The organism is Amphritea sp. 1_MG-2023 (assembly GCF_030547545.1).
GTDB lineage: Bacteria > Pseudomonadota > Gammaproteobacteria > Pseudomonadales > Balneatricaceae > Amphritea.
The window spans coordinates 1-57,671 of the sequence record NZ_JAUOQE010000005.1 but is presented as its reverse complement, the minus strand read 5'-3'; the positions used below and the strand labels follow the sequence as shown (position 1 = coordinate 57,671).

53 protein-coding genes (1 of these 53 running past the window's edge) are annotated in these 57,671 nt (G+C 48.2%); 12 read left to right on the top strand and 41 right to left on the bottom strand.

All coding sequences use genetic code 11. From position 1 onward, the window contains the following. The 8 genes from dptF to Q4488_RS04490 all read right to left on the bottom strand — a co-directional run. Positions 1-719 carry the start of a DNA phosphorothioation-dependent restriction protein DptF gene (gene dptF, locus Q4488_RS04525; RefSeq protein WP_303579352.1) on the bottom strand. The gene continues 871 nt to the left of window position 1, outside the view, so only the first 719 of its 1,590 coding nucleotides appear in the window; its start codon is at positions 717-719; the stop codon falls past the left edge of the window. 40 nt (positions 720-759) lie between these two features. Then, positions 760-1,023, bottom strand: coding sequence for a hypothetical protein (locus tag Q4488_RS18830; protein ID WP_368411568.1), 264 nt, complete (start codon positions 1,021-1,023; stop codon positions 760-762). Between the two features lie 1,131 nt (positions 1,024-2,154). Next, positions 2,155-2,352 carry an AlpA family phage regulatory protein gene (locus Q4488_RS04515; RefSeq protein WP_303579351.1) on the bottom strand — a complete coding sequence of 66 codons (198 nt, stop codon included), beginning with the start codon at positions 2,350-2,352 and terminating at the stop codon, positions 2,155-2,157. 106 nt (positions 2,353-2,458) lie between these two features. After that, positions 2,459-3,916, bottom strand: a complete 1,458-nt coding sequence (locus Q4488_RS04510; RefSeq protein WP_303579273.1) for an ATP-dependent RecD-like DNA helicase — start codon at positions 3,914-3,916, stop codon at positions 2,459-2,461. Positions 3,917-4,056: 140 nt separating this feature from the next. Beyond that, positions 4,057-4,305 (bottom strand): hypothetical protein, encoded by a 249-nt coding sequence (locus tag Q4488_RS04505; RefSeq protein WP_303579272.1) that lies wholly within the window; start codon positions 4,303-4,305, stop codon positions 4,057-4,059. Positions 4,306-4,427: 122 nt separating this feature from the next. After that, positions 4,428-4,865, bottom strand: coding sequence for a DNA-binding transcriptional regulator (locus Q4488_RS04500; protein WP_303579271.1), 438 nt, complete (start codon positions 4,863-4,865; stop codon positions 4,428-4,430). A 77-nt stretch (positions 4,866-4,942) separates the two neighbouring features. After that, positions 4,943-5,599, bottom strand: coding sequence for an inovirus Gp2 family protein (locus tag Q4488_RS04495; protein WP_303579270.1), 657 nt, complete (start codon positions 5,597-5,599; stop codon positions 4,943-4,945). A gap of 290 nt (positions 5,600-5,889) precedes the next feature. Further along, positions 5,890-6,087 (bottom strand): AlpA family transcriptional regulator, encoded by a 198-nt coding sequence (locus Q4488_RS04490; RefSeq protein WP_303579269.1) that lies wholly within the window; start codon positions 6,085-6,087, stop codon positions 5,890-5,892. Positions 6,088-6,293: 206 nt separating this feature from the next. On the opposite strand from Q4488_RS04490, the gene Q4488_RS04485 reads away from it, so the two are divergent. The 5 genes from Q4488_RS04485 to radC all read left to right on the top strand — a co-directional run bounded on the left by Q4488_RS04485 (position 6,294) and on the right by radC (position 10,288). Further along, positions 6,294-6,623: a hypothetical protein gene (locus Q4488_RS04485; RefSeq protein WP_303579268.1), complete on the top strand. Its 330-nt coding sequence runs from the start codon at positions 6,294-6,296 to the stop codon at positions 6,621-6,623. 105 nt (positions 6,624-6,728) lie between these two features. Further along, a complete protein-coding gene (locus Q4488_RS04480; RefSeq protein WP_303579267.1) occupies positions 6,729-7,784 on the top strand; it encodes a YqaJ viral recombinase family protein in 1,056 nt (351 codons plus the stop codon). A 97-nt stretch (positions 7,785-7,881) separates the two neighbouring features. Then, positions 7,882-8,826 carry a hydrolase or metal-binding protein gene (locus tag Q4488_RS04475; protein WP_303579266.1) on the top strand — a complete coding sequence of 315 codons (945 nt, stop codon included), beginning with the start codon at positions 7,882-7,884 and terminating at the stop codon, positions 8,824-8,826. A gap of 136 nt (positions 8,827-8,962) precedes the next feature. After that, the gene (locus tag Q4488_RS04470) at positions 8,963-9,772 is read left to right on the top strand and encodes a DUF932 domain-containing protein (RefSeq protein WP_303579265.1); all 810 of its coding nucleotides are present in this window, start codon (positions 8,963-8,965) and stop codon (positions 9,770-9,772) included. Positions 9,773-9,793: 21 nt separating this feature from the next. Further along, entirely contained in the window at positions 9,794-10,288 is a 495-nt protein-coding gene (gene radC / locus Q4488_RS04465) for a DNA repair protein RadC (RefSeq protein ID WP_303579264.1), read from the top strand. A 26-nt stretch (positions 10,289-10,314) separates the two neighbouring features. On the opposite strand, the gene Q4488_RS04460 is transcribed toward radC, so the two are convergent. Continuing rightward, on the bottom strand, positions 10,315-11,787 hold the full coding sequence (locus Q4488_RS04460) for a hypothetical protein (protein WP_303579263.1): 1,473 nt from the start codon (positions 11,785-11,787) through the stop codon (positions 10,315-10,317). A 132-nt stretch (positions 11,788-11,919) separates the two neighbouring features. On the opposite strand from Q4488_RS04460, the gene Q4488_RS04455 reads away from it, so the two are divergent. Then, positions 11,920-12,642, top strand: coding sequence for a hypothetical protein (locus Q4488_RS04455; protein WP_303579262.1), 723 nt, complete (start codon positions 11,920-11,922; stop codon positions 12,640-12,642). Here the strand turns inward: Q4488_RS04455 and Q4488_RS04450 are convergent. After that, positions 12,618-13,913 carry a site-specific integrase gene (locus Q4488_RS04450; RefSeq protein ID WP_303579261.1) on the bottom strand — a complete coding sequence of 432 codons (1,296 nt, stop codon included), beginning with the start codon at positions 13,911-13,913 and terminating at the stop codon, positions 12,618-12,620. The two genes, Q4488_RS04455 and Q4488_RS04450, sit on opposite strands and share 25 nt — an antisense overlap. A gap of 178 nt (positions 13,914-14,091) precedes the next feature. On the opposite strand from Q4488_RS04450, the gene mutS reads away from it, so the two are divergent. Next, positions 14,092-16,683, top strand: a complete 2,592-nt coding sequence (gene mutS, locus Q4488_RS04445) for a DNA mismatch repair protein MutS (RefSeq protein ID WP_303579260.1) — start codon at positions 14,092-14,094, stop codon at positions 16,681-16,683. A gap of 259 nt (positions 16,684-16,942) precedes the next feature. On the opposite strand, the gene rpoS is transcribed toward mutS, so the two are convergent. The 26 genes from rpoS to rpsB form a co-directional block, all read right to left on the bottom strand. Continuing rightward, complete coding sequence (gene rpoS / locus Q4488_RS04440) at positions 16,943-17,926, bottom strand: RNA polymerase sigma factor RpoS (protein ID WP_303579259.1); 984 nt, start codon at positions 17,924-17,926, stop codon at positions 16,943-16,945. Between the two features lie 72 nt (positions 17,927-17,998). Further along, positions 17,999-18,880 (bottom strand): peptidoglycan DD-metalloendopeptidase family protein, encoded by an 882-nt coding sequence (locus tag Q4488_RS04435; protein WP_303579258.1) that lies wholly within the window; start codon positions 18,878-18,880, stop codon positions 17,999-18,001. 3 nt (positions 18,881-18,883) lie between these two features. Continuing rightward, positions 18,884-19,822, bottom strand: coding sequence for a DUF368 domain-containing protein (locus Q4488_RS04430; protein ID WP_303579257.1), 939 nt, complete (start codon positions 19,820-19,822; stop codon positions 18,884-18,886). Positions 19,823-19,846: 24 nt separating this feature from the next. Next, complete coding sequence (locus tag Q4488_RS04425; RefSeq protein WP_303579350.1) at positions 19,847-20,485, bottom strand: protein-L-isoaspartate(D-aspartate) O-methyltransferase; 639 nt, start codon at positions 20,483-20,485, stop codon at positions 19,847-19,849. Positions 20,486-20,511: 26 nt separating this feature from the next. Further along, positions 20,512-21,261 (bottom strand): 5'/3'-nucleotidase SurE, encoded by a 750-nt coding sequence (gene surE / locus Q4488_RS04420; RefSeq protein WP_303579256.1) that lies wholly within the window; start codon positions 21,259-21,261, stop codon positions 20,512-20,514. Then, entirely contained in the window at positions 21,261-22,313 is a 1,053-nt protein-coding gene (truD, locus tag Q4488_RS04415; protein ID WP_303579255.1) for a tRNA pseudouridine(13) synthase TruD, read from the bottom strand. The genes surE and truD overlap by 1 nt, the downstream gene beginning before the upstream one ends. Positions 22,314-22,330: 17 nt before the next feature. Next, on the bottom strand, positions 22,331-22,654 hold the full coding sequence (gene ftsB, locus Q4488_RS04410; RefSeq protein ID WP_303579254.1) for a cell division protein FtsB: 324 nt from the start codon (positions 22,652-22,654) through the stop codon (positions 22,331-22,333). A 78-nt stretch (positions 22,655-22,732) separates the two neighbouring features. Then, positions 22,733-24,028, bottom strand: a complete 1,296-nt coding sequence (gene eno, locus Q4488_RS04405; protein ID WP_303579253.1) for a phosphopyruvate hydratase — start codon at positions 24,026-24,028, stop codon at positions 22,733-22,735. A 30-nt stretch (positions 24,029-24,058) separates the two neighbouring features. After that, complete coding sequence (locus tag Q4488_RS04400; protein ID WP_303579252.1) at positions 24,059-25,690, bottom strand: CTP synthase; 1,632 nt, start codon at positions 25,688-25,690, stop codon at positions 24,059-24,061. Positions 25,691-25,756: 66 nt separating this feature from the next. After that, positions 25,757-27,118, bottom strand: a complete 1,362-nt coding sequence (tilS, locus tag Q4488_RS04395; RefSeq protein ID WP_303579251.1) for a tRNA lysidine(34) synthetase TilS — start codon at positions 27,116-27,118, stop codon at positions 25,757-25,759. Between the two features lie 43 nt (positions 27,119-27,161). Beyond that, complete coding sequence (locus tag Q4488_RS04390) at positions 27,162-28,115, bottom strand: acetyl-CoA carboxylase carboxyltransferase subunit alpha (RefSeq protein WP_303579250.1); 954 nt, start codon at positions 28,113-28,115, stop codon at positions 27,162-27,164. Positions 28,116-28,232: 117 nt separating this feature from the next. Beyond that, positions 28,233-31,727: a DNA polymerase III subunit alpha gene (dnaE, locus tag Q4488_RS04385; protein WP_303579249.1), complete on the bottom strand. Its 3,495-nt coding sequence runs from the start codon at positions 31,725-31,727 to the stop codon at positions 28,233-28,235. A 10-nt stretch (positions 31,728-31,737) separates the two neighbouring features. Then, positions 31,738-32,355, bottom strand: coding sequence for a ribonuclease HII (rnhB, locus tag Q4488_RS04380; protein ID WP_303579248.1), 618 nt, complete (start codon positions 32,353-32,355; stop codon positions 31,738-31,740). Then, positions 32,336-33,508 (bottom strand): lipid-A-disaccharide synthase, encoded by a 1,173-nt coding sequence (lpxB, locus tag Q4488_RS04375; protein WP_303579247.1) that lies wholly within the window; start codon positions 33,506-33,508, stop codon positions 32,336-32,338. Before lpxB ends, rnhB begins: the two co-directional genes overlap by 20 nt. Before the next feature lie 3 nt (positions 33,509-33,511). Next, complete coding sequence (lpxA, locus tag Q4488_RS04370) at positions 33,512-34,282, bottom strand: acyl-ACP--UDP-N-acetylglucosamine O-acyltransferase (RefSeq protein ID WP_303579246.1); 771 nt, start codon at positions 34,280-34,282, stop codon at positions 33,512-33,514. 2 nt (positions 34,283-34,284) lie between these two features. Next, on the bottom strand, positions 34,285-34,725 hold the full coding sequence (fabZ, locus tag Q4488_RS04365) for a 3-hydroxyacyl-ACP dehydratase FabZ (protein WP_303579245.1): 441 nt from the start codon (positions 34,723-34,725) through the stop codon (positions 34,285-34,287). Beyond that, entirely contained in the window at positions 34,722-35,768 is a 1,047-nt protein-coding gene (lpxD, locus tag Q4488_RS04360) for a UDP-3-O-(3-hydroxymyristoyl)glucosamine N-acyltransferase (RefSeq protein ID WP_303579244.1), read from the bottom strand. Before lpxD ends, fabZ begins: the two co-directional genes overlap by 4 nt. Before the next feature lie 7 nt (positions 35,769-35,775). Then, positions 35,776-36,267, bottom strand: coding sequence for an OmpH family outer membrane protein (locus Q4488_RS04355; RefSeq protein WP_303579243.1), 492 nt, complete (start codon positions 36,265-36,267; stop codon positions 35,776-35,778). A 10-nt stretch (positions 36,268-36,277) separates the two neighbouring features. Further along, positions 36,278-38,584, bottom strand: coding sequence for an outer membrane protein assembly factor BamA (bamA, locus tag Q4488_RS04350; protein WP_303579242.1), 2,307 nt, complete (start codon positions 38,582-38,584; stop codon positions 36,278-36,280). Positions 38,585-38,613: 29 nt separating this feature from the next. After that, positions 38,614-39,966 (bottom strand): sigma E protease regulator RseP, encoded by a 1,353-nt coding sequence (gene rseP, locus Q4488_RS04345; RefSeq protein WP_303579241.1) that lies wholly within the window; start codon positions 39,964-39,966, stop codon positions 38,614-38,616. A gap of 12 nt (positions 39,967-39,978) precedes the next feature. Next, positions 39,979-40,791, bottom strand: coding sequence for a phosphatidate cytidylyltransferase (locus Q4488_RS04340; RefSeq protein WP_303579240.1), 813 nt, complete (start codon positions 40,789-40,791; stop codon positions 39,979-39,981). After that, positions 40,784-41,545, bottom strand: coding sequence for a polyprenyl diphosphate synthase (uppS, locus tag Q4488_RS04335; protein ID WP_303579239.1), 762 nt, complete (start codon positions 41,543-41,545; stop codon positions 40,784-40,786). The genes Q4488_RS04340 and uppS overlap by 8 nt, the downstream gene beginning before the upstream one ends. A gap of 38 nt (positions 41,546-41,583) precedes the next feature. Further along, on the bottom strand, positions 41,584-42,141 hold the full coding sequence (frr, locus tag Q4488_RS04330; RefSeq protein ID WP_303579238.1) for a ribosome recycling factor: 558 nt from the start codon (positions 42,139-42,141) through the stop codon (positions 41,584-41,586). Beyond that, positions 42,131-42,889, bottom strand: coding sequence for a UMP kinase (pyrH, locus tag Q4488_RS04325; RefSeq protein ID WP_303579237.1), 759 nt, complete (start codon positions 42,887-42,889; stop codon positions 42,131-42,133). The genes frr and pyrH overlap by 11 nt, the downstream gene beginning before the upstream one ends. 98 nt (positions 42,890-42,987) lie before the next feature. Further along, positions 42,988-43,848 carry a translation elongation factor Ts gene (tsf, locus tag Q4488_RS04320; protein ID WP_303579236.1) on the bottom strand — a complete coding sequence of 287 codons (861 nt, stop codon included), beginning with the start codon at positions 43,846-43,848 and terminating at the stop codon, positions 42,988-42,990. A 110-nt stretch (positions 43,849-43,958) separates the two neighbouring features. Then, positions 43,959-44,702: a 30S ribosomal protein S2 gene (gene rpsB, locus Q4488_RS04315; RefSeq protein ID WP_303579235.1), complete on the bottom strand. Its 744-nt coding sequence runs from the start codon at positions 44,700-44,702 to the stop codon at positions 43,959-43,961. 295 nt (positions 44,703-44,997) lie between these two features. Here rpsB and map point away from each other — a divergent pair, with 295 nt between their 5' ends. The 3 genes from map (at position 44,998) to Q4488_RS04300 (ending at position 48,835) form a co-directional block, all read left to right on the top strand. Continuing rightward, a complete protein-coding gene (map, locus tag Q4488_RS04310; protein ID WP_303579349.1) occupies positions 44,998-45,768 on the top strand; it encodes a type I methionyl aminopeptidase in 771 nt (256 codons plus the stop codon). A 23-nt stretch (positions 45,769-45,791) separates the two neighbouring features. Beyond that, complete coding sequence (locus tag Q4488_RS04305; protein ID WP_303579234.1) at positions 45,792-48,473, top strand: [protein-PII] uridylyltransferase; 2,682 nt, start codon at positions 45,792-45,794, stop codon at positions 48,471-48,473. 65 nt (positions 48,474-48,538) lie between these two features. Beyond that, positions 48,539-48,835 carry a DUF1244 domain-containing protein gene (locus Q4488_RS04300; protein WP_303579233.1) on the top strand — a complete coding sequence of 99 codons (297 nt, stop codon included), beginning with the start codon at positions 48,539-48,541 and terminating at the stop codon, positions 48,833-48,835. A 94-nt stretch (positions 48,836-48,929) separates the two neighbouring features. Here the strand turns inward: Q4488_RS04300 and Q4488_RS04295 are convergent, their stop codons facing one another. Continuing rightward, positions 48,930-49,412, bottom strand: coding sequence for an LPP20 family lipoprotein (locus Q4488_RS04295; RefSeq protein WP_303579348.1), 483 nt, complete (start codon positions 49,410-49,412; stop codon positions 48,930-48,932). Further along, positions 49,412-50,110 carry a FlgO family outer membrane protein gene (locus tag Q4488_RS04290; RefSeq protein ID WP_303579232.1) on the bottom strand — a complete coding sequence of 233 codons (699 nt, stop codon included), beginning with the start codon at positions 50,108-50,110 and terminating at the stop codon, positions 49,412-49,414. The genes Q4488_RS04295 and Q4488_RS04290 overlap by 1 nt, the downstream gene beginning before the upstream one ends. Before the next feature lie 140 nt (positions 50,111-50,250). Between Q4488_RS04290 and Q4488_RS04285 the strand changes: the two genes are divergently transcribed. Then, entirely contained in the window at positions 50,251-51,459 is a 1,209-nt protein-coding gene (locus tag Q4488_RS04285; protein WP_303579231.1) for a flagellar assembly protein T N-terminal domain-containing protein, read from the top strand. Between the two features lie 73 nt (positions 51,460-51,532). Here Q4488_RS04285 and Q4488_RS04280 read toward each other — a convergent pair whose 3' ends face one another. After that, on the bottom strand, positions 51,533-52,183 hold the full coding sequence (locus tag Q4488_RS04280) for an OmpA family protein (RefSeq protein WP_303579230.1): 651 nt from the start codon (positions 52,181-52,183) through the stop codon (positions 51,533-51,535). Between the two features lie 323 nt (positions 52,184-52,506). Here Q4488_RS04280 and Q4488_RS04275 point away from each other — a divergent pair, with 323 nt between their 5' ends. After that, positions 52,507-54,414 carry a beta-ketoacyl synthase gene (locus tag Q4488_RS04275; protein ID WP_303579229.1) on the top strand — a complete coding sequence of 636 codons (1,908 nt, stop codon included), beginning with the start codon at positions 52,507-52,509 and terminating at the stop codon, positions 54,412-54,414. A gap of 460 nt (positions 54,415-54,874) precedes the next feature. On the opposite strand, the gene Q4488_RS04270 is transcribed toward Q4488_RS04275, so the two are convergent. Both Q4488_RS04270 and Q4488_RS04265 read right to left on the bottom strand, forming a co-directional pair. After that, positions 54,875-55,642, bottom strand: a complete 768-nt coding sequence (locus Q4488_RS04270; RefSeq protein WP_303579228.1) for a TatD family hydrolase — start codon at positions 55,640-55,642, stop codon at positions 54,875-54,877. A 169-nt stretch (positions 55,643-55,811) separates the two neighbouring features. Next, a complete protein-coding gene (locus tag Q4488_RS04265) occupies positions 55,812-57,392 on the bottom strand; it encodes a peptide chain release factor 3 (RefSeq protein WP_303579227.1) in 1,581 nt (526 codons plus the stop codon). Between the last annotated feature and the right edge of the window lie 279 nt (positions 57,393-57,671).

The following is a 57,671-nucleotide window of genomic DNA, read 5'->3' as shown; positions in this document are numbered from 1 at the left end:
TTACGGATACGCGCATTGAGTAATAATTCGATCACAACATTTTGAATACGACGATCGCGTAACATTAGGTAATTCGAGCACAGCACGGCCTCTTTCGGATTACCGTAGTCCTTATTGAAGTATTCGCGGAATTTATTGCTGCGGTCATCCTTCACTACATTATCGAGTAAGTTACTGAAGAATGGTGAACTGACTCGGCCATCTTTGATGGTGAATTTAGGATAAGACTCGAAATCCAAAAAAGTGAAGTGGCTATCAATCGTTTCATTATTTAAAAAGGCATTAATAGCCTGCTTTATTGAAGCATGAGTATCACTCCCCTCACGCTCGTAGTTACCGAGCATTCCTATATTGATGCCCACAACTAGGGGACGACTACCAGCAGCGTGGTCTGCAAATACCTTATCCAGAGTATCAATAGCACTCATGTCCGGCTTGAAGCTATGCGTTGCATCCAAGTGAAAATCGATATATTGCTCGTTCTTTTTTTTGTACTTGGTCAATATTTCTGACTTTCCGTCGCCACTGCTTCCGCACAGAAAGAGAATCTCACCTGACTTAATCTTAGCCAGCTTAGCCTCAAAGGCTTCCTCTATTTCGGTCTTGACATAGAGACACTTCTTCAGCTCATCAAATTCTGTACCTGCCAGTTCACTGACAGTAGTCACTGCATAGGGGGACGATTTTGAAAGTATGCTCAGTGCTTCTCTTAGGTCCATGTTCACTCAACCAACCTCCTGTTAACTTGTCGTGTACTGCCTAAGAGGCAACACCTTTATTTTCCGAGAGCTCTCGTGGCCACTCTCGAGTTTGCCTCTTGAAGGCCTCTTTCTCGTGCCACTTAAAGTATTCAGCCAACGTGCTATATAAGGAAGGTACCGGCGCATTGATGGGCTTACCATGGTAGCGAAGCAATGGGAACTCAAAGCCCGAATTTCCATAGCAACACTCGGATAAGGTAATGCGCCCAGCAGACACAGTGAAAGCCCCTTTATCGAATAGTTTATGGTGCAGTGAATACATCGCGATGCCATTTCTTTATCATCAGAGCGACCCTCCGCATGCCATTTGATATGGACCGTTTCCAGCGCGAGATGCCGTCCATCCAACTGCACCTCTAAGTTGCCGATGGCACGGCTGTATTGGTAGGCTGTAAGTATTTTACCTCGAAATTCTGGATCGCGTTTTATGGACTTTTTACTGCATTGAAGCTCAATACCGCAGCGTTCGATGATTTCAGCGTGCAGAGTATCGTGAAAAGGAAGTTTGCATGATATTTTGCAGTAGTGGGACTGTCTTAAATGCCTGGATAATATCTGAGTGAAAGAAATCCGGAACGTTTTGCTTTCTAAACTCAGTGATTTTTGCGTCGGTATTACTGGCTCTTGCGGTGCAAAAGCCAGCATTCTTAAGTAACCAAGTTCCCGCAACACCTCTCGCACCGGTCCTTCTAAGTCAATGAAAGAAATTTTTTCAACTCCTCGAGACAAAGCACCGAGTGCATAAAGTATCAGCAAGGGCCTGTGCGGTGCCCGCTCTGAACCTTTAGGCCAAATAACAATATCAATAAATTCCTGGAGTAAAGGGTACAGGTTTACAAATTCAACCATACCTTATGTTCCTCAGCCTTACCTTCCTTCTAATGGCGCGATAAGCATTAGAATAAAAACAGCAACTTACTTGCTGAAAATACCGACTCAGAGAAATAGAGCTCCATTTAGTCACTGCAGCTAATATTGAAGAGCACATTACGATAAAAGGTGTAAGTAGTGCCTTCTTTAAAGAGAAATAATTAGCCAAGACAACAGCAACACGGGATCTACAGGATAGGAGGGGTAATATGGTCCATGCTTTCTGAGATAACTTCATAAATCAGACTAATCCTTAGCCTTTAGCAGCTCTATTCCATCAGTGGGTTGGCGCGGCAAATACAATTATACTTATTTTTTTTATTAACATATCAAATAAACCATAAAATAACCATGATTACAAATCCCAAAAAAAGAATACATTAAATCAAATAGTTATGATTTTCATGCAGAAATTAAGGGCTAAGCCATACCTGAACTGAGTGTCAGGTATGGCAAACATTAGGTGTGCTAGGCTTTCATATTTTCCTCTATCAAACTCTAGTCTCTTATTCGAAAGCCTTGCTTATATAATAGTCGCATGATGCAGGCTACCATCACTCTGTTCAATCTTACCTAAACCCCAATCTTGTACCTCGCTCTCTACCCAGGCCACTGCTCGTTCACCCAGTGATACGGGCTTAGAAAAGATGCCATCCGCAATGTGCTTATAGATAGTGGAGCGTGCTAAGCAGGTGATGTCCATTACAGTTCTTAATTTGATTTCATGGTGAATTTTTCCATTGGTTTATGAGGTAGGAAAAGTCGGCAAACATTGATTGCTCATATCGCTGCGGCTGTTAATTTGGTTGTTTTTTGAAGATATAATTTTATTGCACTAACAGCAAAGACTTAGACGCCCGAGTCACTGCCGTGTAAAGCCACCGTTTCCCTTGCTGAGAACCCAGCTGAACACCCATCGGATCAACTATAACCTCCTGCCACTCTCCGCCCTGTGCTTTATGGCAGGTAAGTGCATAACCAAATCGCACCTGCAGAGCGTTGTAGTAAGGGTCATCACGCATAGCTTCTTCAAACGCACTACTATTTGGATCTAAGTATGGATTACGTTGTTTGACCAATTCATAGAGGGCATCCTGCTCTTCAGCTTTTAAGTCACTGTTAGATGAATGCAGCAGATTTTCGAGAATGGTGCACTGAATGGTTTCACTATCCCTGTCACTACCATGTGTGTTTGGAGTCAGGCGTACTTCTCGAAACTTAAGATTCACAAAATGGCCATTCGGCAGCCTAACCGTCTCTATCAGCTGAGATGTGAGCACGCTGTGTACTTTTACTAGGTCACCATTGCTTAACCCAAGTGACGGAGAATTACGGGTCACCAACAGATGATCATCGTCGTGCGTAATACAATAACCATTTCCCCACAGCAGCTTGCGCACCCCTAGATTGTATTCCAGGGCAATGCTGTTGAGGTAGACTACCGCAACGGACGAGCGGTTTTGTCGAACATTATCAGCGATCAATTTAACAGCTGAATAAAAGTCCGTTTGCTGTACATCGGTTTCGTTGTATTTGATCTTAAGCGGCTGGTCTATGGGCTGGAAGATTGTCTTCCGGATAGCGTTTGCCAGTGGAAGAATATGACTACCCTCAGCTTGTCGCATCACTTGCGTTAGCTCATAGCGCTGTGCCTGTATGCCGAAGTGTTTATCAAGGTAGCTTGGGGATAGTGCGGGTGATTGTTCGCTGCCTACTGGTGGCAATTGAGCCAAATCGCCCACGAACAATAGCTTGATTGGTTTACTGACCATACCTTCCTGGTATAGAAAGTTCACATAGCCCACCAGATCGGTTAACAATCGACTACTGCCAAAACGTAAGGTTTTCTGATGCATAGCAGCATCGCCCACCATCGAGGCTTCATCAACGATTAACAGATCAAATGCATTCCCCTGTTTCTTGAGTGAGAAGTCCATCTGCATGGCAGACAATCCGTCCTCATGACGAGACTCATCAATTGTCATTTTAGATTGGTAGTAAATAGCACCATGTAGGGTAGATACTTTAATACCCTTTAACTGAGCGGGTAGCATGTGATCTAGCTTACCCTGAAGTATCCGGGCTGCTCGCCCCGTTGGCGCTACTAACATGGACTGAAGCTCAAGTGAGTATGCAAGCTCTAGAATCCTAGCCACCAACGTTGTCTTACCTGTGCCTGCACTACCGCACAGCACGAAGGCCTGTTGTGACGGATTCGTTAAAAATGGTTTAATCTCGGCCATCGCCGATTGCTGATCAGTATTTAGTTCAATAGGAGTATTCATATGCAGTCTCATAAGGTGCAGTCACGATGAACTTAGACATGAATTCCAAGTCTGACAGTCATCGTCTTTAGATAAGGTAAGAAGAGGCGTCACCTTGAAGGGTTAGCCTCTTGAGGAACGAACCACCAATACTCGACGCTTCAGATCTGACCAGAGTCGATCATCTCTAACAGTCCAAATACACCAAAACCACTCATGGCGTTATTCCGTGTTTTCCATTTTCCGGTGCCCGGCCAGAAGTCGATAAAGCTGTAGTTACCAGTAACAATCAGATGAATGCCATCGTTATTAGTAATGTATTCAATACCACGACTTTCTAGCAGTCGGATACTAGAGGTACGGTTACGTTTACTTTTGGAAGGCTTTTCTTTCTTTAGGGTGTCTGACATGTCTAAATCCTCTGTAGATGTAATGATTCCGTTCATGAGTAAGGGCGACGTACTTGTCTGTATCATTGGGGGTTTGTGTCAGAAATTACTGCAGTGACGTATTAAGCTAAAAACCTTAGGGATTATTGCTGTAGCGTTTTGAGTGCCTCTTTTACATAGTCCGGACGCTTGACTACCCAATGCAGCAGCGTGCGTGCAGCACCACTTGGCTGTCGACGCCCTTGTTCCCACTCACTGACAGTGCGAGGACTGAGCCCCAGGCATCGCGCGAACTTTGCCTGAGTCAGTTTCAGTGATTTGCGCGCATGAATTGCCGCCAGCACCACCGGGTCTACTATCCGTTGCTGAGATTCAGGCAACACAGTTTCGGGTAATGCATTCCAGAGACACGCATTACCCCCTGTTTTCGACTGCTGTGACGGAGTAGCAGGCTTCAATGACGTAGACGGCAAACGGCGCTGATCCTGATTGTGGTTCCAACCTTGGTTCAACACTTCTGGATGCGCCTGCTCGTATTGCTGTATCCAACGCTCGGTAATCGAAAGGTTACGTTCTGACATAGCTATCTCTCCTAATCATATTGGTACAACGGCATGGCCGTGGTCATAACATGTATAAGAGAGAAGCGTTTTACAGGTTACTTACGAGATCCTCCGAAGCTTTGTAGCACTTGGCCAAAGCACTTCGTATCCACTTTGCAAAGATAGCTTGCGTGCTGAAAGAAGCTTGATAGTTGCGCGTAGTCATCAGAACGATTCAGGTAGTACTCCGCATTAGATGGGACATGAACTAAACCAGCCGCATATTCCCTTGGGATATTCAATGCAGAGCACCAAGCACTCTGAATGATTTGAAAAAGACTACCTGCACCTGGGAGGAATGACCCCAGAGTATAGAAAAGTTCCCGGTTAAACAGTAATACGACATGGAAGTGAGGAACATGTGATCCACTCTGTTCTCGTCCCCAAACTATTCTTACCCTGCAACGATCGAGTGGCAGATCGTTTCGCGTCGAACGTTTTTGATAACTCGCGATTCTGGAATCAAGCGCATCCTTGAACCTGCCCATTACCTTGTTACTGTTCGTTAATTCGTCTGTTGGATATTGGCAGTGCAGCTGCAAACACACAGCGTAGACTCTGGGATAATCCTGAATGGAAAGATCAATCACACTCTTTAATTTACTGAGGTATAACTCGACTAATTCATAGCGAGTATTGACTGGCAGCCCTGCGTAATAGGGCTGATTCCATACACTTAAGTTAGTGTTTTCTGGTACGCGTTTATTTTGCATAGTGAACTCCGTTGTTGTTAACAGAGCAGCCCGCTACATCGATAGCATTGCTGATCAATATTTGATCTGCAGATGATGCGTATACTATAGATGTTGGCGTTTAACACGCCTGGATAGCTGGGAGGGGGTTATATTCCTATACCGGAAATTTTTAACGAGATTTGTCGGTGTTTACTATCAATATACCGATAGTTCTCGTTGATTTTCCAATAAGGCTACTCTGGGAAACTATTATGGGCTTGTGGATAAAGACAATGAGGCACAGGTCTCATTGTCTGAATGGTTTGTCGTCACATTGAGGTCGAACTGCTATCACGCTCGGCGATGCGTTGCTGAATCCAGTTTTGTACCTCTTCTTCCACCCAGGCAATAGACTTGGCGCTAAGCTGGATAGAAGCGGGAAACGTTCCCGCGTTCATTAAGCGGTAAACGCTGGAACGGGACAGTGCAGTTGCCTTTTGTACTTCTGGTAAACGTAAGAGTCGCATGAATTTTCTCCGAAAGTATTTGGTTCATGCGATAGGGGAGCTATGTAAAAACTTACTGAGACGTAATAGGATTACGGCAGGACATCAAAACCAATCATCGTTCAAATAAAAAACTTTCAGACATATATCACCTATTTGAGAACAGTACACCACTGTCCTACCAGGCTATTCAGCCCGGTTCTTACCCTCAATTTAGGAGAATCAATATGTCATTTGCATGCCCAGCCTGCGGTTCAACTCAAATCACTACTCGCGATGTCGGTCGCAAGATCGGCGGCATCACCGGTGGCGTTGCTGGTACGGCAACTGGTATCGCTGGTGCAACAACCGGTGCGCAAGCAGGCTTTATCGCTGGCGCTGCGGGTGGTCCTATCGGTATGGCTTTAGGCGGCCTTGCTGGCGCGTTACTGGGTGGTTTAGTCGGTGGAACAACCGGTAGCGTTGCTGGAGCTAACATGGGTAAAGTCGTCGATGAGAAAGTATTAGACAACTATGCCTGTTCCAGTTGCGGTCACACCTTCCGTGTTAATAGCTAACATCAGCCCCGCTTAGTACTCGCCCCTTTTTCATTTACTCACAACTGATTCCTAGGCACCCGGCCCAGTGCCGGGTGTTATGCCGTCTAGGAGTAGGAGGTCGTTATGACTACAACTATTAAATCACTCAATAATCTGCAGGCTGAACATCACCAGTCGCTTTTCAATACCACCAAACGTCGTCATGGCTGCGCCCATCGTTTGGTTAATACGCGTCAGATGGATCGCGATACCTGGCTGGCTATTCGTCAAACCGGTATAGGAAGTTCTGATGCGGCGGCAGCCGTGGGTCTAAATCCTTACAAATCACAACTAGAGCTTTGGATGGAGAAAACAGGACGTTTGAGTGACACTCAAACACCAGACGCCCCGCAATCAGATGACGATAACGGGCCACTGTTCTGGGGGACTGTACTGGAACCCATTGTGGCGGAGCATTATGCAAAACGTACTGGACATAAGGTGCGTCGGGTTAACGCAGTACTACAGCATAAAGATTACCCCTGGATGCTGGCCAATCTAGATCGTGAAGTCGCTGGGTCCAGTGATGTCCAGATACTGGAGTGTAAAACGGCGGGGATCAATGGCGCTAAGCTATGGCGTGACGGTGTTCCTGAGTATGTACAACTACAGGTCATGCATCAGCTAGCGGTTACCGGACAAGACGCGGCTGATGTTGCGGTGCTCGTCGGTGGCAATGAACTACGCATTTTCCGGCTGTTACGGGATGAGGTACTGATCGAACGCCTGACAACCCTGGAACAGGATTTCTGGCGGCACGTGGAAGAAGATATAGCGCCTCTGGCAGATGCCAGTGAATCGGCAGAGAGAGCGTTGCGTAGTCTATATCCCGATGATGATCACGAAGTTCTGGATCTAACGGAAAATACCAAACTAACGGATGCTTTCGAGCAACTGCAGGCTGTGCGTTCCATGTTAGCAAGTACCAAACAGCAAGAAGCTCAATTGAAACACCAATTACAGCAAGCAATGGGCTGTGCCAGTGAAGCGTGTTTTTCTGACGGGCGTATTACCTGGAAGAAGAGTGCCGATACCCGCTCGGTTGATCTCGCACGTTTAAAGCAGGAACAGCCTGATCTCATAAAGCAGTACCTAACCATCAAACAAGGCAGTCGTCGTTTTGTGGTGCATAACCGCTGAATCACATCATCGTGTCAGCATCACTCATTCGTTATTCCGATTAAGCCCCCGCCTATTCAGTAGACGTGGGGCTTTTTCAATTCATTGGAGATAAACCATGTTAAAAGGTCTCGCTATTACCCCACCTATTTTGGGGCGTATCGCCATTGGCAAGGTGATCGAAAAAGACGGTAAACGTCTGCCGCAAAAAGATGATCAGTTCACACTGACATCACAAGTCCAAACACGTAATGGCTGGTTGCCACACCCTTTAGATGAATCACTACGAGAAACCCAAGGCGATAAATTACGCCAAATTCCGATTCGGCTGCTCTTTAATGAGCCAGAGTTAAACTTAAGGGCTGAGTATTCCCTATTTGATCGCAATACGGCCAGACCTTTATGTGTCGGTGATGGTGAGCAATGCCGACGCCGAACCCCTGAAGGGATGCAGTCGCTCCCCTGTCCAAGCCCTGATGGCTGCGAATTAGCTCAAGGGGGACGTTGTAAGCCTTATGCTCGATTAAATGTTGTGGTCGGCGATGAGGATCCTTTAGGCACGTTTATCTTTCGTACCACAGGCTTCAACTCAATACGCACGTTAGCTGCACGGCTGCAGTACTTTAAAGCAATATCCGATAACAAACTGGCCTGCCTGCCATTAGCGTTACGCTTACGGGGTAAATCAACCCGACAAAGTCACGGAACGCCAATCTATTACGTGGATATCACCTTACGAGAAGGGATGGACTTGGAAGAAGCACTCGCTAAAACGCAACAGATGGCATTAGACCGGCATGAAGTCGGTTTTAATCAAGAAGCCTTGGATCAAGCAGCCCGACTGGGCTTTGCCAATGGTGACTTTGAAGAACAGGAGGAAGATGCTGCCGCCATTGTGGAAGAGTTTTATCCCCACGAAAGTGAAGTTCCAGCGAACACCAATAAACACGGGAATAAGGGCTTACCTCGCAATGGGCTAAATCCTGAACAACTAACTCAAAAGCTTGTCGCTAAATCAAAGACGATCCGTGTAACACCGTCAGCACCTCACCCTGCTGGATGATCTGACTCAGTCAATGCAACCCTCGGCGATAACGTCGAACTCCACCAGCAACAACACTTAAACCTTTAAATCACAACAAACCCTGCCGGGATCAATAACCCTGTGGGGTTTTTCTGTGCAGGTATGGAGACTCAACATGAATACTTTATCTCACGATCAATTATATCGTCAGGCTCCGGCCATTTTTGCTCAAGCCCCCGATCTGGCTGTATCCAACCGTTATGGCTTTGTACCCACCATTGAGGTGGTCAATGCCTTGCAAACTGAAGGCTGGCACCCTGTTAGAGCACAACAAACACGCGTTCGTAATCCTGAGCATCGAGATACCACCCGTCACATGGTTCGCTTTCGTCAGGACCCCGACCGTCAGATCATGGTCGGCGATAGCGTAGCCGAATTAGTCCTAACCAACAGTCACGACCGTACAGCGGCATATCAGTTAGACCTAGGGCTGTTCCGTTTAATTTGTAGTAACGGGATGGTCACCCCTGTCGGAGAGATGGGCGGTATCCGGGTAAGACATGGCAACCAGGTTGTCGATCAGATTTTGGATGGTTCTATCGCACTGATTGATGAAGTACCTAACCTGGCTGGTAGCGTTGACCTATTTCAGTCAATGCGGCTAACCCCCGAAGAATCACGCCTATTCGCACAATCAGCCCTCACGCTGCGCTATGGCGAAGACTGGCGAGAGATCAGCCCCGTCCAACCTGATGCACTACTACAAGCAAGACGCTCTGAAGACCGAGATCAAGACCTCTGGAGAGTCTTTAACCGTGCCCAAGAAAACCTACTAAAAGGTGGTATGTCTGGACGCTCCTGTAGTGGGCGTAACACTCGTACTCGCGCTATCCGCTCTGTCACTGAAGATGTCCGACTTAACCGGGCACTGTGGCAGCTTACCGAGCATTTTGCCCAGCTTAAAAGCCAATCCCAGGCAGCCTGAGACATCAAGGAGATCACAACAATGACAACACAACTTATCGCTGGGGAACTCCCTGGCACCTATGTCGTACCCGAAGCGGTGACCGATAGTGAACTGATGCGACTAGCCAATCTGCTTGCCCGTAGAAGACTTAAACGTGGCCGCCCTCTATCAAACCTGGATGCTGTTATCAGCTCTCTACAAACGTTGCTGATGAATTACGAAAGAGAGGTGTTCGGTATGATCTTGCTGGATAACCGCCACCGGATCATCGAGTTCGTTGAGCTATTCATGGGCTCGATCAACTCAGCAAGTGTGTATCCGCGTGAAGTAGTAAAGAAGGCACTGCTGCAAAATGCAGCGGCGGTCATTCTAGTTCACAACCACCCGTCAGGTGACCCCGATCCTAGTCAAGCTGATCGTGATATCACCAACCGGCTGCAGGAGGCCCTAGGAACAGTTGAAGTGCGTTTACTGGATCATATCGTCGTGGGTGTTGAAGGGACTGTGTCGTTTGCCGAACGCGGGTTGATCTAAAGCAGCCCCTTGAAACCTATTAAACCTCAGGTTTCAAGGGGGGAATCACTGATTGGTCTACCATCAAAAACGGGCATATTCAAAGCTTTTACTTTTTCTAACATCTGCTTATCAATGAAACCAAAAGCGAATCTCTGTTCAGCAGTTAGTTCTTTTGTTGACTCGCATTGTGAGAATCTCTTTCCAATTTCGTTCATTTTTACATTTATAAACAAGCATTTATATGCTTTATTGTTTTTTTCCTTTGGAAAGACCTCAATAGCAAAAATAATGCGGGGATTTCCTTTAATGTAGCCTACAGGAAGAAGCATATATTTATAATTACGCAACTCATCAATATTGATGCCACTGTACTTTAAAAGAAACTGCGACACCTCCAACATCCGCCGTTCAGATATTTCATACACTACCTCCTTTTGCTTCTTGAAATCGCTCGTATCCTCCTCAAGTTCTTTGCTCTGTAGATTAGCAACCATACTGCTGAGAAGCTCCATTGCTTTACAATCATACTTTGTCACATGCTTGCCAAAATCTTCTGACAAGAAAAACGATGTCATTCGTCCCACCACACTTTCAAGGTGAGGTAAATAAGGATTGTTTACATGATTCATCAAATACTTGCTTGTATAAAAATTGGTCTGCTGCACACTCTGTAGTTGTGCTATAGGCTTCCGGCTTTTTAATAAAACCTCTCTCCGTATGCTCTCTTGCATCTCTATGTCAGGAGGGAAATTTGTTTCGTCAATGATCCCATTCCGAATCAAAATCGTAAAACCCGGAAGACGCTCAGATTCGAAATATGGATGATGAAGATTCAGGTAATAAACTGATGGCTTTATGCCGAAGAAGGGACTGCCAGATATACCTGGTGAAACTGCATGTAGAAAACCAAGGCATTTAAGCTGCAGAATCTGCGCTCTTAAACGCTCTTTGGTCAATCCAGTCAAGGAGCGTAACTCAGCACCACCAAGATCATCAACTACACCCATAAGGTTAGAATATTCCAGCAACACAGCTAAAAGCCATCTGTTTGACCTGGAAAAGCCGCCCCTCTTCTTTTTTTCGGGGTTGTAGCCCTCTTCAGGCAACAGCACTCTTCGCTGCAAGGCTCTGATAGGGTAATCCTCTATCCAAGCCGATTGCTTCAGCAGGTACTTGCATTCACTGGTAACAATAGATGAACTCCTGCCACCATGGGTAATCGGCCTCATAATATCAGGTTCAATTAAGCCACACCCTTTAAGCTTTGGAATCAATGAACCCACTGACGCGACATTTGAACCGCAGACATCAGCCAGTTCTTTTACTGTCCACTTTAAAGAGTGCTGACCTTTTTCTTGAACTATTAGGATCAGTCTAAATAGCGCCAGCCTTTCTTCAGGTGATAATTCAACAGCGTCACTGAGCGAATGTTTTCGTGGCTCGAGTGTTGAAGATCGGCCGGTATAGACCAATTCGGTTTTTTTTGTCTTCACGCGAAGAACGGCATAAGCATCCATCTATGACTATCCTAAGTAGCAGCAATGGGCAGTATATCACAAAAAAGACTGTTATTTGTATTACGTTATAGTAACGTTACTATAATGATTATTGAGTTCTATTCGCAGCACGATAAAAAGGCATGAAACAACATGAACAGCTTTGATGGCCAAAGCGGCATTCCTCACAGAGAAGATATTCAACAAAAACTTGAAAGCTGGTTCGAGAGGCACGCTGAAAGGGAACCAGATCTACTCAACTGGTCTGTAAAGTACCTAAGAAACAACCCTCTTCCCGGCTCTGACAGCAAGCGGCTCAATGCTAATCGCAACGCCATAATTGGCTATATTTGCTCGACAAGAGGCACCTTGGAAGCCGCTGAAAAAGTTCGACGAATGATGGGAGCATGGAGGGCAGAGAAACACAGATTTAAGAAGCATGTCGTTCATCTGAACATCTCAGAAGAGGCATATACCACTTTACAAAAAGCCTGTGCTAGTTGGGGCAAAAGCACCGGGGAGCTGATTAATGACTTACTAATAGAGCTTTCGAATATTAATAAGTTGGTCCACAAAGAGGAGCAACAACGATTCAAGGACAAAAAAAACGCAATAGAGGAGCGACATCAAAAGCAAATGGAAAGCCAAGAAAAATTTCAAAAGATAGCTATCAAGAATTTTAAAAGGGATATCTACACACTAGAGAAAGAAAAGGCCGATCTATTAGCATTATTGACGGAGCTAAAAGACCTTACTGATGCCATTATTTTAGAACCGCCATTGAAGGATATTGATAGTGAACTAGCTGCGGAATACATAGATAAAGCAGCTGACATTTTTGCTCAGAGCTCTCAATTAACCAAGCCATCTAAATGATCAGCCCAGGCCTGCAACCATTCTTTACATTCCGACTCATAACGATGAAGATCATATGTTCCTTCGATTCCACCACGCGCATGTCCTAACACGGCTTCAGCAACTTCGTTAGGGCAGCGTAAACGTGAAAGCCCAGTCCTCACAGTTCTACGCAGGTCATGGGGAGTCCAAGGTTCAATATCCAGCATCCTGTTTTTTGTTCGCATCCTCCATGCCTGCTCTGTCAGTTGTTTTTGCTGAATAGGAAGCTTTGTTTTAATAGAGGGAAACAGGTATTTATCTGAATTTAAGCGTAGCACCTTCAAAAAACCTACTGCTTGCCTCGGTAATTGAACGTATCGCTCGGCACCCGTTTTAGATTCTCTGATATGAAATGTGCTTTTCACCAGATCGATAGCCCCCCACTCGGCAGCACAGACCTCACCCGACCGACATCCAGTCCATAGCGTAAACCTGATAACATTCTTTTGCGTATCGGTATACATTGACCCAGGCAACCATCGAAGAAGCTTTTCCAGTTCATTATCAGATAGTGCTCTCTTACCCCGTTGACTCGTCAGCTTTATTTTCGCTTGCCTTAACCCTGCTTTAGCCAGCAACGCTGGGTTAGCAAAATCCATGGGTAAACGTCCAAGACCTATCGCGTATTCGTAGGCTGCGCTTAGCTCACGCAGTACATTACCTGCTTGTACATTAGCCCCACGATGAACAATGCTAAGGATATGTTCAACCACCATCTGCCTAGTCAAATCCTTAGCCTCAAGCAAACCAAACTCTTTCATTGGATCATTTTCAAGCGTACGTCTCGTCTCTGATTGCCCTTTTGGCTTTCTAGCACCCGAAACAAACTTACCATCAGTAGTCTTCCGATCTTCGATATACTCTTCTAGATATAGATCTATCAAATCTTTAACGCTAAAACGTTGGTGAGAGGCATCTACAGCCTCTTTATATGCAATTACGGCCTCAGCCTCTATTTTTTTCTTTTGCTCATTGACAGGGCACAGGCCGGATAAACGAATCTCCTTCAAAATTAAAAACTGGTTCCTGGCATCAGCCAAAGATATCTCTGGAAATCGGCCTATATTCATCTGTACCAGTTTGCCTGTTAAAGGACTACGATACCTGTAATAAAAAGAAGTCCTTCCTGATTTACCACGGCTAACTCGCAAACCACGGTATTCACCAATATCAGATCGATCAGGGCTTCCAGGTTTCATATTCTCAACTGTTTTTGAGGTGAGCGGTTTGCTACCCTGATACGCTGCCATTACATTATCTCCAAGCCAATCTGCCGAACTAGTATAGGTTTTATGATAACACTGCAAAACAATCAAAAAAACTACACAAGAACCTATACTAATCTTTGCGCTGCAGTGGAATATCATGGGATGTAGTGAAATAACAAAAAACAGATATTACAACAATTTCATTAAATTTCAGTGACTTATGACCAATAAAAGCAAAGAAAAACAATCACCTAAAGACATACACACACCAATGATGCAGCAATACCTTAAGATTAAGGCCGAACATCCTGAGCAACTCGTCTTCTATCGTATGGGCGATTTTTATGAGCTATTCTTCGATGATGCCAAAAAGGCCTCACAATTACTCGATATCTCGCTGACCGCACGGGGTAAATCTGCCGGTAATCCGATTCCAATGGCGGGGATTCCGTATCATTCCGCCGATGGCTATATCGCTAAAATTGTGCGCGCCGGAGAATCCGTCGCCATCTGCGAACAAGTCGGTGACCCGGCCACCAGTAAGGGGCCTGTCGAGCGTCAAGTGATGCGCATTGTCACACCGGGCACCTTAAGTGATGAAGCCCTCTTAGATGAACGACGAGATAGTCTGTTGATCGCTATCAATACAGATCAACAACGCTATGGCATCGCCATTGTCGATATCAGTACTGGCCGTTTCAGCTTATTGGAAATCAACGGCGAGGAAGCGCTGCACGGTGAACTTGAACGCATCAAACCCGCTGAGATTCTCTTTAATGATGGTTACAGTCTTGCCGATCAACTGCAAAGTTATCGCGGGCTACGGCCACAAGCCCCCTGGAATTTTGAACCAGAAACCGCGCAACGGTTACTCTGTCAGCAGTTTCAAACAAAAGACCTAACCGGCTTCGGCTGTGACCACCTACCCGTCGCACTGGGAGCCGCTGGCTGCTTACTACAGTATGCAAAAGACACTCAACGCACCGCCCTGCCTCACATCAGACGCCTGATTCTCGAACAGCGCGATGAAAGCGTTATTCTTGATGCCGCTACCCGTAAAAATCTTGAAATAGATCTAAACTTGGCTGGCGGACGCGACAATACACTCGCATCGGTGATTGATAAAACCGCAACGGCGATGGGTAGTCGTATGTTACGTCGTTGGCTTAACCAGCCGCTACGCTGCCGTAACACACTACAAGCCCGTCAAGCCGCCTTGCAATGGCTAATCAGTGATTATCGCTTCGAAAAAATATCACCGGCGTTACGACAGATCGGTGATATTGAACGAGTACTGGCTCGCATTGCGCTTCGCTCGGCACGCCCGCGTGATCTTGAAAGGTTAAAAAATGCCTTTCAAGTGCTACCGGATATTCAAGACTTACTCGTCAGTACGCAACCTGCACGCCTCAAAAGCCTTGCCGAAACCGCTAGTACCTTTCCTGAGCTGTGCAGCCTATTAAACCGTGCCGTGGTCGACAATCCGCCCGTCGTTATTCGAGACGGTGGCGTCATCGCCGAGGGTTATGATACCGAGCTAGATGAATTACGCAGCCTGAGCGAAAATGCCGGTAGCTATCTGGTTCAGCTGGAAACCCGTGAACGTGAACGAACCGGTATCGCCACGTTGAAGGTCGGCTATAACCGAGTGCATGGCTATTTTATCGAAATTGGTAAGGCGCAAAAAGCCGAAGTGCCCGCCGATTATATTCGCCGTCAAACACTTAAAAACGCCGAACGCTATATCACCCCTGAGCTCAAGACGTTTGAAGACAAAGCCCTCAGTGCCAAAAGCCGCGCACTCAGCCGAGAAAAATCGCTTTATGAAGCGCTCGTCGAAACTCTCGCAGCACAACTGGCTGAACTTCAAGATAGCGCGGCGGCGCTCGCCGAACTCGATGTGCTGTGCAATCTTGCCGAACGTGCCGATACACTCGACTATACCGCCCCGACCCTAACCGATGTGCCGCAAATTCAAGTGATCGGCGGACGTCATCCCGTCGTCGAAGATGTCTTAGAGTCACCTTTCGTCGCGAATAATCTTGATCTATCGCCCGCCAGACAGATGCTCATTATTACAGGCCCGAATATGGGGGGTAAATCCACCTATATGCGACAAGCCGCACTGATCACCTTGCTCGCCCATATTGGGAGTTACGTGCCGGCACAATCGGCCACTATTGGTCTCGTCGATCGAATCTTTACCCGTATGGGATCATCAGACGATCTGGCTGGCGGTCGTTCAACCTTCATGGTAGAAATGACGGAAACGGCGAATATCTTGCATAACGCCACAGAACAAAGCTTAGTATTAATGGATGAAGTGGGGCGCGGCACCAGTACCTTCGATGGTTTATCCTTGGCTTGGTCGGCGGCTGAATATCTCGCCAATGAAGTCAAAGCCATGACATTATTCGCCACCCATTACTTTGAGTTAACGGTATTACCGGAGCTCTGCCAAAGCGTCTTCAATGTCCATCTAACCGCGATGGAACACCAAGATCATATCGTTTTTATGCACGAGGTTCAGCAAGGACCGGCGAGTCAGAGCTATGGCTTACAAGTGGCTCAATTAGCTGGGGTGCCGAGTCATGTCATCAACCGTGCCCGAGACAAGCTCATTCAGTTAGAAGAAGATACCGGACAAACCGAACAACGACGTCAACCGCCACCGGTACAGGATGACCTCTTTGTGGCGCCACGACCACATCCCGCGTTAACCCAACTACAGGCATTAGAGCCCGATAACCTGACGCCTCGTCAGGCACTCGAGTTAATCTATACGCTCAAGAAAGAAGCTGAACGTAGCTAAGGAAGGTGCGAATAAGTCCGTTATGTTCTCTGCCGACATGAGAATGGCCAGATACGCGAAAGCCAGTGCAGCGAAATGTCTGGACCTTTCAAGCTGGTTGACAAGGTAGATGACCATTCTAATATCCGCCCTTCTGGGCTTACAGAGGCGTAATTGACTTATTCGCACCTCCCCTAAGCAAAAGCCTTAACGCGCCAGCCTTAAACGAAAAAACCGGGTGTATAATGACCCGGTTTTTTTATCCACAAGCGATACTTGATTAGCCTTTTAGTAGATCTTCGCCGCTGAGGCCATTACGTTCAACAATTTCACGTAACTTGCGAAGCGCCTCAACCTGTATTTGCCGCACCCGTTCTCGAGTTAAACCGATCTCTTTACCAACCTCTTCTAGGGTGCTCATCTCGTAGCCTCGAAGACCAAACCGGCGGGATAAAACTTCAGCATGCTTTTCGGGCAAAATACTCAACCAGCCCTCTAAGTTACCGCTAATATTTGAGTTTTGCAGCAATGTTTCAGGGTCTGAAGACTCCTCATCGGCAATGGTATCGAGCAACATCTTATCGGAGTCTTTACCTACCGGCACATCGATCGAGGTAACACGCTCATTGAGACCAAACATCTTCTCAACATTCTCAACCGGTTTATCAACGGCCGCCGCGATCTCTTCAACCGTCGGCTCATGATCGAGTTTCTGCGCCAACTCGCGTGCTGCTCGTAGGTAAACATTCAACTCTTTGACCACATGAATCGGTAATCGAATCGTCCGAGTTTGATTCATAATAGCTCGCTCGATTGTCTGCCTGATCCACCACGTTGCGTAAGTTGAGAAGCGAAAGCCTCTCTCGGGATCAAATTTTTCGACGGCCCGTATGAGTCCAAGATTACCCTCTTCAATGAGATCCAGCAGTGTCAGTCCACGATTAATGTAGCGGCGCGCGATTTTAACCACTAACCGCAGATTACTTTCAATCATCCGCTTACGAGAAGGTTCATCACCTTGTAGCGACAGTCGCGAGAAATACACCTCTTCTTCTGCGGTTAACAGCGGCGAAAAGCCGATTTCATTGAGATAGAGTTGTGTAGCATCGAGTGATTTCGCACTCAGCAGATCGTCATGGGCCATACTACCCTTGCCACGACCGCTGTTTAAAAACTTGGGTTCATCGCTGTTTTTACCCGCTTGCTTAGTTTCATCAACATCAACTGAAACCGTATCCAGCTCATTATTTTCTGCATTTACCATGGTATTAATCCCGAGTAACCTAGTTATTATTACTTTTTATTGGTTACTGCTTAGTGATAATCAATTAAATAGTCATCGTTTACGCGGCAGATACAACATTGGATCAACAGGTTGGCCATCTCTGCGAATCTCAAAATGCAGCATTGTTCGGGCGGCTCCACTATTGCCAATCTCAGCAATCTTGTCACCTATTTTTACCATATCACTTTCTTTTACAAGAATGCGACTGTTATGCGCATAAGCACTAAGATATTTCTGATTATGATGAATAATGACGAGGTTTCCATAACCTAATAAACCGCTACCGGCATAAACCACTTTGCCCGACTCAGCCGCATAAACAGGCTCGCCTTTACGACCAGCAAAGTTAATACCCTTATTGATTTTGCCTTTATTACTAAAGCGCTGAATCACCTGTCCAGAGGCAGGCCAACGCCAACTGAGTTCACGCTTAGACGGGTTGACGGAAGTAACCCTTGATGGCGGTGTTGACGCTTTAAGGGGCGCCGAGGCAGTGGCAACTTTTTTCGCCGGCACGACTTTTTTCTCAGCCACAAGCTTTTTTTCAGGCGATGACTTAGGCCGTTGAGTGACGCTCACGGGTGTCGATTTTTTGACCGGTTTGAGCGCCGCTGATGTTGTCGCAGCAAGGGCCGTCGGCTTAAGCAAGAGCGTTTGTCCCGGATAGATATCATAGCGATCGTTGATATGATTAGTGCGCGCCAGCTGCCTAAAATCTAGCCCATAGCGAAATGCGATTGAATAGAGGGTATCACCGCGACGAACACGGTACTGATCCGGTACTTGGCTACTCACCACTTTTACCGTATGACGCCCGCCAATTGAGCGTTCGTCAATCGGCGTATAACGGCTGGTAGAGCTACAGGCAGACACCATCAAAACAACGATCGAAAGTATTATCGCGCTGAAGGTATCGACAGGTGCTCTCACCATAATCTATTCCTTGGCAGCTTGAAAGCGCCCCATTACGATAACAATAGCCATGCCCACGAGAGTTAAGCCTAGCGCCCACAAGAGAAATGCCGATTGCCCCGTCATACTCTCAAAGTGCCAAGGCAACACATTATCTTGCAACAACGGCACCTGTTCTCCATGCCGATTGAGGGTATAAGAAAGCGTATATTTCCACGGCCAGACTTTATTCAATGAACCCAGCATAAAGCCCGCCAACAGCGCCAACGTCACCTGTCGATGATGGCTAAACATCCAGCTCAATAGGCGTGAGAAACTCATAATACCGACGACACAGCCCAGCATAAACAGACTAATTAACTGAATATCGAGCCCTTTAACCGCGGTTAAAATATGCGCATACATACCTAACAACAATAAGATAAAACTGCCAGAAATACCCGGTAAAATCATCGCGCAAATCGCAATAGCCCCTGAGATAAACACCATCATGGCGGTCGGTTCAACGCTCACCGGCGCGACTCGGGTAATCATATACGCAAGTAATGCACCGATAATGAAACTGGACATAAGATTCATATCCCATCGCTCTATATGGCTCATCACTAACCACACCGATGCGAGTATTAAGCCGAAAAAGAATGACCATAACAGAATCGGGTAATTCGCCAGTAAAAACAGAACGCCCCCCGCAATGGTTGCAATACTGGCGACAATACCCGCTAACAGTACCAATAAAAAAGTGCCGTTAACTTGTTGCCAAAAAGCCACCGGCCCTTGTTGAAACAGCACGCGCAGTGCTGCTGGGTTAAACCCTTTAATGGTATTAATCAGTTCTTCATAGATGCCGGTGATAAAGGCGATCGTACCACCGGAGACGCCCGGTACCACATCCGCCGCCCCCATCATGACGCCTTTGAAAAATAATCCGATATAGTCTCGAATTGTACGCTTGGTATTCATATCATATTCCGTAAAAAAAGCGGCTCAGCGTACCGTACCACTTAAAAGAGGTACAAACTTAACCCCTTCGAGTACTGATGTTTCATAGTCTGTTTCTGAGACCCTCAGAACCAGTTTAAGTTGCTGATTTTGCGTCCCACCGACCGGAATTACTAAGCGCCCACCGACAGCTAACTGCGCTAATAATTCGGCGGGCACCTCTTGCGGCGCAGCCGTCACCATAATGCCATCAAATGGGCCTCGCTCGCTCCACCCCATGCCACCATCGCTGTGTTTCAAAGACACATTACGAATCTTCAGCCAGGCAAACCGTTGCCGAGCTTTATCTTGTAACGGTTTAATCCGTTCAACACTGAAGACCTTATCAACTAATTGTGCCAGAACGGTTGTCTGATAGCCCGATCCTGTACCCACTTCGAGTACTCGCTCCAGCGCACCTCCCGCCAACAAAATCTCAGTCATACGTGCAACAATATAAGGCTGAGAAATCGTTTGGTTAAAGCCAATGGGCAACGCGGTATCTTCATAGGCTCGATGGGACAGCGCCTCATCAATGAAAATATGCCGCGGCGTATTAGCCATGACATCCAGCACCTGTTGATCACAGATACCTTGCTCCTTCAGCCGCTGCACCAGCCTGCTGCGAGTGCGTTGGGAAGTCATCCCAATACCCTGCAACTGCAACTTATTCACTCTGCATCCTCTAACCAGTTGCTCAGATTATCCATAGCGGAATACTGAGTCATATCAATATTAATCGGTGTTATCGACACATAACCGGCTTTCACTGCGAAAAAATCAGTCCCTGGGCCGCAATCGGCGGCTTCGCCTGCACCCGCAATCCAAAACCGCTGAGTTCCGCGTGGATCAAGCGATTCAACCGGCGCATCAGCCACCACTCGATGCCCCAAACGAGTCACATGAGTACCTTTCAATTGATCCAGTGGCAGATCGGGAACATTCACATTCAACACCGTCCGCGGGGCCAATACCAACCCTTGAATATTATCGATCAGTTGTCGCACGACTTCAGCAGCCGTATCGTAATGCACTGGGTTACTCCCGGCTAACGATACCGCTATCGGGGGCAAATGCAGATGACGTCCCTCCATCGCGGCGGCAACGGTGCCTGAATAGATCACATCATCACCGAGATTCGATCCACAATTAATGCCAGAAATGACCATATCAGGGGCATCTCCATAAATCCCCCCCATACCGAGATGTACACAATCGGTCGGCGTGCCATTAATACCCACGAAGCCATTCAGATGACGATGTCCTTCGAGGGGGCGATCCAATGTTAACGAATTACTCGCACCACTACGGTTACGATCAGGAGCGACCACTAATACATTAGCGTCCTGTGCTAAAATCCGAGCCAGCTCAGCCAGTCCCGGGGCATAAACACCATCATCATTCGATAATAATAATTTCATTATTCTGCCTCTACTTCCACTTGCCCCATTGCCGACGATAGCTGTGCTATTTCACGCAACACACTGGTCGCAAAACTTCCGGCGGGGAGATTAAAGGCGAGTAAAAACTGATCATCCGCTTCCCGCTCAATCGTTAAATGACTCGGCATTAATCTAATCGAGCGACGCTCTTGATTCAGCCCCAAACGCTCTAGCCCTTCGAGCTGCGCTTGCCAAGGCTGTAACTGCTCAATTTCCCACGCGGCGGCGATGTCTGTACAGATTGACCGCCCACGCCCCCACATTGCGGCGGTTAAATGCAGATCACCAGACTGTAAACGGCGCATAATTGAGGCATCGTCAGCTGTAAAGGGAAAGCAACTTTGACGACCATTGATCATCAATACATCGCCGGACATCGGCTGAGTAAAACAACACTGCCCGATACGCTGAGAGACCAACTGATTAAACATAAACGAACGCACCGCCGAAATATACAAACCTTTCTTATGTCGCTGACGTTCCTTTAACTTACCGGCAATCAGTAAAGCGCCCTTATCGAGATTACCGCCATGATGGCCAAACCGCTGCTCACCAAAGTAATTGGGAACCCCTGCCCGAATAGCATCGACCTTTTGCAACAAGGCATCAGCCTCAGTGACCTGCCGCAAACGTATCTGAAATCGATTACCGTTAAGACTGCCCAAGCGAAGCTTACGTGTATGCTTAACCGCCTTGAGTACTTTAATCGTCTCGGTTTCAAACAATGACCATGTAAGGGGGGCACGACCCGGCAGATGCACACTAAACCACTGCTCGGTGATGGCGTGACGATCCTTCTTGCCGGCATAGCCCACTTCTTTGGGGCTTACCTGACAGAAATGCGCCAACTGCCGTGCCACCCAGTCGGTATTCTCACCCGTTTTTTGAATATAAAGAAACACATGATCGCCACTGCCTTCAGGCTCGAACGATAGCTCTTCTGTCACTCTGAAATCGTCAGGCTCTGTACGAATCACCGCATGACTGACGGGTTGACCATATAAATAGTGTAATGCTGTTGGAAAATTCATGAGCGCAAGGGGTTCCGTTACTGTCCGGTATCGGCCGGAGGCTTGTTGGGCAGGGCAGGCACTAATTGAAAAAAGGACTCACCCTCTTTCACCATGCCTAACTGATTTCGGGCTCGCTCTTCTAACGCTGCCAGTCCTTGCTTGAGATCTTTGACCTCGGCATCTAACTGATGGTTACGATTCACGAGCAGGTCATTTTCAGCCCGCTGCCGCACAATCTCCTGCTGTAATGCCTGCACATCCCTGAGATTTGCTTCGCCAAACCATAGCCGATACTGCAGTCCGATCAAACTGATCAACAGCAACAACACAATCGCACGAAATAAACTCCAGCGAAACACAGTCCGACAGTACTCTTATTCTATGTAGTCAAAAAAGGGGGCGTTAAGCCCCCTAGTATTTCACAAATCGGTCAGAAATTAACCCTGACCTTTGATTTCAGATAAGCCATTGTAGACAGCTTGAGCACCCAACTCTTCTTCGATGCGCAGCAGACGGTTATATTTAGCCACACGATCAGAACGACACAGTGAACCCGTCTTAATTTGACCCGCAGCAGTACCAACGGCCAAATCAGCAATGGTAGTATCTTCTGTTTCACCAGAACGATGTGAGATAACCACCGTAAAGCCTGCATCTTTAGCCATCTTAATCGCATCCAGCGTCTCAGACAGTGAACCGATCTGATTGAATTTGATTAAGATTGAATTACCAATGCTCTGCTCAATGCCGCGGCGCAAAATTTTCGTATTAGTAACGAACAGATCATCACCAACCAACTGAACTTTGTCGCCAATTTTCTTCGTCAGGTAGGCCCAACCATCCCAGTCTGATTCATCCAAACCATCTTCGATGGATACGATAGGATAGTTCTCGGTCAATTCAGCGAGGTAATCACTAAAGCCTTCGGCATCAAACACTTTACCTTCACCGGACAGATCATACTGGCCCTCTTTATAGAACTCAGAAGCAGCACAGTCGAGGGCTAGCGTAACGTCTTTACCAAGCTCATAGCCCGCATTAGAGATCGCTTCTTTAATGACCACCAATGCTTCTTCATTGGATGCCAAATTAGGCGCGAAACCACCTTCATCACCGACCGCCGTGCTCAGACCACGAGCCTTGAGTACCGCCTTCAGAGAGTGAAAGATCTCGGCACCACAGCGCAAGCCATCGGAAAACTTAGTAAAGTTAACCGGCTGAACCATAAACTCTTGAATATCAACGTTATTATCAGCGTGTTCACCACCGTTAAGGATATTCATCATCGGCACTGGTAGGGAAAACTGCCCAGCGGTACCATTGATATCCGCAATATGCGCGTACAACGGCATCCCCTTAACCAGCGCTGCCGCTTTGGCGGCTGCCAATGAAACCGCGAGGATAGCATTCGCGCCGAGATGCTCTTTATTCTCAGTGCCGTCCAGCGCTAACATTTTATTATCCAATGCGCGCTGATCGGTAACATCCATGCCCACTAAAGCATCACGGATGACACCATTGATAGCAGCGACGGCTTTCAGCACACCTTTACCTAAATAACGGCCTTTATCGCCATCTCGCAGCTCTAGCGCTTCGCGAGAACCGGTAGAAGCACCTGAAGGTGCGCAGGCAGATCCCATCACACCGGAAGCTAGAATCACATCCGCTTCAACGGTCGGGTTGCCACGGGAATCAAGAACTTCACGGGCCTTAATGTCAGCAATCTGTGCCATTGATTAAACTCCAAAAATAATAACTATTCTTTATTTTTCAAGACCGGCGTAAGTTAACGCAGCCTCGATGAAACCTCTAAACAAACCATGGCCATCCCTTGGTGTCGAGGTAAATTCTGGGTGGAACTGACACGCAACAAACCATGGGTGATCCGGCGCTTCGACGACTTCAACTAATTCACCATCAACAGAATGACCAGAAACAATCAGGCCTGCCTCTTCAAGCTGTGCAACATAATTGTTGTTCACTTCATAACGGTGACGATGACGTTCTTTAATTTCGCCAGAACCATAGGCCTGATAAGCTTTAGTACCTTCTTTCAGCGTACAAAGTTGCGCTCCCAGGCGCATCGTGCCGCCCAGATCATCGGTATAACCACGAATCTCTTTAGCGCCCTCTTCGGTCATCCATTCAGTGATCAGGCCCACCAGTGGCGAGCTAGCATTGGCATCAAATTCGGTACTACTCGCATCGGTGATGCCTGCAACATGACGCGCATATTCAATCACGGCCAATTGCATACCCAGACAGATGCCTAGGTAAGGCACCTTGTTCTCTCGAGCATAACGAACTGCGGCGATCTTTCCTTCAACACCCCGTTCCCCAAAGCCGCCAGGGACTAAAATAGCGGAGACATCTTCCAATAGATCAACACCATCACGCTCAATCTGTTCAGAGTCGATATATTTGATGTTAACTTTAGTTCGTAGAGCGATACCGGCATGAGAGATCGCTTCGATCAGCGACTTATAGGCATCCAGCAGCTCCATGTACTTGCCAACCATCGCAATGGTCACTTCTCGGTGCGGATTGAGTTTCGCATCGGCAACGCGATCCCATTCGCTGAGATCCGCCGCTGGGCATTCCATATTAAACTGCTCAATAACAATCTGATCCAGCTTTTGTTCGCTGAGCATGCGTGGAATCTTGTAGATACAATCCGCATCAGGCAGAGAAATCACGGCACGCTCTTCAACATTGGTAAACAATGATAACTTACGCCGCGATGACACCGGCAACGCGAAATCAGAGCGGCACACCAGAATATCGGGTTGAATACCAATCGAGCGCAACTCTTTTACCGAGTGCTGCGAAGGTTTGGTCTTAATTTCACCCGCCGTGGCAATATAAGGCACTAGCGTCAGATGCATAAACATCGCGCGCCGCGCGCCTAGCTCGACTTTCAGCTGCCGAACCGCTTCCATGAAGGGTAAGGATTCGATATCCCCGACAGTGCCACCGATCTCAACCAATGCAATATCCGCATCGCCTGCACCTTCCAGGACTCGACGTTTAATCTCATCGGTAATATGTGGAATAACCTGAACCGTTCCACCTAGATAATCACCCCGACGCTCTTTACGCAGCACATGCTGATACACGCGGCCAGCAGTAAAGTTATTGCGTTTGCTCATCGTAGTGCGGATGAAGCGTTCGTAATGACCTAAGTCAAGGTCCGTTTCGGCACCGTCTTCGGTGACAAATACCTCACCATGTTGAATAGGACTCATGGTTCCTGGATCTACGTTAATATACGGATCCAATTTCAGCATAGTCACTTTCAGCCCGCGGGCTTCAAGAATTGCTGCGAGTGAAGCGGATGCAATGCCTTTCCCCAATGAGGAAACAACACCACCTGTGACGAAAATATATCGCGTCATGAGGAACCTGTATCTGGTCGTGAAAAGTGAGTCGCGCTGTTCAAAAAACAGCTACTAAAGATGGGGCTACAGGGTATCAGAATCACCCGGATCAGACAATGCAATTGGCTGCCAATTCAATGCAAAACCCTGGCCTTTTTTTTCACTCTGCCAATCTTCACAAATACAGATTCCCGGCAAAGCCACAATCTCATCACCCACCACACACACGGGCCAGGCATTTCTTTGCCAGGCAGGAATTTTATACTCCTGAAAAAGCTTTTTCAGCGAACACGAACCACCACGTCCAACCGGACGACAACGATCACCATCCTGTCGATTACGGACACTCACATTGGTCAGCGTCTTTAATCCAGCGACACTCGCATCGCTATCACACACCTCTAAACATCCCTGAGGTAGCTGAATACCCTCGGCAGTCAGTGAGCGATGCTGCCAGCTTAATTCCAGCGGCGCCCGCTGTAACAATAACGTGCCCTGATAACGCCGCAACTGCTGCTTTCCTAACGTTAACAGCGGCTGCCGATCATCGGCCGCCAACAGCAATGACTGAACCGCCTGCAGCTGTCGCTCACCGAGCCAAACTCCCGCCTTACGACACCAGAAGCGTAGCAGGTTATTCCGCCGTGCCTGACTCAATGCCATTAAGGCAGCACAACTCAATCCATCACCGCCCCGCACCGCTGCATAATCGATCTCCGCCAAGTCATAATGCAGCCTCTCCGCTTCACACATATGCGTTGCCATATCAGCCCAACGATGCGTAAACCCCGGCCAGCGAGCCTGTAACAACGGCATGATTTTATGCCGTAGATAGTTGCGATCGTATGTCAGGTCTTGATTACTCGGATCATCGATCCACTCTAACTGTTCTGCTTCAGCCCATTGATGCAACTGTTGTCGAGACACATGCAATAACGGCCGCAACAATACCGCCTGACCTAGGGCCCGCGTCTGCGGCATCCCCGCCATACCGCGCACCCCTGCGCCTCGCAGCATACGAAACAGTAAGGTTTCCGCTTGATCATTCAAGTGATGAGCCAGCAACAGACAGTCACCCGGCTGTAACAACTGCTCGAATGCTTGATAGCGGGCATTGCGCGCCGCACGCTCGAGACTTGCACTTTGATCTACCGTGACTTTTTGCTGCTGAAAAGGTAGCTGTAACGATGCGGCTAAACGGCCGCAAAAGGCTGCCCACTGAGATGATGCCGGCTGTAATTGATGATCAACCGTGATGACCCGTAACTGCTCGGCAGGTAGAGCGTTAGCCGCAAGATGCAACAACACCACCGAATCTAATCCGCCACTTAAGCCGATCACCCAACGTTGAACACCATCGGCGTGACTCTCAAGCTGCTGATTAAAGTAATGTTGCAGATCTTTCATGATAATATCGATGGTCGTCTTACAAATACTGACAGGCAAAAAAAACCGCCGGTTGAGCCGACGGTTCTAGTGCTGCTGAAGGTTACTGACTGATACCGTAGGACATCAGTCGCTGATAGCGTCGTTCGATCAGCGCATCTTGCTCAATATCGCTCAAGCGCTCCAACGTCTCGACTAGATGTTTCTTTAAATTAGCCGCCATCAAACCATGATCTCGATGCGCGCCACCCAGCGGCTCATCAACGACCTGATCCACCAAGCCCAACGCATGCAAGCGATCAGAGGTGAGCCCCATCGCCTTCGCGGCATCCGGTGCACGATCGGCACTCTTCCACAGGATAGAGGCACAACCTTCAGGAGAAATAACCGAGTAAGTAGAGTATTGCAGCATCATCAGTTCATCACAGACACCGATAGCCAACGCACCGCCCGAGCCGCCTTCACCCACAACGGTTGCAATAATCGGCGTATTTAGACGCGACATCGCGGCCAGATTAAAAGCAATCGCTTCCGATTGTCCACGCTCTTCCGCATCAATACCCGGATAAGCCCCTGGGGTATCAATAAAGGTCAGAATGGGCATCTTGAAACGTTCGGCCATCTCCATCAAGCGTAACGCTTTGCGATAACCTTCAGGACGTGGCATACCAAAATTGCGACGCACCTTTTCTTTCACTTCACGGCCTTTCTGATGACCAATCACCATCACTGGACGGCCGTCCAAGCGCGCAATTCCGCCGATCAATGCGCGATCATCGGCAAAATGACGATCGCCATGAATCTCTTCGAACTCATCAAAGATCATGTCCACATAATCCAGGGTATAAGGACGCTGAGGATGACGAGCAACCTGAGAGATTTGCCATTCACTTAGATCGGTAAAAAGAGACTTCGTCAGAGTACGGCTTTTCGCCTGTAATTTTGAGATCTCTTCTTCAATATTCAGCTCATTGTCATCGCCAACCAGACGCAACTCTTCAATTTTTGCTTCTAAGTCTGCAATTGGCTGTTCAAAATCCAGATAATTGGGATTCATTTATGAATATTCCGTAAGTTCGCTGCGTTTCGGCCGAGCCCCGTCACAACAGGGGTCGACCGACGATAAAAAGTTGCTTTAATTCTACCCCGAGTCGGGTTTAAGAACCACCCTGAATCAGTAGCGAATCCTGACCGCCTCACCACCAAACTGATCTTTAAGCTTGAGTAGTAAATCATCCGTTGGCTGCACCTGCCAAGCATCACCTAAACAGAGTGTCGCCGAGGCATCGTCACGGCTATAACGCAACGCAACCGGCATCGTCACGCGGCCTTTATGCGCCTCTAATAACTCGCCGAAGGCCTTCAGTGGCCGATCTTTCAGCTGCGATGCGTTACAATCGATCTCGATATGTTTGCCATATCGTGCGCGGCATTGAGTAATATCGACAATTTTATTGCCGCGTACCTTAAGCTTATCAGTACCGGAATAACTATCTATCGAGATCTCGCCTTCGATCAGCAATATGGCATCTTTATTCAAGAGTGGACGATATTCATCGTAGGCTTCCCCAAACAACGATATTTCGATACGGGACGTCCGATCATCCAAGGTAACAAAGCAGAGCGAATCACCCTTTTTGGTTTTCTTAACCCGAACATCCACCACCAAGCCCAGCATCTTTTGCTGCTGCCCACGCTGCGGCACAAGCTCAGCAATACGGCGCGTAATGAAGTGAGGCAGCTCGGCTTCATACTCATCAATAGGATGCCCCGTTACATAGAGCCCTAAGGTATCTTTCTCGCCCTGAAGACGTTCCTTATCGGTCCACTGTCGCAGCTTCATATACTCAGCATAAGGCTCACGCGGCTGCTCGGCTTCGACTTCACCAAACAGATCAAACATCCCCGCGTTCTGATTACGCTCGGATTGATCGGCCGCTTTTAGCGCCTCTCCGATCGAGGCCCATAACTGAGCACGATCCGGCCCGAGATGATCCAGTGCGCCAGAACGCACTAACGCCTCGAGCACGCGTTTATTGAGTTTCTTACTGCCGACACGCTTACAAAAATCAAAAATATCTTTAAACTGACCCGCCTCAGAGCGCGCCGCCACAATGGCTTCAATTGGGCCTTCACCGACCCCCTTAATCGCCCCTAGGCCATAGACAATTTCACCCTTATCATTAACGGTGAACATGTATTCACCCCAGTTAACATCGGGCAGCACCAGTGGTAGCTTCATGGTGCGACACTCTTCGATAAAGATCACCACCTTATCGGTATTCTGCATATCAGAAGAGAGCACTGCCGCCATAAAGGGCGCAGGGTAATGAGTTTTCAACCAAGCAGTCTGATAGGACACTAAGGCATAGGCCGCCGAGTGCGATTTGTTGAAGCCATAACCGGCAAACTTTTCAACCAGATCGAAGATATTACCAGCCAGATCCGCATCGATACCATTGGCAGCCGATCCTTCTAAGAAAGAGCTACGCTGCTTAGCCATCTCTTCAGGTTTTTTCTTACCCATCGCTCGACGCAACATATCCGCGCCGCCTAGGGTATAACCGGCCATCACCTGAGCGATCTGCATCACCTGTTCTTGATATAGGATAATACCGTAGGTTGGCTCCAGCACGGGTTGCAGGCTATCTAACTGATAATCCGCATGTGGATAAGCAAGCTCTGCTTGACCATGCTTACGCAGGATAAAGTCATCCACCATGCCCGACTGGAGTGGCCCTGGACGAAACAGTGCCACCAATGCCACAATATCTTCAAAGCGGTCAGGCTTTAGGCGTCGCACGAGGTCTTTCATACCGCTGGATTCTAACTGAAAGACGGCCGTCGTTTCGGCTGATTTAAGCAGCTCAAAGGTTGCCTTATCTTCTAAATCAATCAGCGCAATATCCAGTGGCGCTTCACCCGTCTTCGCGCGAATCTTGTCGATGGTTTTAACTGCCCAATCGACAATGGTCAGCGTCCGCAAACCCAAGAAGTCGAACTTAACCAGCCCCGCTTCCTCGACATCACTCTTATCAAACTGCGTGACCAATCCATGCCCAAACTCATCGCAGTAAGTGGCCGAGAAATCTGTCAGCTTAGTCGGTGCAATCACCACGCCGCCGGCATGTTTGCCAACATTTCGGGTTAGGCCCTCAAGCTTAAGGGCCATCTCCATAATCTCTTGTGCTTCTTCACTCGATTCCACGAATGCCTTCATCTGAGGCTCTTCGACCATCGCCCGCGTCAAGGTAATGCCAACTTCAAATGGAATCAGTTTAGATAGTTTATCCGCCAGACCAAAGGGCTTGCCCTGAACCCGCGCCACATCACGTACCACCGCCTTAGCGGCCATCGTACCGAAAGTCACAATCTGAGAAACCGCATCACGGCCATAAGTCTCAGCGACATAGTCGATGACCCGATCACGGTTATCCATGCAGAAATCGATATCGAAGTCGGGCATCGATACCCGTTCCGGATTCAAAAATCGCTCAAACAGTAGATCGTATTCCAACGGATCTAGATCGGTAATTTTTTGCGCATAAGCAACCAATGAACCAGCACCCGAACCTCGTCCCGGCCCCACGGGCACGCCGTTATCCTTACCCCACTGAATGAAATCCATGACGATCAGAAAGTAGCCTGGGAAACCCATCTGAGTGATGATATCTAACTCAAAGCGTAATCGTTCGTCATAGGGACGGCGTTTTTCGGCATAGTCAGGATCATCTTTATCCAACAAGATATCCAGGCGTTCTTCTAAGCCCTTCCACGAAACCTCGGCAAAAAACTCATCCATCGTTACCCCATCTGGAATAGGGTATTTGGGTAGGTAGTAAGTACCAAGATCGAGTTCAACGTTACAACGTTTGGCTATTTCGACGCTATTTTCAATCGCAGAAGGGATATCGCTGAATAGCTCAACCATCTCTTCCGCCGAGCGCAAATACTGTTGAGAGCTGTAATTTTTAGGCCGATGCGGGTCTTCGAGCGTACGCCCCTGATTGATACAGACGCGCACTTCATGCGCCTCGAAATCCTCCGGACGTAAAAACATGACCTCATTAGTGGCCACCAAAGGACATCCCGTATCATGCGCTAATTGCACCGTCGCGTGCACACAACGCTCATCACCGGGACGTCCGGTACGCTGAACTTCAAGATAAAACCGACCGGGGAAGATTGCCTGCCACTGCTCTAAAACCGTTTGAGCCGAGTCATTATCGGCTAACGCACGACCAATCTCACCCTCTTTAGCGCCTGATAAAGCGATCAATCCAGCGGAACGTTCTGCAATCCAGCTTTTCTTTAATAGCGCCAATTCCGGTTGCACATTCTGACCCTGTTCATAGGCCAGTGAGATCAACTCCATCAAATTACGATAGCCCTGATCGTTCATCGACAATAGCGTCATACGATACGGAGAGCTGTCGGGGTCAGTCTCATTTTCGACCCAGATATCGGCACCAAAAATAGGTTTAATACCCGCCCCAGTAGTGGCCTTAAAAAACTTAATCAACGCGAACAAGTTCACCTGATCAGTAATCGCAATCGCCGGTATCTGTTGATCTTTCGCAACATTCACTAGTTCTTTAATACGAACCAGTCCATCAACCAGTGAAAACTCCGTGTGTAGACGCAAATGTACAAATGCGGGATCAGTCATTTCAACTCGTTTAATCAATAAGGTCAGTATTTAACGCGAGTAGCTTGGCCACCGGTTTGAAACTACGACGATGCTCAGGCAAGGGGCCTAATAATCGCAGCTTTTCCATATGCAGGGCCGTAGGATAGCCCTTATGCTTAGCAAAACCATAATCCGGATGACGCTGATCCAGCATCACCATTTCGCGATCACGATACACCTTGGCTAAAATAGAGGCCGCACTTATCGCCGGCTCTTTAAGATCCCCCTTAACAATCGCTTGCGCAGCACAAGGCAGATCGGTGGGACAACGATTACCATCAATCAAGGCAAGCTCGGGGTAAATACTCAATCCCTGAACCGCTCTCGTCATTGCCAACATGGTTGCCTGCAAAATATTCAGCTGATCAATCTCGTCGGGGGTTGCCCAAGCGATTGACCAAGCCAGTGCCCGCGATTGAATTAGCGGAAAGAGGGCTTCGCGTTTCTTTTCTGAGAGTTTTTTCGAATCTGTCAAACCATCAATAGGACGGCTGGGGTCTAGAATCACCGCAGCAGCGACGACGTTACCGATGAGCGGCCCACGCCCCACTTCATCAACCCCCGCCACCAACCGCTCGGGTTCAAAATCAAACGTCAACGTCGTCACTTAACTTCCCTCGGGATAATAATAATTGCTCAATAGCATCGACCGCTTTTTTATTCGCATCTTGACGTAACTGCTGATGAATCGCATAAAAGCGCTGTTTCAACTCACTCTGTGAGCCACTCTCAAGCAGCGCCTGCTCCATCGCGGGGCCCAGCACCTCTGGGCGCACATCGTTTTGCAGTATTTCAGGTACTAACGGCGCATCCGCCAATAGGTTCGGCAGCGAAATATATGGGCTTTTAACTAAACGTGACAGAATTTTATAGGTTAAAGACGCCATCCGATAAGCGACCACCATCGGCTTTTTCAGCAACATCGCCTCTAGAGTCGCAGTACCAGACGCGATCAAAACAGCATCTGCTGCGGTTAACACTTCACGCGAGCGTTTCAATGTCAACACGATCGGTAGATCGCTATAATGTCGATCGATGAGCTCCCGTAAGTGATCGTAGCGTTGCTGATTGGCCGCAGGCAGCACAAACACTAAATCAGCATTGCGCTTCAGCAACCAACGCGCCGTCTCTAGAAAGGGTTCTGCCAAGTATTTCAATTCACCGCCTCGACTACCCGGCATCAACGCGACAATTTGCTGACTAAAAGGCAACTTGAGTGCGGCCCTAGCAGCGCCTTTATCCGGTTCCAGAGGAATCATGTTGGCCAGCGGATGTCCCACAAAAGTGACCGCCATAGAGTGCTGCTGATAGAACTTCGCCTCGAAGGGGAAAAGCGTTAGCATTAAATCAGTCGTCTTGAGTATTTTAAACACGCGTTTACTGCGCCATGCCCAAACCGACGGACTAACGTAATGCACCGTTGGGATACCCGCGAGGCGTAACTTACCTTCAAGGTTAAGCGTAAAATCGGGGGAATCAATCCCGATAAAGACATCGGGTCGTTGCTGAGTAAAATGTGACACCAGTGCTTTACGAATACCCAGTAACTCGCTCAGGCGGCCCAAAACCTCGAACAGCCCCATGACCGACAAACGCTCCATCGAGTACAAGCTGTTACAACCCTCAGCCTGCATCAGCTCACCGCCAATCCCCTCAATCACACAGTCGGGATAACGTTGTTTAAGTTCGGCTAGCAAACCAGCCCCAAGAATATCGCCGGAGGCCTCTCCGGCGACGATACCAATACGCAGGGTACTCATACCCTAACGAATGATGCCTCGGGTTGAGGCCTTAAGAGAATCAGACAGCAACTTGAGTTCTGAGGTATCACGCACCAAGGGTTCCAGTTGCGAAATCGCTTCATCAAGTTTCAGACCCTGACGATAGATGATTTTATAGGCGCGCTTAACATTCTGAATCGCGGCGGCAGAAAAGCCTCGTCGTTTTAGACCTTCAGCATTAATACCATGCGGCTTAGCGCTATTACCATTCGACATCACAAATGCGGGAATATCCTTGAGCACTACGCTGCCGGCACCACACATACTGTGTGAACCGATCAAACAAAATTGATGTACGGCGGTAAAACCACCCAGAATAATATGATCACCCAAATGAACATGCCCCGCCAAGGCGCAGTTATTAGCCAAAATATTGTTATCTCCCACGATACAATCATGGGCAACATGAACATTTGCCATAAACAAGTTATAACTACCGATCAGCGTAATACTGTTATCTTGAACCGTACCACGGTGCACCGTACAACCCTCTCGAAAGACATTGTTGTCGCCGATTAGCAGCTCAGTGGGCTCACCGTTATACTTTTTATCCTGACAGTCTTCACCAATACTAGCGAACTGATATATATGGTTATCAGAGCCGATTTTGGTCGGCCCCTTGATCACCACATGGGAGTGAATTTTGGTCCCTGAACCGATCTCGACATGAGGACCGATAACCGTCCAGGGTCCCACTTCAACATCATCAGCCAGGCGGGAGGTCGGGTCAATAATGGCCGTGGAGTGGATCAAATCTACACCTTTCTATCTGCACAAAGAATCGTTGCGGAACTGGCAACTTCACCATCAACTGTAGCACGAACATCAAACTTCCAGATGCCACGCTTCTCTGAAATAATCTTCGCTTCTAGCTGCAATCGATCTCCCGGCACAACCGGGCGCTTAAAGCGTACTTTATCAGAACCAACAAAATAGTATATAGAACCATCTTCAGGTGTCTTATCCATGGTCTTGAAACCAAGAATACCCGCCGCTTGTGCCATCGCTTCAATAATCAAGACGCCAGGCATCACCGGATGATCGGGAAAGTGGCCGGTAAAGAAGTTTTCATTCACGGTAACATTTTTATAGGCGACGATTGACTCACCCGGTATCAACTCAACCACTCTGTCAACCAGAAGGAAGGGGTAACGGTGAGGTAAATATTTGCGGATCTCTTTTACATCCATCATCATTCAGGCTGACCTTCAGTATGCTGCTTTACAAATTGTTCTAAACTTTTAACCCGACGAGAGAGTTCATCGAGATGACGAAATCTCACCGCATTGCGCTTCCATTGCTGATGCGGTTCCATCACCGTACCGGAAGAGAAAGCCCCCGCTCGCAAGATAGACTTGCTAATCATGGTCATGCCCGTGACATGAGTGCCATCGGCTATCGTCAAATGTCCGGCGATAGCGCAAGCACCCGCGATAGTGCAGTTTTTACCTATCTGAGTGCTGCCGGCAATGGCGGTACACGCGGCAATCGCCGTATTATCACCAATCTTAACGTTGTGAGCGACCTGAATTTGATTATCCAGAATCACGCCATTACCCACCACCGTATCATCGAGTGCGCCGCGATCGATGGTGGTATTAGCGCCCACTTCGACACGATTACCCAATTGAACGCCGCCCAACTGATAAATCTTGAGCCATTCACCTTGCTTATTCGCGAAACCAAAACCATCCGCACCGATCACAGCGCCACTATGAATAACACAACCGCTTCCCATCGATACCTGATTATACAGCGTTACATTCGCCGCCAGATGAGTATTTTCACCGATCACACAGTCGTCACCGATAACCGTGTTAGCCCCGATGATGACACCGGCGGCGATCACGCTTTGATCACCAATCACCGCATGAGGACCAATAGTGACATTCTCGCCTAGCACGGCCGACTCACTGACGCACGCGAGCGGACTCACCATAGCGCGATCCGCTGCAGGCTGATCTCTAAACAAGGCTGTCGCCTGCGCATAAGCAATATAAGGATCCGCCACAACCAAGGCGATCGTTGCCACCTCGTCTCGATGCTCTGAACGTACTAACACCGCGCCAGCCTGTGATGCGGCCAACTGCTGCTGATAACGCCCACTGTGTAAAAAAGCTAACTCAACACTCGATGCCGATTGCAGCGTACCGATCCCTTCAATCAGATGATCCGAAGCAACGCTTTCTGCACCCAGTAACGTCGCCAGTTCAGAGACAGTGAAACGCGGCTTAGCCATAGTTTTATTACTTCTTATTCAACAGTTCAACGACCCGAGGAGTGATATCCAACTCAGGTTTAACATAGATGGTGGCTTGTTTATTGACCACCATATCGTAGCCTTCCGTCTCAATCAGGTCACGAATCACAGCATCCAGCTTAGGCCGCATATCTTTTAGAAATCCCTCTTCGCGTTGACGTTGTTTCTGCTGCAACTCTTGACCTAAACGTTGATACTCTCCATAGGCCTTCTGAAACTGTACTCGTTGCTGATCCTGAACTTCTTTGGACTGCGTGCCCATGCCCTTTTTAATAGTGTCCTGAATCTTTTTCACCTGAGCCTCTAAATCGATCAACTGCTTTTGCTCGCTACTGAATTCTGTTTTCAGTTTCTCACGAAAGGCATCGGCCGCTTTACTGCTCAATAACGCCTGCTGCACACTCAGGGCCGCCACTTTTTCGGCCATCGCATTCAAGCTCAGAGCCATACCCAGAATGATTACCAGTGATCGCAACATTTTTTTCTCCTTAGAACGTTTTGCCCAGAGCAAACTCAAAGAATTGCTCATCATCATCTTCATCAGCATTAAGCGCCTTCGCTAACGCAATAGAAATAGGGCCTATTGGTGTTAACCAACTAAAACCAAAACCTGTCGAATAACGTAAATCATCAAGCTTAATACCATTATCACAGTCGCTACCGCTAGAACACTCGGTCTGAAAGACATTCCCGGCATCAACAAACAACAACGTACGCATTGAATTCGAATCTTTGATAAAAGGCACTGGGAAAATCAGCTCAGCGCTCATATCCAGCGCCACGTTACCACCGAAGGCATCACCGTTGGAATCTACTGGCCCAAGCGTATTGGAATCAAATCCACGCACCGAGCTCAAACCACCACTATAGTAGTTTTTAAAGAATGGATAATCATTGTCACCAAGCTTACCGGCAAACGCGACGCGAGCACGTAAAGAACCGATCAAGCCCTCTTTATTTTCACTCAAAGGCACATAGATACGACCTTTATACTGCTCTTTGTGGTATGAAAGATCGCTACCGGGAATACCAATTTCAATCGATGCACTTTGTGAATAGCCACTGGTCGGGAATATCTTCCGGTTAAGATGGTTATCACTCCAACCCAAGGTCACATTGAAGATATTATATTGATCGCCCTCTATATCAATAAAGTCATACACTTCATCAGAGGTGGTACCGTCAATCGTTTTAATCTTCACCCCTTCGTAGTTCAAACCAAAGCTAAGCCGTTGAAAATCATTCATCGGGTAACCGAAGTTAACCCCCGCACCGAGCGTATCGGTGGAATAATTACTGATGTTATCCTCATCGTAATTGGTCTCACGTGAATAAATGTTATAACCACGACTCACACCATCAACGGTGTAGTAAGGTTCAACATAGCTAAATTTGTACTCGGTAATAGTGTCACTGTTAGTCACACCGAAACCGACACTGTTGCCCGAGCCTAAGAAGTTATCTTGCTCGACACTCAAGTTGAGAATCGCGCCACTGGTTTGTGAGAAACCGACACTGGCGGAGAAATTACCCGTATTATCTTCGATAACGTTGTATTCCAGATCAACCAGATCATCGGTACCCGGTACCGGGGCGGTTTCAACGTTCACATCTTTAAAATAACCAGTTTGCGCAATTTTCTGCTTAGAACGCTCAATCGCGGCAGATGATGCCAAACCACCCTCGACCTGAGTCATGGAACGTCGAGCGACCTTATCCGCTGTTTTAGTGTTTCCCTTAATCGCCACTCGACGCACGTAGGTTAACTTACCCGGCGCAATAAAGAATTGCAGGTTAACGGTATTATCCTCTTGAACCTGAGGAACAGGGTTAACATTGGCAAACAGATAACCTTTATCACCCAGCTTACGGATCAAGGCATCTTGAGACGCCGTCATTTCACGCCGAGAGAAAGTACTGCCTTCAACGACAGTGATCGCATCTAATAACGCTTGCTCATCCACCACCAGATCGCCAGCCACAGACACACCGGACACCGAGAACTGCTCTCCCTCCGTCACACTGATGGTGATAAATACGTGTTTCTTATCGGGCGATAATGACACCTGAGAGGAATCAATCGCAAAATTAATATACCCCCGATCGAGATAATAAGAACGCAGACGCTCCAAGTCTCCTGACAGTTTTTCACGAGTATATTTATCTGAGTCCCCAAAGAAATCCCAGAAGCCCGGTAGCTTCAAAGAGAAATCCTCTTTCAGCTCTGCATCACTGAAAACGGTATTACCAATAATATTGATATGCTGAATGGTGGCAACTTTGCCCTCTTTAATATCAATATTGAGTGCCACACGGTTTTCTGTCAACGGTTCGATCTCAGCCTGAACATCAGCACTGTAACGCCCCTGGCCTGCATACATTCGCACTAGATCTTGGCGAATTTTTTCGAGGGTGGCCCGTTTGAACACATCGCCTTCACGCAAGCCGTTCTGTTTCAAGCCGTCGAGCAACGCCTCATCATCCAACACCTTATTACCATCAAGGCGAATGAGACTGATCGCAGGACGCTCTTGAACATTGACAACGAGGACATTCCCCTCACGGGCAATCCTAATATCATCAAAATAACCGGTACGAAATACTCGCCGAGTCGCCTCGGAAATGTCACTTTGATCGACATTCTGGCCCGAATCGATATCGAGGTTTCGCAGTACTAGGCCAGGTTCTACTCGCTGCAACCCTTCGAGACGGACATCGTCTACCGTGAATGATTGCGCCGTAGCTACCGATGTATATAGGGCCAGGGAAAAAAGAAGTCCGAATCTGATCTTCATGAACTGGTTCTTATATTAAAATTGATAATTTAAAGTCGCATTAGATCATTAAAAATAGCGACGCCCATAAGCGAAAACAAAATTGCCATTCCAAGCCTTAAGCCGATCATCTGCACCTTTTCAGATACCGGCCGACCACGTAACAGCTCAACTGCATAATACAGCAGATGACCGCCATCCAACATGGGAATAGGCAGAAGGTTAAGAATACCGAGACTAATACTCAAATAAGCTAAGAATCCGGCAAAGGCCTCGACTCCCGAAGCGGCTGAAGCGCCCGCCACTTTAGCAATGGTTATCGGCCCACTCAAGTTTTTTACTGACAAGATGCCTTTGAGCATTTTCCAAATAGAATCAAGCGTTAGGCTCATCATCTGCCAGGTTTTTGACGCCGCATGAGTAACCGAGTCAAGCACGCCATAACGCACCTGCCGTAACATTTCTGGTGGCCACTCAACCGCGGCAACACCCGCACCGATATAACCAATAACGCCTTGTTGATCCTGCTTTTCATCCGGTGTGATTTTTAATGACAACAACTGACCATTGCGCTCAACGCCCAACTGCAATGTCTGTCCTGGATGCTGCCGCACAATGGTCACCAACTGCAGCCACTCGGAAACCGGCGCGGCATCAATCGAGGTCACCTTATCGCCCACCAACAAGCCGGCCTTACTCGCAGCCCCCTCTGACACTAACTGCCCAATCTCGGCGGGATAAACCGGCCGAAATGGTTTGACACCCAAGGCGGCTAAGGGGCTTTGCGTTTCAGGATCAAAATCCCAGCCACTCAAATCTAGGCGATATTCCCGCGGTGCACCCGTTAGCCCTTGCCGTACTGTCAGAGGAACCACCGCTGATTCCCCAAGATAGGTCACCAGCGCCATGTTCACATCATCCCATGACTGAGTCGCTCTCCCCGCCACGGAGACAATCTCCACACCCGCGGACAATCCTGCTTGTTCAGCAATACTCTGCGGTACAACACTACCAATCACCGGCACAACTTTTTCCACGCCCGAGACAAACATCGCCCAATACACAAGCACGGCAAAAATAAGATTCACGATCGGCCCTGCGGCCACAATAGCGATACGCTGTAACACAGGCTTGCGATTAAAGGCCTGATCCAGCAGTTCGGGTTCGACTCTCCCTTCCCGCTCATCCAGCATAGAGACATAACCGCCTAGCGGGATCATGGCAATAACATATTCGGTATCCCGTCGGTCACGCCAGCGCACCAGAGGCTTACCAAAACCGACCGAGAAGCGTAACACTTTGACGCCACAACGCCGAGCCACCCAAAAATGACCATATTCATGAATGGTTACCAAGATGCCTAGGGTAACAATCAGTGCAACGACGGTATTCAGTATATCCATTATTTCCCAGCGTTAACGAATCGATAAGAGGTGCATACAGAGCACAAAAACCGGTGCGGCAGAGGTAATACTATCAATTCTATCCAAAATCCCACCATGTCCAGGCAACAAACGACTACTATCTTTGATACCACGATGACGCTTTAACATACTCTCAAACAGATCACCCAACACCGACGCTAACCCAGCCAGCATTCCGATCAGCAACAAGTAGACTCCGGTAAGCAAATCTAGTTCAAGATAGACGATAAAACAGAGCGAGATAATCGCACAGGATGCCAATCCACCCCATAAACCGGCGCGCGTTTTACCCGGACTCACCTGCGGAGCCAGCTTTGCTCGCCCCCACGTTTTACCAGCAAAGTAAGCACCAATGTCCGCTCCCCAGACCAGCAGCAGCAACATCAACAACAAAACATCACCTTTTGGCTGCTGCTGCAAGTTCACCAACGCCATCCACGTTGATGTCAGCACCAACAGACCGATGAGTGCACGCTGCCATTTAGTTTGCCATCCCGTTAGCGCGGGATAACGCACAACCCAGACCGTAGCCATGAGCCAGAACAAGACCGTTAACCAAAGAAAATCCGCAAAAGCAGCATTCGGGGAGTAATAATTCAACGCTGCAATGGATGCCGCAATCAAAGACGTGTAAGCCAGTCGGGCGGTTGCCGGAATCAGCCCCGAAAGATTAGCCCATTCCCACGCACCTAATAACACAATACCGGCAACAAACAATTTAAACACATCAAAACTGGAGAGAAACAGCCCCACCAAAACCACCGGAGCTAACAGGACAGCCGTCCAAACTCTCTCTTTAAGCATTCTCAGCCTCTATCTGTTCACTGGTTTTACCAAAGCGGCGCTCACGAGTCGCATAACTTTGAATCGCTTCGCGCAGCGCATATTTATCGAAATCAGGCCATAATAGATCGCTAAAGTAATATTCACTGTAAGCCATCTGCCAGATCAGAAAGTTACTGATGCGCTGCTCACCCGCCGTGCGAATACAAAGATCTGGCGCAGGCTGATCATTTAAGCAAACCAGTGATCCGAGTAAGTCAGCATTCAGCTGATCAGGCGTCAATCGTCCGGCAACACATTCTTCAGCGAATCGTTGCGCGGCCTGAACAATATCCCAACGACCACCATAATTGGCCGCGATATTGATCTGCAGCCCAGTATTATCAGCCGTTAGCTGCTCAGCCTTATCAATTTTCTTTTGTAATGTCCGACTAAAACCACCTTTATCGCCAATAATTCGTAACCGAATATTATGCTTATGTAGCTTTTTAACTTCACCATCCAGCGCTAACGCAAACAGCTCCATCAACCCTTTGACCTCAAGGGGTGGTCGCTGCCAATTCTCACTACTGAAGGCAAACAACGTCAACACTTCTACGCCCAGCTCGGCACACCCACGCACCACACTACGAACGCTATCAACGCCCGCCCGATGGCCTGCGAGACTGCCCTTACCATGTTTTTTTGCCCATCGGTTATTACCATCCATAATGATGGCAATATGACGAGGAACAGATCTGCCCGAAGGCAAGCTGAGCTGTATTCTTTCTGACATATTAATTGCCGACAATCGACGTTGCCGGCTATTCCCTATCAAATTTCCATCAAGTCTGCTTCTTTATCTTGCAGCAACTGATCAACATCAGCGATAAACTTATCCGTCAGTTTTTGAATCTGATCTTCACCACGGCGCGCATCATCCTCGGTAATCTCTTTTTCTTTCAAAAGATCTTTAATATCGCCGTTAGCATCACGACGAATATTCCGAATAGATACCCGACCATTCTCCGCTTCGTGACGCGCTTGACGGATATACCCTTTACGAGTTTCTTCCGTCAGTGCAGGCATAGGTACGCGAATCACAGCACCGGCGGTAGACGGATTCAAGCCCAGATCAGACTTCATGATCGCCTTTTCAATATCTGGCACTAGATTAGATTCCCAAGGGGAGATAGATAGCGTACGACCATCTTCAACACTGATATTGGCCACTTGACTTAATGGCACAGCAGAACCGTAATAACTAATATGTACCGTTTCCAGAATACTAGGGTGGGCACGGCCAGTACGAATCTTTCTTAGATTTGTCGCCAAAGCTTCAAGGCTTTTACCCATCCGCTCTTGGGCATCCTGAGCGATCTCATTCAGCATATATATCTCCTACCGTCGCATCATTATCAATGACGGTTCCTTCGTCGCTACCAACGATCAGATTGGCAAGCGCACCTGGTTTGTTCATATTGAAAACCCTAACCGGCATATCATGGTCGCGGGCCAAGCAAATTGCAGTCAAATCCATCACACCCAACTGCTTATCCAGCGCTTCATCAAATGTCAGATGCATATAACGCTTGGCAGTAGGGTCTTTCATCGGATCTGCGGTATACACACCATCAACTTTGGTGGCTTTAATTACTACATCGGCATCGATCTCGATACCCCGCAAACACGCAGCTGAATCCGTAGTAAAAAACGGGTTACCGGTACCCGCAGAAAAAATAACAACATCACCTTGATTTAGGTAACGGACCGCATTACGGCGATCATAATCATCGACCACACCGCGCATCGGTATCGCCGACATCACGCGAGTCGCAATATTACAACGTTCCAGGGCATCGCGCATCGCCAATGCGTTCATGACGGTCGCCAGCATCCCCATATGGTCACCGGTTACCCGGTCAAGGCCCGCTGCGCTCAAGGCTGCACCACGGAAAAGGTTACCACCACCAATAACCATGCCTATTTGAACACCTATCCCCACCAACTGACCGATTTCGAGCGCCATACGGTTCAGTACTTTAGGGTCAATCCCGAAATTCCCTTCGCCCATCAGGGCTTCGCCACTTAACTTAAGAAGTATACGTTTGTATTTGGAATGCTTATTTGAGGCAGGCATCGGTATCGTCTCCACCCAATCTGAGTTCGCACCAGTGTAACAAGAAAAAAACAGATTGCGCACCCAGAACGGGCACGCAATCTTCGCAGGGTTAGTTTTTAACCCTTCAGTTGCTCTGCAACTTCAGCTGCGAAGTCTTTATGCTCGACTTCAATACCTTCACCCACTTCAACGCGAACGAAAGAGGCAACAGAAGCGCCAGCATCTTTAACCAACTGACCCACTTTAACATCTGGGTTTTTAACAAATGGCTGTTCAACCAGGCTATTTTCAGCCAAGAATTTGTTGATACGACCAACCACCATTTTTTCTGCGATTTCAGCAGGCTTACTGGCCATATCAGGCTGAGCCAGAATAATCTCTTTCTCTTTAGCTACAACATCAGCAGGCATATCATCTTTGCTAACCACTTGTGGGTTAACCGCAGTAACATGCATTGCTACGTCTTTTGCCAACTCAGCATCACCGCCCGTCAGAGCAACGATAGCCGCCAGCGTGCCAGTACCGTGCACGTATGCAGCAACCGTTTCGCCTTCAACCAGTAAAATGCGACGCACGCTAATATTTTCACCGATCTTTTGTACCAGCGCATCACGCACTTCAGTCAGCTCACCGGCCATCAGCGCTGCGACATCAGTTTGCTTATCAGCAAACGCTTTTTCCAGCACAGTGTTAGCAAACACTGTAAAGTTTGCATCACGCGCAGCAAAGTCGGTTTCAGAGTTAATCTCGACAGCAACAGCATAGCTATTATCATCAGCCACTTTAGCGACAACAATACCTTCAGCAGCAGTACGACCGGCTTTCTTAGCCGCCTTCATGCCTGATGCTTTACGCAGCTCTTCAATCGCCTTGTCTACATCGCCATCAGCAGCTGCCAGCGCTTTCTTACACTCCATCATGCCGAGACCGGTACGATCGCGCAGCTCTTTTACCTGCTTAGCGGAGAAGTTTGCCATTTGGTTTTACCCCATCAACAATCTATTAATTCAAATTCAAAAAAAGGGGAGCAACTCAGCTCCCCCTCCCGCGTGTTTGAACAGTCTATCCAAACCGCTTGACAGTCTGATTACTCAGCAGCAGCTTCGTCGTTGTTTTCAACTTCAACGAATTCGCTCTTCTCACCAGCTTCAACTTCAGAACCCTCAGAACATGCATCAGCAACGGCCTTAACATAGATCTGAATAGCGCGTAGCGCATCATCGTTACCAGGGATAACGTAATCAACACCATCTGGGTTGCTGTTAGTATCAACGATACCGATAACAGGGATACCCAGCTTGTTAGCTTCGTTGATAGCGATACGTTCATGATCAACGTCAACAACGAACAGCGCGTCCGGCAGGCCGCCCATATCCTTGATACCACCAATAGACAGTTCCAGTTTTTCCATCTCACGCTGACGCATCAACGCTTCTTTCTTAGTCAACTGAGCGAACGTACCATCTTGGCTCTGTGATTCCAGATCACGGTAACGGCGGATAGACTGACGAATTGTCTTGTAGTTCGTCAACATACCACCCAACCAACGGTGATTAACGTACGGCATATTTGCGCGAGACGCTTCTTCTTTGATGGTCTTGCTAGCAGCACGCTTAGTACCGACAAACAAGATCTTGTTCTTGTTGCCAGCCATACCTTTAACCACATCTAGCGCACCGTTGAGTGCTGGCAGAGTGTGTTCTAGGTTGATGATATGAATTTTGTTACGAGCACCGAAAATGTATTTACCCATTTTCGGATTCCAGTAACGGGTCTGGTGACCGAAGTGAACACCTGCTTTCAGCAGGTCACGCATTGTAACTTTTGCCATTATACTTTCCTAAAAGTTTAGGGTTAGACGTCCATGCACCCCAACTCCCAACCGCAAGCGGCACCCAAGGAGATGTGTCGGTAACATGTGTGGATTTATGAAACCCGTATCTTTCGATACCGATTTCGAGCGCGACTTTATACCATATTTAAAGCTCTTTTTGAAGCACGATTTACAATCTATTTGCCGCGGCCTTTTGTTCTTAGGCGCTAAATTCGCTACAATCACGGCACTGACAATCGTCTCCATGACTATATTCTACGCCCACAAAGGCTTACATATTTTAAGGGTTTATATGAGCATCACTATCAAAACGCCGGAAGAAATCGAAAAAATGCGCATCGCAGGCCGTCTGGCCGCGGAAGTACTCGAAATGATCGAACCCTTCGTCAAGCCGGGCGTCACCACCGAAGAGCTCAACAAGATCTGTCATGACTATATGGTGAATGAGCAGGACGTCATCCCCGCACCGCTCAACTATCATGGTTTTCCTAAATCAATCTGCACCTCGGTTAACTATGTTGTGTGTCACGGCATTCCAAATGACAAACCCCTCAAAAACGGCGATATTGTCAACCTTGATATCACCGTTATCAAAAATGGTTATCATGGCGATACCAGCAAAATGTTTTACGTTGGCAACGTTGCCCCACACGCTCAACGCCTCTGCGAAATCACTCTCGAATGCCTCTATAAAGGTATGGCGCTGGTCAAACCCGGTGCACACTTAGGTGATATTGGCCATGTAATCCAACAATATGCCGAAGCCAATCATTACTCTGTCGTCCGCGAGTATTGCGGTCATGGCATTGGCAAAGGCTTCCATGAAGACCCTCAGGTCGTCCACTACGGCAAGCCCGGCACCGGTGTCGAGCTGCAAGAAGGCATGTGCTTTACCATTGAACCCATGATCAATGCCGGCAAGCGACACGTCAAAACTTTAAAAAGAGACGGCTGGACAGTCGAAACCGTGGACAAACGTCTTTCGGCTCAATGGGAACACACGCTATTGGTAACCGCCGACGGTTTCGAAGCCCTCACTAAACGCAACGACGAAACCTTCTAACCTCATCACTGACGGAAAAATTCATGTCGCACACCGCTTTTGCCGCTGACGAAACGCTCTTTTCAGCCAGTGACTTTTCGGCCGCTTTGGCGGAGTCAACCTCACCGATACCGGTCTTTAAAAAGACCCTCAAGGCCGCCCAAGAAACCATGGACGCTCGCTTTCGGGCCGGCGAGGATATTCGCAAGCTGATCTACGGTCGCGCTTGGCTGCTGGATCAACTGTTACTGCAAGCATGGAATCTGTTTGATTGGCCCAGCCATCAGCATTTTTGCCTAATCGCGGTGGGCGGCTATGGCCGAGGCGAACTTCATCCTCGCTCCGATGTTGATATTCTTATCCTCCTAGATAACATCACCGATGCCGAGGTACAAGACAGCATTAGCCGTTTCCTCACACTCTTGTGGGATATTAATCTCGATGTCGGCTCTAGCGTGCGCACGGTTGATGAGTGCTATGATGAAGCGCAAAATGATATCACTATCGCCACCAACCTAATCGAGTCCCGCCCTCTGATTGGCAACGAAGACCTACATATTCAGATGTACCTGCGCGTCACGTCGGAAGGCGCTTGGACCGATAAAGAGTTTTTCCTCGCGAAAGTGAACGAACAAAACGGTCGCCACGATAAAACTAATGATACCGAGTACAACCTTGAGCCTAATCTGAAAAACTCCCCCGGAGGGCTTCGGGATATGCAGACCATTGGCTGGGTTGCAAAACGTCACTTCGGTGCCACCTACATTCGCGATCTTGTCGATCACGGTTTTCTCACCGAACAAGAACTCGACACCCTCAACAAAGGTGAACTCTACCTTTGGACGGTACGCTACGGTCTGCACATGCTGTGTCAGCGGCGCGAAGATCGCCTCCTGTTTGATCATCAACGTAGCCTCGCTGAACTATTCGGTTATACCGATCAAAGCGGCGCCTTGGCCGTTGAACAGTTTATGAATAAGTATTACCTCGTGGCCAAAGCGATGTCAGAATTCAACGGCATGCTGCTGCAATATTTTGATGAAGTAATTCTGCGTCATGAAGAGGAACAGGTGATTGAACCTCTCAATAACCGCTTCAATCTGCACAACGGCTTTATCCGAGTGGCCTATGATAGCGTTTTTGAGCATCACCCCTTTGCCATGCTAGAGATGTTCGTCCTGCTTGCGCAACATCCCGAGGTAAAAGGTGTTCGCGCATCCACCATTCGTTTGATCAGAAACAATCGTCACCGTATCGATGATGAGTTTCGCAGCGATATTCGCAACACCTCGCTGTTTATGGAGTTACTGCGTCAGGATAAGGGCGTCTCCACTGAATTAAAGCGTATGAACCGTTTCGGTATCCTCGGGCTATACCTGCCAGAGTTTGGTCAAATTATCGGTCAGATGCAGCACGATCTGTTTCATATTTACACCGTTGATGCTCATACGCTCAAAGTCATTCAGAAGGTTCGTAAGTTCCGCCATCAAGATCAGCGCGAAAAATTCCCCATCGCTTATCGTATTATCAATCAACTTCCCAAGCTGGAATTGATCTATATTGCGGGTCTCTACCACGATATCGCTAAAGGTCGCGGCGGTGATCATTCGGAACTAGGAGCTGAAGATGCCATTGCTTTCTGCCTACGCCATCACTTGGGTAAATGGGACACTCACTTAGTACAATGGTTGGTACGCAATCACCTATTGATGTCGATGACAGCGCAACGCAAAGATATCTCTGATCCGGATGTTATTCTGCATTTCGCCAAACAAGTCAGAGACATTGTGCATCTGGATTACCTCTATATCCTCACGGTGGCCGATATCAATGCCACCAATCACAGCCTCTGGAATAGCTGGCGAGCTACGCTGATGCGTCAGTTATACACCGAAACTAAACGCGCCCTGCGGCGTGGCTTAGAAAACCCGGTCAACAAAGATGATCGTGTCGAGCAGATTCAGAATGAATCGCTGGCGATTATGCAACGCAAAGGCTTCGACGAAGAAGACGTACTGGAGTTTTGGAAGCTACTCGGCGATGATTACTTCCTCCGAGAACAACCTCAACATATCGCCTGGCAGACTCAAGCTATACTCGAACATGGAGACTCCGATGAGCCATTGGTGATGATCCGTAAAACCTCTTACCGAGCATTCGAGGGCGCCACTGAGATATTCATCTATATGCCCGATCTGCCCAGCCTCTTTGCGGCGGCGGCCTCAGCCCTCGATCAACTCAAGCTTAACATCCAAGATGCTCGCATCATGGTGGCGGATAACAATCAGGCGCTGAACACCTACACCGTCTTGACCGAAGACAATGAGCCGCTTCCCGATGACGATGCCTTCCTAGATCAGATTCGTCATCATCTGGTAGAAGAGCTGGATGATCCCGATGATTATCCCGCTATTATTCAGCGTCGAATTCCCCGACAGATGAAATTGTTTGCTTATCCAACTCAGGTCAACATGAGTACCGATCCGGCCACTCAACTGACGACCATTGAGATCATTTCACCGGATCGCCCCGGGCTACTAGCCCGCTTAGGTGGTATTTTCGTTGATTTTGATATTTCAGTGCGTAAAGCCAAGATCGCCAGTATTGGTGAACGGGTAGAGGATTTCTTCTTTATCTCTGATCATCACGGCCAACCTATCAGCGACCCCGATATCTGCATCAAATTACAGCAGGCCATCTGCCAGCAACTCGATGAATACAGCTAGTAGCAAAAAACAAACACCCTATTCGCCCGGCGATAGGGTGCTACTCGCCAACCTTAGGAACACTCATGGACACAACAACTCAAACTGAACTCGAAGCGGCGGCCTTTCGCCGTTTACTCCAACATCTTGATGAACGCAAAGATGTACAGAACATTGATCTAATGATTCTTGCCGGCTTTTGCCGTAACTGTTTATCTAAATGGTACAAAGCGGCTGCCGATGAGCAGGGCGTTGAACTCAGCTACGAAGACGCCTGCGAACACGTCTATGGCATGCCTTACAGTGAATGGAAAGCCAAGCATCAACAAAAAGCGACTCCTGAACAGCTCGCTGCCTATCAAGCCAGCCAAAAACCTGCTTAAAGCCGCCGGTTGATACAACGATAAGTATCAAAAAAAAACGCAGCCACTTCAGCGTCGCTGCGTTTTTTAGCTTTCACTCACTCAGTCATGCTCGCTAATGATTGTTTTCCCAAGCCTGCTGCACCTGACTCAAATCAACTTCAAGAATCGTGGCATAGACATCGGTTTGCAGTGGATAACTTTTCACCACCCGCGCCCCATGAATAATCCCAGCTACCGCGCCTTGAAACGAATTATTTTGCAAAATCATATCCTTAACAGAGGTTGTCCCCGCAATATATTGACCATGCACTAGCGCCGTAAGTTCGCGATAAGCATCCAGCTTCGATGCTTTCATCGCCTGCAATACTTTATGCTGTTGACTTTGCCCCGCTTGCAAACTAATCGGAGCATAACCGGTAACCTGTACCCAGTTAGGCTCGAGCGGCGTACTATCCACTCGCGGCGGTAGATCCGGTAAAGCAGACACAATATCCTTGGTGGACTCAACAAAGGTTTCACAACCCGACAGAGCAACCAGCAACAACGCCGCCAAACAAACCCGAGATAGTTTTTTAAACCCAGCGGTCAATATCATCACTCGCTCTCCGAGACGCGTTGTCGGGTGCCATTTTCGATAATCATCCCCTCATCCATCGCTTTAATCGGATTATAGCCCGGCAGCGCACCTTCCAATCGAACCGTGGGGATATTCGTTTGCGAGGCGGCCAATACCTGTCGAGTCGTGGTATCTAACACACGCGCATTAACAATCAGACCATCTTGATGCTGACTATAGGTACCCGTTAAGACAAAATGGATACGAAAACGATTACGAATACTCGATAGATTAGCCGCCGATAATGGCTCTTTTACCGTGGTATTCAAGCTGACGGCGCGATAATCGATCAGATTGTAGCCATGCTGCTGTAATTGAAAGATGAAGTTTTCACTGAGGCGTTCGCCCGTCGGTGTGCCTGAGGCTTTACTGCCTAACTGTACAAAAGGCAAAATCGCAATCGGCAAACGTTTCACTCGGTTTTCCTGCAATCCGACATTCAACTGCACCGCCATCTGCGCCACCGTTTCACTCAAAGGATCGCCACCGCTAGGCTGATGCCCCACCAGACTCACCTCATATTGCGCCTGCGCGTGTTGCGCTTCAAGATTTGCCGTCTCCGCCTCACGTATCTGCTGCAACGCCTGCGGATCGATATGCTGCACCGTGACAGGAATCGACTGATTCAACGAACACCCAGCTAACAGGATGGGACATAGCAGGAAAGAATATCTCATCAACACCCGACACTCTGAATTAAATATACGTTTAAACTAACATAAATCAGGCACTTAAACAGTCCCCGCCGTATTGCAACGAATCAATAATTTGCATACCTTAGTGTATTATCGGTCAGCCAGAAAGTATGTTTAGCCTTATGATACGAATCGCCGCCGCGTTATTGCTTACCCTTGTCAGCTTGTCACTGCATGCCGTTACGATGGAGGCCGAGGGCCGAGCCCTCATATTCGATAAGGATATTGATTCGGCACGTCGAGCCGCGATCAAAAATGCCACTCAGCAAGCCTCTCTTCAAGCCAGCGCGATCGTCAGCAGCACTCAACGCATCGATCAGGGCGTATTGAGTATCGACAATATGCAGGTCAGCACACTGGGTATGGTCAGTAATATTGAAGTGCTCGACGAAAAAATTCAGGGGCGGATGCTGTGGGTTAAGCTGCGAGCCGATATCGATTTTGAAGCAGGCTGCCCAGCGGGTGTTTCCGGTCATGGCTATCAAAAATCCGTGGCCGTGACCGCCTTTCCATTACTCTATCCACAACACGCCAGCTTAGGGGATCTGAGTAATATTCAAACTGAACTGAGCCATATACTCAGCAACCAGATCAATCAAACCAGCAACCTCAAAGCGCTCAGCGCAGGCATGCTAAATGTTCACGAAAACACCCGTAATGCCCCCACCCGTCAACTGAGTGCTGGAGCGCTAACCACCGTACTCGGCTACACTCGACAACTCGATGTGCAATATATTGTCTCCGGCGTTATTCGCGATATGACGATGTACGATTCATCGGTCACCGATCCGAAGCGCAATATACTCGTCGATTTTTATAACCGCATGGATTACCGCAGTCAACGTCACTTACGCACCTTGGCACTCGATCTATATATTCACGATGGTTTTTCTGGGGCGCTTTTATTTAGCAAGCAATACACTACCGCTGGACGCTGGAACCTAGCACCCGAAGCTAGACCTCACTTTGCCAGTGCGGCCTTCTGGCAACAGGATTATGGTAATCAAACTCAAATACTGATCCATCAAATCGCCGATGATCTCAATGATGAACTGCGCTGCATGCCATTCACCGCAAGGATCACCAAAAGCGAAGATAATTTACTCTGGTTTAATGCGGGGGCACTTTCCGGCATGAAGGTCGGCGATAAACTCACCGTCTATCGTAAATCGAACTTCTTCAGTGACACGATGCGCAGCCATGTACAGCTAACTAACACCCGTAAAACCATGACCGTCATTGAGGTGCAGCCGATGTTCGCCATTGGTCGGCTGGCCGAAGACAGTAGCATCGACAATATCCAAGCCGATGATGTCGTTATTGCCTGGTAATGAGTCTCGCTAATAGCACACAAGCGGCCGCTTAATGTCTCGTTAAACAGCCGTCTGTCGCCATTAGCAAAACTTATTGACTACCCCGAATATTCACCTCGACGCGACGATTCATCGCCCGTCCACCCACGGTATCATTGCTCGCCACAGGGTAGCGCTCACCATAGCCCCTAGACTGTAACCGTAGCGGCGGTACTCCGCCACGAGAAAGATACTCGGCAACACTGGCGGCACGTCGTTCAGACAACGTCTGATTGGTTTCAAATGACCCCGTGCTATCGGTAAAGCCATCCACATTCACCACCGTTTTATCAAATTTGATAAGCACTTTAGCCACCGAATTTAACGTAGGATAGAACCCCTGATCAATATTATAAGCACCGGTTGCGAAGGTAACATTGCCGGGCATAACGAGGCGAATCGAATCCCCAATGCGTTCCACGCGAACACCGGTACCCTCTAGCTCTTGGCGTAACAACATCTCCTGTTGATCCATGTAATAACCAATACCGCCGCCCACGGCCCCGCCTAACAGAGCGCCCGCGATTGCGCCTTCTGTGCGATTACCTTTACCGGCCACCGCATTGCCCAACACGGCCCCCGCTACCGCGCCGATACCGGCACCGCTAGTGGCATTACTGGTTTTCGCTTCTTGGGTATAAGGATCTAGCGTCTGACACCCAGCTAATGCGAGTGCACCCGCTAAAACTATCACTTTTTTCATTATCACTCCTTTGGGTATTGGTGACCGCGATCAGTGCATTTAAGTGCGCGCTGAACGCGAGTAACATACGTTTATATCATCGTGCTTCCAACGATCGATTTATCAGGCTTTGTCAGTCGATCTTAGTGATCATATTGCCAACTAAGTTCCCCAGCACAAATATTGACCCTAAATTATCGTTTTTTAGCCTGAATATCACCTTATTGGTGCAATTTTACCGATATAGATCTGGTTTCAGGGTACAACAACTTATAGAATCTGTATTAACACATAAGTAAGACCTATGTATTGCGGTCATCTCATCTAGTCCCGAGGATTATCACTTGTCTCAACTACCAGTCATTGTGGGGTTCGGCGGCATCAGCCCAGCCGGACGAAGTTCCTTTCACCATGGCTATCGCCGCCTGTTGCTCGACAAGCTTAACGATACAGACCGTAACGAGACACTGCTCGATCTGGCGACCCTTATGGGGTTAACCCATTACCAAGACAACTGTTATACCGATCAACAGGGTAATCCAACCCCGGTCAGTGAACTATTAGCCGCCATTCAACCTCAGGTTTGTAATAACACGCTGATTCGTCGCATCGAAAAAGACTGTTTCGATGTTCATCAAGTGACCTTCAATAAACCCGCCACACTGAACACCGATGGCGCGATCCGCTTTACCTTGCGCGCGCGGCAGATGCCGAAACATATCCCTGCCAACTGGACAGTCAATACACTATCGGCGAAACAGGTCGAAGTAACTGTTCAGGGTAATCTGGACGTTATCTTCCCCGATCACAAAGAAGCGTTAGTCCAATCAGCGGGGCAACTACCCAGCGGTTTTCAACCAGGCAAGCTGTATCAATCACGCAATCATCCCCGCAATATTCAGATGACTATCTTCGGCGCGTCCGACGCATTACAGTCGGTGGGTATTCCCTGGGATAAAATTGCCGCCAGCGTACGCCCAGATCAGATCGGTGTTTATGCCAGTAACTCTATCGGTCAGCTCGATGACTTGGGTTTTGGCGGCTTAACTAAATACCCCTCTATTGGTAAACGCACTACCTCTAAGCAGATGCCTCTCGGTTATGCACAGATGCCTGCTGACTTTATCAATGCGTATATTCTCGGCAGTGTTGGCGTCACCGGCGGTGCTTTGGGTGCCTGCGCGACTTTTCTGTACAACCTACGTAACGCCGTCAATGATATTCGTGCGGGGCGTCGCAAGGTTGTATTAGTGGGTGGCAGCGATGCACCGGTAACGCAGGAGATTATCGAAGGCTTTCGTTCGATGGGCGCCCTCGCAGAAGATAAAGATCTGTTGGCCCTAGATAACCTCAGCGAACTGAGTGACGATGATTACCGTAAAGCCTGCCGTCCTTTTGGCGACAACTGCGGTTTCACTATCGCTGAATCATCACAATTTACGCTGTTAATGAGTGATGATTTGGCTCTTGAACTCGGCGCCGATATCTACGGTGCCGTGCCTGAAGTCTTCGCTAACGCCGATGGTCATAAAAAATCGATCTCTGCACCGGGTATCGGTAATTACATCACGCTGGCAAAATCGGCCGCTTTAATCAAACAAATGCTCGGTCAAGCATCACTTCAGCAGCGCAGCTTTGTTCAAGCCCACGGTACCAGTACCCCGCAGAACCGCGTAACTGAATCCCACGTTATCAATGAAACAGCCAAGGCCTTTGGCATTCAAAACTGGACCGTTGCCGCGCTGAAATGCTATATCGGTCACTCTCAAGGCACCGCTGGCGGTGATCAGCTGAATCTCTCGCTGGGTATGTGGAGGTACGGCTATATCCCCGGTATTGCCACCACTGCCGAGTTTGCCTCCGATATCCACGCCAGCAACTTAAACCTGAGTCAGCAGCATATCGAGGTCGGTCCACAAGGGATGGATTCCGTCATTCTCAACTCTAAAGGGTTTGGCGGCAATAACGCCAGTGCGGTTGTTTTGGCGCCGCATATTACCCAGCAGATGCTCTTGAAACGGCATGGCGCAGAGGCCATCAGTCGCTATCAAGACAAGCTTGAAGTGACCCGTGCAAACGCAGCGAAATACGATCAAGACAGTATCAAGGGTCTCACACGTCCCACTTATCTCTATGATAACAATGTGCTGACAGGTGAAGATCTTGAGATTAATAATCAACAGATCAAGCTACCCGGTTATGCTCAACCGATCAGTTTAGATATCGATAACCCGTTTAAAGATATGAGCTAGCTGACACGACTTAAACGATCTACCTTAAACCTAAGCGCTGTCTCTCAGCATTAGGTTTAGGGTTTACGTTCATCATTCAGTATCACAGGCAATCATATATTCAGCGTTATCACCGCATCACTTATGACGCTGACCGGCTGCACGGATAACATCACTCAGCTATCGGAACCGATATCCGTTATTACACCTTTGATCTGAAACATCACACGCTCTTTCAAGACAGTCGCTCAACCTGCTATAATCTTAGCAATGCCCAATATGCAGGTCCAATCGAGAAAGTTTACGCCACCGGCATCGCTGATCCAAATTATCGTGCTAGCTTAATCCGCCTGCTGTAGACGCCAGAAGGTTGGCCTCATCAGACTGATAACATCCGCGACAATGGCCGCTATTATCGCCTACTCGCCAATGCGCATACCGATACCGTTTGGCAAACCTTTGAAGATATCGACGACACGCTTTATAACGACAAGATATTTGTCGACTGAAGCACACTTGCCTCAATGATCGCCGCTAGTGGTTCTTGTCTAATATCTGCAACGGTTGCAGCGATCAAGGCCACTCTTTCTGGATAATTCACCTGCCCCTGATAACCACACAATGGCATATCGGGGCTATCGGTCTCTAGCACAAAGCTGCCTAGGGGCAACTCGGCCACCAGCCGACGTAGCTTAAGCGCCCGCGGATAGGTGATCGCGCCGCCGATACCTAACTTAAAACCCAGCTGCAAATATTCAACCGCTTGTTGCTGACTTCCCGCAAAGGCGTGAACTAACCCCGCCCGCGGTAATTTGAGCTGTCGCAATTGTTTAAGTAGCTGATCATGGGCTTTACGTACATGCAACAAAACCGGCTTATCATACTGTTTAGCCAACAGCAGCTGCGGGTGCAATACGCTTAACTGCGCCCTCAGATCCGCGTCGGGAATAAACAGATCTAAACCTATTTCACCCAGCGCAACAATCTCAGGGTGCTGTTGTAATAGCTGTTCTAGCCGCTGCAGATCGTCCGTATGATCATGCGCTAAAAAGCAGGGATGCAGTCCTAGCGCAGGATAGAGGCCTTTATGTTGCTGACACAGCGTTAGAATGCCAGCCCAACGCTGCCGATCCACCCCAGGCACGACAAATCGAGTCACTCCTGATTGCCGCGCACGCCTCAACACCGCCTCGATATCAGCGGCAATAACGGGAAAATCAAGATGACAATGGGTATCAATCAGTTGCATAACGCTATTATAGACAGGTTAACGCCACAACGAAGCGCTAAAGGCGACACAAGAAAAATTGCGGATCGCATATATGCGTGATGATATTGCCGTCGTACGACGGCGATAGGTGCGCATCCTTGCGCTCGAATATAGACCAACATGCTAGCGATTTAATCGCTGATACGCGTTAGTGTTCCCGCGTCGAACGGAACTGAAGGTCGGGCCAACGCTCTTCTGTCAAACTCAAATTAACCCGTGTCGGTGCCAGATAGGTCAGCAGACCACCGCCATCCAGTGCCAAGTTATCACCCCCTTTACGACGAAACTCTTCCAGCTTGCGTTCATCATCACATTCCACCCAGCGAGCGGTGGAGATAGTGACGGGTTCGTACATGCATTCGACCTTATATTCATCTTTCAGTCGATACACCACCACTTCAAACTGCAACTGCCCCACCGCGCCGAGAATCAGATCGTTCTTGTTGATCGGCTGAAACAACTGTACCGCGCCCTCTTCCGATAGCTGTTGCAAGCCTTTCTGCAACTGCTTCATCTTCAATGGATCTTTCGGCCGTACTCGACGAAACATCTCCGGCGCAAAATGCGGAATACCGGTGAATTTAAGATCTTCACCTTCGGTGAAGGTATCACCTATCTGAATCGTACCGTGGTTATGCAGGCCGATAATATCGCCAGAAAAGGCCTCTTCAACGTTCGAGCGATCACCCGCCAAAAAGGTAACGGCATCAGCAATTTTGATATCTTTTTTAATGCGTACATGGCGCATTTTCATGCCCCGTGTATAGCTACCAGAACAAACGCGCATAAAGGCGATTCGGTCACGGTGTTTGGGGTCCATATTGGCTTGAATCTTAAACACGAAGCCCGAAAAAGCCGGTTCATCCGGCGCTACTTGCCGACTGAGGGTGTCCCGAGCAATAGGTGCAGGCGCAAGCTCAACAAAACCATCGAGCATTTCACGTACACCAAAGTTAGACAGTGCGGTACCAAAATAGACTGGGGTTTGACGCCCGGCCAGATACTCCACTTGATCATATTCATGACTCGCGCCACGCACCAGATCAACCTCGTCGATAAAGTCCTCATACAGTGCACCGAGTAACGCTTTAGCCTCCTCCGATTCAAGACCTTTAACCTGAATATCATCGGGGATAACGCTACCTTGCCCTGGCGTAAAGACATGAATGGTATCGGTATAGAGGTTATATACACCGCGAAAATCTTTACCCATACTGATCGGCCAAGTAATCGGAGCGGCGGCAATCTTCAATACCTCTTCGATCTCATCCAGCAAATCGATAGGATCACGGATATCTCGGTCCATTTTATTCACGAACGAGAGAATAGGCGTATCCCGTAAACGACACACCTCCATCAGCTTGATGGTGCGGTCCTCAACACCCTTCGCGCCATCAACCACCATCAACGCCGAATCGACCGCCGTGAGGGTACGATAGGTATCTTCGGAGAAATCTTCGTGCCCCGGAGTATCCAACAAATTGACGATACGACCATTGTGAGGAAACTGCATCACCGATGAGGTGACCGAGATACCCCGTTCCTGCTCCATACTCATCCAGTCGGAAGTGGCATGACGATCTGACTTCTTACCCTTCACCGTACCGGCTTTCTGAATCAGGTTTCCGAACAACAACAGTTTTTCGGTAATCGTCGTTTTACCCGCATCAGGGTGAGAGATGATAGCGAAAGTACGACGCGTCGTGACTTCCTTAGAGATACTAGACATAGAGATCCGGTTATTATGAAACAGCCCTGCACAGCCCACCGCAGCGACTTAAAAATAGAATGGCGGCTATTTTCGCCGATCAGGAAAGAATCCACAACCGAAAGCTATAACCACAATAAAGATTTCTAAACAACGACGCGATCAAGTGAAGCCTTAGGGAAGGTGCGAATAAGTCAATTCCGCCTCTGGCTTACAGAGAAGTTGGAGATCAAGGCAACAGTTACAGGCATACTGGTTGTACGTCGAAAAATGTTAACGCTGAGATCCTGCTTCTCTGAA

Excerpts from the sequence above, each read along its gene's own strand:
- pyrH (WP_303579237.1), bottom strand. The coding sequence starts at position 42,889 with ATGCCTGCCTCAAATAAGCATTCCAAATACAAACGTATACTTCTTAAG.
- surE (WP_303579256.1), bottom strand. The coding sequence starts at position 21,261 with ATGAAATTATTATTATCGAATGATGATGGTGTTTATGCCCCGGGACTG.
- Q4488_RS04460 (WP_303579263.1), bottom strand. The coding sequence starts at position 11,787 with ATGGATGCTTATGCCGTTCTTCGCGTGAAGACAAAAAAAACCGAATTG.
- Q4488_RS04295 (WP_303579348.1), bottom strand. The coding sequence starts at position 49,412 with ATGATATTGACCGCTGGGTTTAAAAAACTATCTCGGGTTTGTTTGGCG.
- Q4488_RS04435 (WP_303579258.1), bottom strand. The coding sequence starts at position 18,880 with ATGGTGAGAGCACCTGTCGATACCTTCAGCGCGATAATACTTTCGATC.
- Q4488_RS04340 (WP_303579240.1), bottom strand. The coding sequence starts at position 40,791 with ATGCTTAAAGAGAGAGTTTGGACGGCTGTCCTGTTAGCTCCGGTGGTT.
- Q4488_RS04505 (WP_303579272.1), bottom strand. The coding sequence starts at position 4,305 with ATGTCAGACACCCTAAAGAAAGAAAAGCCTTCCAAAAGTAAACGTAAC.
- eno (WP_303579253.1), bottom strand. The coding sequence starts at position 24,028 with ATGGCACAGATTGCTGACATTAAGGCCCGTGAAGTTCTTGATTCCCGT.
- Q4488_RS04475 (WP_303579266.1), top strand. The coding sequence starts at position 7,882 with ATGTTAAAAGGTCTCGCTATTACCCCACCTATTTTGGGGCGTATCGCC.
- Q4488_RS04400 (WP_303579252.1), bottom strand. The coding sequence starts at position 25,690 with ATGACGCGATATATTTTCGTCACAGGTGGTGTTGTTTCCTCATTGGGG.
- Q4488_RS04305 (WP_303579234.1), top strand. The coding sequence starts at position 45,792 with ATGTCGCACACCGCTTTTGCCGCTGACGAAACGCTCTTTTCAGCCAGT.
- truD (WP_303579255.1), bottom strand. The coding sequence starts at position 22,313 with ATGAATTTTCCAACAGCATTACACTATTTATATGGTCAACCCGTCAGT.
- rpoS (WP_303579259.1), bottom strand. The coding sequence starts at position 17,926 with ATGGTAAATGCAGAAAATAATGAGCTGGATACGGTTTCAGTTGATGTT.
- Q4488_RS04510 (WP_303579273.1), bottom strand. The coding sequence starts at position 3,916 with ATGAATACTCCTATTGAACTAAATACTGATCAGCAATCGGCGATGGCC.
- lpxD (WP_303579244.1), bottom strand. The coding sequence starts at position 35,768 with ATGGCTAAGCCGCGTTTCACTGTCTCTGAACTGGCGACGTTACTGGGT.
- dnaE (WP_303579249.1), bottom strand. The coding sequence starts at position 31,727 with ATGACTGATCCCGCATTTGTACATTTGCGTCTACACACGGAGTTTTCA.
- Q4488_RS04480 (WP_303579267.1), top strand. The coding sequence starts at position 6,729 with ATGACTACAACTATTAAATCACTCAATAATCTGCAGGCTGAACATCAC.
- Q4488_RS04355 (WP_303579243.1), bottom strand. The coding sequence starts at position 36,267 with ATGTTGCGATCACTGGTAATCATTCTGGGTATGGCTCTGAGCTTGAAT.
- Q4488_RS04390 (WP_303579250.1), bottom strand. The coding sequence starts at position 28,115 with ATGAATCCCAATTATCTGGATTTTGAACAGCCAATTGCAGACTTAGAA.
- Q4488_RS04495 (WP_303579270.1), bottom strand. The coding sequence starts at position 5,599 with ATGCAAAATAAACGCGTACCAGAAAACACTAACTTAAGTGTATGGAAT.
- Q4488_RS04425 (WP_303579350.1), bottom strand. The coding sequence starts at position 20,485 with ATGACTTCCCAACGCACTCGCAGCAGGCTGGTGCAGCGGCTGAAGGAG.
- frr (WP_303579238.1), bottom strand. The coding sequence starts at position 42,141 with ATGCTGAATGAGATCGCTCAGGATGCCCAAGAGCGGATGGGTAAAAGC.
- Q4488_RS04265 (WP_303579227.1), bottom strand. The coding sequence starts at position 57,392 with ATGTCTAGTATCTCTAAGGAAGTCACGACGCGTCGTACTTTCGCTATC.
- uppS (WP_303579239.1), bottom strand. The coding sequence starts at position 41,545 with ATGTCAGAAAGAATACAGCTCAGCTTGCCTTCGGGCAGATCTGTTCCT.
- Q4488_RS04490 (WP_303579269.1), bottom strand. The coding sequence starts at position 6,087 with ATGCGACTCTTACGTTTACCAGAAGTACAAAAGGCAACTGCACTGTCC.
- lpxB (WP_303579247.1), bottom strand. The coding sequence starts at position 33,508 with ATGAGTACCCTGCGTATTGGTATCGTCGCCGGAGAGGCCTCCGGCGAT.
- Q4488_RS04280 (WP_303579230.1), bottom strand. The coding sequence starts at position 52,183 with ATGAAAAAAGTGATAGTTTTAGCGGGTGCACTCGCATTAGCTGGGTGT.
- Q4488_RS04500 (WP_303579271.1), bottom strand. The coding sequence starts at position 4,865 with ATGTCAGAACGTAACCTTTCGATTACCGAGCGTTGGATACAGCAATAC.
- Q4488_RS04455 (WP_303579262.1), top strand. The coding sequence starts at position 11,920 with ATGAACAGCTTTGATGGCCAAAGCGGCATTCCTCACAGAGAAGATATT.
- Q4488_RS18830 (WP_368411568.1), bottom strand. The coding sequence starts at position 1,023 with ATGTATTCACTGCACCATAAACTATTCGATAAAGGGGCTTTCACTGTG.
- Q4488_RS04430 (WP_303579257.1), bottom strand. The coding sequence starts at position 19,822 with ATGAATACCAAGCGTACAATTCGAGACTATATCGGATTATTTTTCAAA.
- Q4488_RS04300 (WP_303579233.1), top strand. The coding sequence starts at position 48,539 with ATGGACACAACAACTCAAACTGAACTCGAAGCGGCGGCCTTTCGCCGT.
- mutS (WP_303579260.1), top strand. The coding sequence starts at position 14,092 with ATGACCAATAAAAGCAAAGAAAAACAATCACCTAAAGACATACACACA.
- rseP (WP_303579241.1), bottom strand. The coding sequence starts at position 39,966 with ATGGATATACTGAATACCGTCGTTGCACTGATTGTTACCCTAGGCATC.
- Q4488_RS04450 (WP_303579261.1), bottom strand. The coding sequence starts at position 13,913 with ATGGCAGCGTATCAGGGTAGCAAACCGCTCACCTCAAAAACAGTTGAG.
- bamA (WP_303579242.1), bottom strand. The coding sequence starts at position 38,584 with ATGAAGATCAGATTCGGACTTCTTTTTTCCCTGGCCCTATATACATCG.
- rpsB (WP_303579235.1), bottom strand. The coding sequence starts at position 44,702 with ATGGCAAAAGTTACAATGCGTGACCTGCTGAAAGCAGGTGTTCACTTC.
- Q4488_RS04285 (WP_303579231.1), top strand. The coding sequence starts at position 50,251 with ATGATACGAATCGCCGCCGCGTTATTGCTTACCCTTGTCAGCTTGTCA.
- fabZ (WP_303579245.1), bottom strand. The coding sequence starts at position 34,725 with ATGATGATGGATGTAAAAGAGATCCGCAAATATTTACCTCACCGTTAC.
- map (WP_303579349.1), top strand. The coding sequence starts at position 44,998 with ATGAGCATCACTATCAAAACGCCGGAAGAAATCGAAAAAATGCGCATC.
- Q4488_RS04270 (WP_303579228.1), bottom strand. The coding sequence starts at position 55,642 with ATGCAACTGATTGATACCCATTGTCATCTTGATTTTCCCGTTATTGCC.
- Q4488_RS04485 (WP_303579268.1), top strand. The coding sequence starts at position 6,294 with ATGTCATTTGCATGCCCAGCCTGCGGTTCAACTCAAATCACTACTCGC.
- Q4488_RS04290 (WP_303579232.1), bottom strand. The coding sequence starts at position 50,110 with ATGAGATATTCTTTCCTGCTATGTCCCATCCTGTTAGCTGGGTGTTCG.
- radC (WP_303579264.1), top strand. The coding sequence starts at position 9,794 with ATGACAACACAACTTATCGCTGGGGAACTCCCTGGCACCTATGTCGTA.
- Q4488_RS04470 (WP_303579265.1), top strand. The coding sequence starts at position 8,963 with ATGAATACTTTATCTCACGATCAATTATATCGTCAGGCTCCGGCCATT.
- tsf (WP_303579236.1), bottom strand. The coding sequence starts at position 43,848 with ATGGCAAACTTCTCCGCTAAGCAGGTAAAAGAGCTGCGCGATCGTACC.